General features: G+C 52.8%; 37 protein-coding genes and 11 pseudogenes (1 of these 48 running past the window's edge). 24 read left to right on the top strand and 24 right to left on the bottom strand.

Annotated features, from left to right (window positions below):
• Positions 1-185: 185 nt before the first annotated feature.
• Both JCM12308_RS31685 and JCM12308_RS18555 read left to right on the top strand, forming a co-directional pair.
• Positions 186-770, top strand: a pseudogene (locus JCM12308_RS31685) (bifunctional [glutamine synthetase] adenylyltransferase/[glutamine synthetase]-adenylyl-L-tyrosine phosphorylase); the annotation flags it as partial.
• A gap of 104 nt (positions 771-874) precedes the next feature.
• On the top strand, positions 875-2,938 hold the full coding sequence (locus JCM12308_RS18555; RefSeq protein ID WP_244271959.1) for a bifunctional [glutamine synthetase] adenylyltransferase/[glutamine synthetase]-adenylyl-L-tyrosine phosphorylase: 2,064 nt from the start codon (positions 875-877) through the stop codon (positions 2,936-2,938).
• A gap of 70 nt (positions 2,939-3,008) precedes the next feature.
• Here JCM12308_RS18555 and JCM12308_RS32805 read toward each other — a convergent pair whose 3' ends face one another.
• The 3 genes and pseudogenes from JCM12308_RS32805 to pepN form a co-directional block, all read right to left on the bottom strand.
• Positions 3,009-3,263: an ATP-binding protein gene (locus tag JCM12308_RS32805; protein ID WP_306303356.1), complete on the bottom strand. Its 255-nt coding sequence runs from the start codon at positions 3,261-3,263 to the stop codon at positions 3,009-3,011.
• Between the two features lie 329 nt (positions 3,264-3,592).
• Positions 3,593-5,395: pseudogene (locus JCM12308_RS18560) on the bottom strand (PAS-domain containing protein); the annotation flags it as partial.
• A gap of 180 nt (positions 5,396-5,575) precedes the next feature.
• Positions 5,576-8,211, bottom strand: a pseudogene (pepN, locus tag JCM12308_RS18565) (aminopeptidase N).
• A gap of 271 nt (positions 8,212-8,482) precedes the next feature.
• Here pepN and JCM12308_RS18570 point away from each other — a divergent pair.
• The 7 genes and pseudogenes from JCM12308_RS18570 to JCM12308_RS18600 all read left to right on the top strand — a co-directional run bounded on the left by JCM12308_RS18570 (position 8,483) and on the right by JCM12308_RS18600 (position 18,503).
• Positions 8,483-9,658 (top strand): CaiB/BaiF CoA transferase family protein, encoded by a 1,176-nt coding sequence (locus JCM12308_RS18570; RefSeq protein WP_054784718.1) that lies wholly within the window; start codon positions 8,483-8,485, stop codon positions 9,656-9,658.
• Positions 9,659-11,005: 1,347 nt separating this feature from the next.
• Positions 11,006-11,619, top strand: a pseudogene (locus JCM12308_RS31690) (adenylate/guanylate cyclase domain-containing protein).
• A gap of 137 nt (positions 11,620-11,756) precedes the next feature.
• Positions 11,757-13,656: pseudogene (locus JCM12308_RS33265) on the top strand (ABC transporter ATP-binding protein).
• Complete coding sequence (locus tag JCM12308_RS18585) at positions 13,653-15,560, top strand: ABC transporter substrate-binding protein (protein WP_054784719.1); 1,908 nt, start codon at positions 13,653-13,655, stop codon at positions 15,558-15,560. The pseudogene JCM12308_RS33265 and the gene JCM12308_RS18585 overlap by 4 nt, the downstream one beginning before the upstream one ends.
• Positions 15,561-15,695: 135 nt before the next feature.
• Positions 15,696-16,724: an ABC transporter permease gene (locus JCM12308_RS18590; protein ID WP_008549905.1), complete on the top strand. Its 1,029-nt coding sequence runs from the start codon at positions 15,696-15,698 to the stop codon at positions 16,722-16,724.
• Positions 16,721-17,892 (top strand): annotated as a pseudogene (locus JCM12308_RS18595) (ABC transporter permease). Before JCM12308_RS18590 ends, JCM12308_RS18595 begins: the two are co-directional and overlap by 4 nt.
• 17 nt (positions 17,893-17,909) lie before the next feature.
• Positions 17,910-18,503 (top strand): class I SAM-dependent methyltransferase, encoded by a 594-nt coding sequence (locus JCM12308_RS18600; RefSeq protein WP_054784720.1) that lies wholly within the window; start codon positions 17,910-17,912, stop codon positions 18,501-18,503.
• Here the strand turns inward: JCM12308_RS18600 and JCM12308_RS18605 are convergent.
• From JCM12308_RS18605 to JCM12308_RS18625, 5 genes are read right to left on the bottom strand one after another with little or no spacing between them, the layout of a single operon-like run.
• Complete coding sequence (locus tag JCM12308_RS18605; protein ID WP_054784721.1) at positions 18,478-19,329, bottom strand: polysaccharide deacetylase family protein; 852 nt, start codon at positions 19,327-19,329, stop codon at positions 18,478-18,480. The genes JCM12308_RS18600 and JCM12308_RS18605 overlap by 26 nt on opposite strands.
• Positions 19,319-20,518, bottom strand: coding sequence for a glycosyltransferase family protein (locus JCM12308_RS18610; protein WP_054784764.1), 1,200 nt, complete (start codon positions 20,516-20,518; stop codon positions 19,319-19,321). Before JCM12308_RS18610 ends, JCM12308_RS18605 begins: the two co-directional genes overlap by 11 nt.
• Positions 20,518-21,648 (bottom strand): glycosyltransferase family 4 protein, encoded by a 1,131-nt coding sequence (locus JCM12308_RS18615; protein ID WP_054784722.1) that lies wholly within the window; start codon positions 21,646-21,648, stop codon positions 20,518-20,520. The genes JCM12308_RS18610 and JCM12308_RS18615 overlap by 1 nt, the downstream gene beginning before the upstream one ends.
• Entirely contained in the window at positions 21,645-22,886 is a 1,242-nt protein-coding gene (locus tag JCM12308_RS18620) for a glycosyltransferase family 4 protein (RefSeq protein ID WP_054784723.1), read from the bottom strand. Before JCM12308_RS18620 ends, JCM12308_RS18615 begins: the two co-directional genes overlap by 4 nt.
• Before the next feature lie 2 nt (positions 22,887-22,888).
• Positions 22,889-24,130 (bottom strand): glycosyltransferase family protein, encoded by a 1,242-nt coding sequence (locus tag JCM12308_RS18625; RefSeq protein ID WP_050773912.1) that lies wholly within the window; start codon positions 24,128-24,130, stop codon positions 22,889-22,891.
• Between the two features lie 252 nt (positions 24,131-24,382).
• Between JCM12308_RS18625 and JCM12308_RS30445 the strand changes: the two genes are divergently transcribed.
• The 9 genes and pseudogenes from JCM12308_RS30445 (at position 24,383) to ilvD (ending at position 35,653) form a co-directional block, all read left to right on the top strand.
• On the top strand, positions 24,383-25,660 hold the full coding sequence (locus tag JCM12308_RS30445) for an ABC transporter transmembrane domain-containing protein (RefSeq protein ID WP_208978751.1): 1,278 nt from the start codon (positions 24,383-24,385) through the stop codon (positions 25,658-25,660).
• Between the two features lie 134 nt (positions 25,661-25,794).
• Positions 25,795-26,970: a P-loop NTPase family protein gene (locus tag JCM12308_RS30450; protein WP_208978752.1), complete on the top strand. Its 1,176-nt coding sequence runs from the start codon at positions 25,795-25,797 to the stop codon at positions 26,968-26,970.
• 100 nt (positions 26,971-27,070) lie between these two features.
• Entirely contained in the window at positions 27,071-27,511 is a 441-nt protein-coding gene (locus JCM12308_RS18635; protein ID WP_174519203.1) for a cyclic nucleotide-binding domain-containing protein, read from the top strand.
• Between the two features lie 13 nt (positions 27,512-27,524).
• Positions 27,525-28,346: an MBL fold metallo-hydrolase gene (locus tag JCM12308_RS18640; protein ID WP_008550062.1), complete on the top strand. Its 822-nt coding sequence runs from the start codon at positions 27,525-27,527 to the stop codon at positions 28,344-28,346.
• A 162-nt stretch (positions 28,347-28,508) separates the two neighbouring features.
• The gene (locus JCM12308_RS18645) at positions 28,509-29,840 is read left to right on the top strand and encodes an adenylate/guanylate cyclase domain-containing protein (RefSeq protein ID WP_208978753.1); all 1,332 of its coding nucleotides are present in this window, start codon (positions 28,509-28,511) and stop codon (positions 29,838-29,840) included.
• A gap of 171 nt (positions 29,841-30,011) precedes the next feature.
• Positions 30,012-30,777, top strand: a pseudogene (locus JCM12308_RS18650) (SDR family NAD(P)-dependent oxidoreductase).
• Positions 30,778-30,956: 179 nt separating this feature from the next.
• A pseudogene (locus tag JCM12308_RS18655) lies at positions 30,957-32,295 on the top strand (NAD(P)/FAD-dependent oxidoreductase).
• Positions 32,296-32,313: 18 nt separating this feature from the next.
• Positions 32,314-33,615 carry an NAD(P)/FAD-dependent oxidoreductase gene (locus JCM12308_RS18660; RefSeq protein ID WP_054784724.1) on the top strand — a complete coding sequence of 434 codons (1,302 nt, stop codon included), beginning with the start codon at positions 32,314-32,316 and terminating at the stop codon, positions 33,613-33,615.
• Between the two features lie 190 nt (positions 33,616-33,805).
• Positions 33,806-35,653, top strand: a complete 1,848-nt coding sequence (gene ilvD, locus JCM12308_RS18665) for a dihydroxy-acid dehydratase (RefSeq protein WP_054784725.1) — start codon at positions 33,806-33,808, stop codon at positions 35,651-35,653.
• A 79-nt stretch (positions 35,654-35,732) separates the two neighbouring features.
• On the opposite strand, the pseudogene JCM12308_RS18670 reads toward ilvD, so the two are convergent.
• Positions 35,733-36,382, bottom strand: a pseudogene (locus JCM12308_RS18670) (peroxiredoxin).
• Between the two features lie 255 nt (positions 36,383-36,637).
• Here JCM12308_RS18670 and JCM12308_RS18675 point away from each other — a divergent pair.
• A complete protein-coding gene (locus JCM12308_RS18675; RefSeq protein WP_054784726.1) occupies positions 36,638-37,099 on the top strand; it encodes an SRPBCC family protein in 462 nt (153 codons plus the stop codon).
• 44 nt (positions 37,100-37,143) lie between these two features.
• Here JCM12308_RS18675 and JCM12308_RS18680 read toward each other — a convergent pair whose 3' ends face one another.
• From JCM12308_RS18680 to JCM12308_RS18735, 12 genes and pseudogenes are all read right to left on the bottom strand, one after another.
• Positions 37,144-37,944, bottom strand: coding sequence for an ABC transporter permease (locus tag JCM12308_RS18680; protein WP_054784727.1), 801 nt, complete (start codon positions 37,942-37,944; stop codon positions 37,144-37,146).
• Positions 37,937-38,703, bottom strand: a pseudogene (locus tag JCM12308_RS18685) (ABC transporter ATP-binding protein). The gene JCM12308_RS18680 and the pseudogene JCM12308_RS18685 overlap by 8 nt, the downstream one beginning before the upstream one ends.
• 61 nt (positions 38,704-38,764) lie before the next feature.
• Complete coding sequence (locus JCM12308_RS18690; protein ID WP_054784728.1) at positions 38,765-39,784, bottom strand: ABC transporter substrate-binding protein; 1,020 nt, start codon at positions 39,782-39,784, stop codon at positions 38,765-38,767.
• Between the two features lie 407 nt (positions 39,785-40,191).
• Positions 40,192-42,353 (bottom strand): annotated as a pseudogene (locus tag JCM12308_RS18695) (anthranilate synthase).
• Between the two features lie 286 nt (positions 42,354-42,639).
• On the bottom strand, positions 42,640-43,794 hold the full coding sequence (argE, locus tag JCM12308_RS18700; protein WP_054784729.1) for an acetylornithine deacetylase: 1,155 nt from the start codon (positions 43,792-43,794) through the stop codon (positions 42,640-42,642).
• Positions 43,795-43,866: 72 nt separating this feature from the next.
• Complete coding sequence (locus JCM12308_RS18705; protein ID WP_054784730.1) at positions 43,867-44,799, bottom strand: ROK family protein; 933 nt, start codon at positions 44,797-44,799, stop codon at positions 43,867-43,869.
• Positions 44,800-44,964: 165 nt separating this feature from the next.
• The gene (locus JCM12308_RS18710; protein ID WP_373282390.1) at positions 44,965-45,564 is read right to left on the bottom strand and encodes a class II aldolase/adducin family protein; all 600 of its coding nucleotides are present in this window, start codon (positions 45,562-45,564) and stop codon (positions 44,965-44,967) included.
• Between the two features lie 73 nt (positions 45,565-45,637).
• Positions 45,638-47,275 (bottom strand): ABC transporter ATP-binding protein, encoded by a 1,638-nt coding sequence (locus JCM12308_RS18715; protein WP_054784731.1) that lies wholly within the window; start codon positions 47,273-47,275, stop codon positions 45,638-45,640.
• Positions 47,272-48,156: an ABC transporter permease gene (locus tag JCM12308_RS18720; RefSeq protein WP_054784732.1), complete on the bottom strand. Its 885-nt coding sequence runs from the start codon at positions 48,154-48,156 to the stop codon at positions 47,272-47,274. The genes JCM12308_RS18715 and JCM12308_RS18720 overlap by 4 nt, the downstream gene beginning before the upstream one ends.
• Positions 48,153-49,100: an ABC transporter permease gene (locus tag JCM12308_RS18725; RefSeq protein ID WP_054784733.1), complete on the bottom strand. Its 948-nt coding sequence runs from the start codon at positions 49,098-49,100 to the stop codon at positions 48,153-48,155. The genes JCM12308_RS18720 and JCM12308_RS18725 overlap by 4 nt, the downstream gene beginning before the upstream one ends.
• Positions 49,101-49,296: 196 nt before the next feature.
• Positions 49,297-50,808 carry an ABC transporter substrate-binding protein gene (locus tag JCM12308_RS18730; protein ID WP_054784734.1) on the bottom strand — a complete coding sequence of 504 codons (1,512 nt, stop codon included), beginning with the start codon at positions 50,806-50,808 and terminating at the stop codon, positions 49,297-49,299.
• 20 nt (positions 50,809-50,828) lie between these two features.
• On the bottom strand, positions 50,829-52,142 hold the full coding sequence (locus JCM12308_RS18735) for an acetylornithine deacetylase/succinyl-diaminopimelate desuccinylase family protein (protein ID WP_054784735.1): 1,314 nt from the start codon (positions 52,140-52,142) through the stop codon (positions 50,829-50,831).
• Positions 52,143-52,392: 250 nt separating this feature from the next.
• Between JCM12308_RS18735 and JCM12308_RS32450 the strand changes: the two genes are divergently transcribed.
• Positions 52,393-52,776, top strand: coding sequence for a sugar phosphate nucleotidyltransferase (locus JCM12308_RS32450; RefSeq protein ID WP_280138402.1), 384 nt, complete (start codon positions 52,393-52,395; stop codon positions 52,774-52,776).
• A complete protein-coding gene (locus tag JCM12308_RS32455) occupies positions 52,686-53,081 on the top strand; it encodes a sugar phosphate nucleotidyltransferase (protein WP_208978773.1) in 396 nt (131 codons plus the stop codon). The genes JCM12308_RS32450 and JCM12308_RS32455 overlap by 91 nt, the downstream gene beginning before the upstream one ends.
• Here the strand turns inward: JCM12308_RS32455 and JCM12308_RS32460 are convergent.
• A complete protein-coding gene (locus JCM12308_RS32460) occupies positions 53,078-53,209 on the bottom strand; it encodes a hypothetical protein (RefSeq protein WP_280138398.1) in 132 nt (43 codons plus the stop codon). The genes JCM12308_RS32455 and JCM12308_RS32460 overlap by 4 nt on opposite strands.
• 20 nt (positions 53,210-53,229) lie before the next feature.
• On the opposite strand from JCM12308_RS32460, the gene JCM12308_RS30465 reads away from it, so the two are divergent.
• Entirely contained in the window at positions 53,230-53,778 is a 549-nt protein-coding gene (locus JCM12308_RS30465; protein WP_208978755.1) for a cupin domain-containing protein, read from the top strand.
• A gap of 109 nt (positions 53,779-53,887) precedes the next feature.
• Positions 53,888-55,399 carry a phosphomannomutase/phosphoglucomutase gene (locus tag JCM12308_RS18745; protein ID WP_054784736.1) on the top strand — a complete coding sequence of 504 codons (1,512 nt, stop codon included), beginning with the start codon at positions 53,888-53,890 and terminating at the stop codon, positions 55,397-55,399.
• Positions 55,400-55,489: 90 nt separating this feature from the next.
• On the opposite strand, the gene JCM12308_RS18750 is transcribed toward JCM12308_RS18745, so the two are convergent.
• A complete protein-coding gene (locus JCM12308_RS18750) occupies positions 55,490-56,329 on the bottom strand; it encodes a hypothetical protein (protein ID WP_054784737.1) in 840 nt (279 codons plus the stop codon).
• Between the two features lie 112 nt (positions 56,330-56,441).
• A complete protein-coding gene (locus tag JCM12308_RS18755; protein WP_008550093.1) occupies positions 56,442-57,332 on the bottom strand; it encodes a LysR family transcriptional regulator in 891 nt (296 codons plus the stop codon).
• 190 nt (positions 57,333-57,522) lie between these two features.
• On the opposite strand from JCM12308_RS18755, the gene JCM12308_RS18760 reads away from it, so the two are divergent.
• Positions 57,523-57,671, top strand: partial view of a CoA-acylating methylmalonate-semialdehyde dehydrogenase gene (locus tag JCM12308_RS18760; RefSeq protein ID WP_054784738.1) — the 5' end (the start) only. The gene runs 1,351 nt beyond the window's last position; 149 of the gene's 1,500 nt are visible here — the first part of the coding sequence; the start codon lies at positions 57,523-57,525; the stop codon falls past the right edge of the window.

Genomic DNA, 57,671 nt, shown 5'->3' on the forward strand with positions numbered 1-57,671 from the left:
AGCGCTTGGAACGCCAGCCCATTTGCGCAGACGATGATCTGGGCAACCGGCATCTGAAAGATTTGATTGAGAAGCTGGAACGCAAGGATCTCATTTCTGAGTTTGAACAGCTCTGTCAGGGTGCTCCGCATCTGCGCAGTTTCATCAAGGGCTTCATGGTCAACGCGCCTTTCCTGCGCGAAACCATGCTGCGTGATGTACAGCGCTTCCTGCGTATACTCAATACGCCACCAGAAGAGACCATCGCCATCCTCCTGCAGGATTGTCTGAATGCAAGGCCTGAGAGCGAAGCTGAGCTTATGCAGTCCTTGCGGCTGGCAAAGCAGGAGCTGGCTCTGACTGTTGCGCTCGCCGATATCGCAGGCGCCTGGCCGCTGGAGAACGTTACAGGCGCTCTCACCAAGTTCGCCGATGCATCCCTCACAGCTTGCTTACGCTTCTGCCTACGGGAGCTGGAAACGCGCGGAAAGTTCATTCCGGTCGACCATGAAGAGCCTGAAAAAGACGCTGGCTACTTCATCCTTGCTATGGGTAAACATGGTGCCGGCGAGCTGAACTACTCCTCTGATATCGATCTGATCGTTCTGTATGACCCAGAGCGCAGTCGCTTAATCGGTGGAGCAGAAGCCCCTGTCGAGTTCGTGCGCATCACCCGTCGCATTGTAAAGCTCATGAATGAGCGTACCGGCGATGGTTATGTGTTCCGCACCGATCTTCGTCTGCGTCCCGATCCGGGCGCAACGCCGCTGGCAATTTCTGTCCCGGCTGCACTGGTCTATTACGAAAGCCTCGGTCAGAACTGGGAACGTGCGGCGCTCATCAAGCGCGGCCATGTGCGGGTGATATCGAGGCAGGTGAAATCTTCCTTGAAGAAATTCGCCCATTTGTCTGGCGCAAATATCTGGACTATGCCGCCATTTCAGACGTGCATTCCATCAAACGCCAGATCCACGCCCACAAAGGGTTCAGCAAGATCACCGTTGCCGGTCACAACGTGAAACTGGGGCGTGGTGGTATCCGCGAGGTCGAGTTCTTCGCCCAGACCCAGCAGCTCATTGCAGGTGGTCGAAACCCACAGCTTCGGGACCGCCGTACGCTCATCACGCTAGAGCGTTTGGCCGATTGTGGCTGGATTGATCAGTCCGCAGCTGAAGATATGGAAGCGGCCTATCGCTATCTGCGCGAGGTTGAGCATCGCATTCAAATGATCAATGATGAGCAAACTCATATCTTGCCGAAGGATGATGAGGCTTTGGCTCGCGTGTATCATTTGATGGGCATACGTGGCCGCTCAGAGTTTGCGGATGAGATACGCAGTAAGTTCGAGCTGGTACAGAAGCATTACTCAGGTCTGTTTGAGCACGAGCCAGATCTCGCTCTCAACCTCGGTAATCTGGTCTTTACCGGAGATGACGACGACCCGAACACCCTCGAAACGCTGATGCAACTTGGCTTCCAGCGTCCGGTTGATGCAATCCGTACCATTCGTCAATGGCACTACGGCAGATATCCGGCAGTGCGTGCGCCAAAGGCTCGTGAGCGCCTGACTGAGTTCACGCCCATCCTGCTGGATGCGTTGGCGCGTACCGAGAATGCAGATCAGGCATTGCTCACGTTTGACGCCTTCCTTTCTAAGCTGCCCATGGGCGTTCAGCTCTTTGGCTTGCTCAAGTCCAATCCACACCTGTTCAACCTGCTCACCATGGTCATGGGCAATGCGCCACGCATGGCGGAGATCGTCTCCAAACGTGTCCACGTTCTGGATGCGCTTTTGGACCCTGCCTTCTTCGGAGGAGCGCCTACGGCAGAACAGATCGAAAGCGCATTGGCTGTTACGCTTGATCAGGCTGGCTACTATGAAGAGGCGCTGGATCGAGCCCGTATCTTCGTGCAGGAGCAGCAGTTCCTGCTCGGCCTGCGTCTGATCACAGGCACAATCACAGCTGCAGAGTTGGGGCAGGGGCTGTCAACGCTCGCAGATGCAGTGTTGTGTCAGCTGCTCCCACGTGTCCAACAAGAACTGGAAGAGGCACACGGCAAAATTCCGGGAGCCGAACTGGCTCTTGTCGCTATGGGTAAGCTGGGTGGTCAGGAGATCACGTGTGCCTCGGATCTTGATCTGATCTTGCTCTACGACTTCCCTGAGGATGTGGTGCAAAGTGACGGCAAGCGTCCTCTGGCTCCAAGTCAGTACTACAGCCGCCTTACACAGCGCCTCGTATCCGCTCTGACGGCGCCAACGGCAGAAGGCGTCCTCTATGAGGTAGACTTCCGATTGCGTCCATCAGGCAACTCAGGGCCGCTCGCAACGCGTTTTGTATCCTTCAAGGACTATCAGTCCAACGACGCCTGGACATGGGAACACATGGCGCTCACACGCGCACGCGTCATCACCAGCTCCAGCCCTGAGTTTGCAATGCAGATCGACTGTGCTGTCTCTCAACTGTTGCAGGAGAAGCGAGATCTGAAAAAGCTGGCCACCGATGTTTGTGACATGCGTGCGCGTATTCAAAAGGAAAAGCCTGCCAAGAGCCCTTGGCAGATTAAAGGCATTCCAGGTGGTCTAATCGACATTGAGTTTATAGCTCAGTTCCTCCAACTGGCCCATGGTGTCGACCATCCGGAGATCCTTCAGACGCGAACAGAAGATGCTCTGCTTAAAGCACGCGACTTTGGAGTGCTTCATGAAGAAGATGCCGACACGCTCATTCCAGCACTGCGGAACTATGAAGATCTGACGCAAATCCTCAAGCTGGCGCAGACAGGTCACTTCGACCCCAAAACAGCACCAGGCGGATTGCTTGATCTTCTGGTGAATGCGGGAGGCGAGCCAGACTTCGAACGCCTGACGATCTACATGCAGGAGCAACAGATCATGGTCCGCAGAACTTTCGAACACCTGATTGGTAAAGTCGAAGAAGCTGAGAAAACCAGCTGATCCTCCTACAACAAACAACAAAAAAGGCCGCTCAGGAAGTGGCCTTTTCTTTGATCTGTAGAATGAACTCTTAAGCTGCGTTCAGTTTGCTGATGCCGGAGAGGCGCCCCTTATCACGGCCCTTGGCTTTCAAAGGCAACTTGATGGTGACCTCGGTGCCTTTGCCAACCTCGGAATCAATCTCCATGTACCCGCCATGCAACTCGCTGAGGGAGCGGGCGATTGCGAGGCCAAGGCCAGATCCTTTGTGGGTCTTGGTGAACTGGTTCTCAACCTGAACAAATGGCTTGGCGAGGCGATCGATATCCTTCTTCGCAATGCCGATGCGTTATCGGTGATCTTGAGTTCAGCGAATGCGCCCACTTTGCGGGCAGAGACGCGAACCTCACCGTTCTCAGGCGTAAACTTCACAGAGTTAGCAAGCAGGTTGAGAAGGATCTGCTTCACAGCGCGGCGGTCAGCCTGCAGATGCATGTGCGGCAAGTTCTCGTTCACAACCTTGATGTTCTTCTCTGCAGCAGTCGCAGAAATGATCCGTGCTGCATCCTGAACGATCTGCTGGATCTGAACATCTTCAACAGAAAGCTCAATCCGGCCAGCTTCAATCTTAGACATATCCAGAATGTCATTGATCACGTTCAGCAGGTAGTTACCGGAGGAGTGAATGTCCTTGCAGTATTCCTTGTACTTGTCAGAACCTAGATCACCGAACATGCCTTGATCCATAATCTCGGAGAAACCGATGATCGCGTTCAAAGGTGTGCGCAGTTCGTGGGAGATGTTGGCAAGGAACTCAGATTTCGCCTGGTTCGCGTCTTCCGCACGAGTCTTCTCATCTGCGTACTTCTCGGTCAGTTCCACAAGCTGCTGAGCCTGAAGTTCAAGCTTCTGACGAGACTGGCGCAGGTCTGCAATGGTCGCCATGTGACCGCGCTCGGACTCCAGTAGTTTTTCTTCCTTACGCTTCAGTTCGGTAATGTCGGTTCCAACGGAAACAAAGCCACCGTCTTTGGTGCGGCGCTCAGAAACCTGAAGCCAGCGGCCGCCTTCCATTTCAACTTTGTAGGAGCTCTCCATATCGCTGTCGATATGGTCGCCTTCCTCAGGCTCGGAAATGATTGGCTGGCTCGCAGAGGACATAACGGTCGCATAAGGCGTGCCTGCCTGAACAACATGATCCGGCAGTTGGTGCAGCTTGCGATAGTTGGAGTTGCACATCACCAGATGATTGTCTGCATCCCAAAGAACAAATGCCTCAGAGATGTTTTCAATCGCATCACGCAGACGCAGATCAGCGGTGCGGCTCTGTTCAGCCAGCATCTTCTGCTCAGTCACGTCCATGCAAATGCCGATCAGGTGTGGTTCATTGGTGCCAGCATCAGTCTGGACTTCAGCACGAACACGCAGCCAGACCCAGGAGCCATCGATGTGGCGCATACGCCATTGGCGGTCCACATTGCTCTTACCAGTGTCCAGAAGGCTTTTGGCGAGGTCATAAAGATCCACATCATCAGGATGCGTCAGAGACTGGATCTCAGCAAAGCCCATAATGTCATTCCGAGGGTCCATGCCCAGCATCTCATAGAGCGATGCGGACCAGAACACACGGCCACGGGAAAGATCCCAGTCGAACAAGCCACAGCGACCACGGTTCAGCGCAGCATCTATGCGGGATCGTGTAGCGGCATAAATGCCATCTGCCTGCTGTGCGCGAGTCGCCTGCGCAAAGTAGGCGTAGATAATCACCAGCAGCACCATGGAGGTGGCCACAAAGATCGTTACATTGGCTGAAAGCTCTGCGCGCCAGGAAGAGAAAATCGCGTCTTCCGGCTGCATGATTGCAACCATGCCAAGCTTATTGGGCAGATGATGCACAGTTGCGCGGATCGCGTCCTTGGTGCCCTCGTTGATCGTCAAAACACCAGCACGCTTGCCGAAGAAGGTCATTGGCTGAGTGTCACCAAGGAAACTAGTGATCTTCAGGCCTTCCATGTCTGGACGGGTAGGGGCGCTGGCAACAATGGTGCCGTTCGGGTCGGTCAAAAGAATTTGGCGGCTCTGACTGGTAGCCCGAGGGGGCAGGGCTTCAGAAAGGGCCCGCTGCAAAGCAGAAGTAAGGCCGACGCTGCCTTTCTCTTGCTCAGAGACATCAATACTGGCGGTCAGGGCAGTTGCAATAAGGGTGAGATCGTCCTGCGCTTTCTGGCTTACGCTCTCATAATTGTATGCAATCTCAAGTCCGCGGAAAATGGCGGTACAGGCAATGAACACGATGCAGAGCGCTGGAATAATTCTGCGCATCATCGGTTCAGTTGTCAGGAGACGTTGGTAGGCCGGTTGGGCAAGCAACTTGATATGCCCGGTCAGCGCATCTTTTTTGCCAGTCCGTTTGGTCGAATTCAAGAGTCGTCGAGCGGTCGCGCCCCCCGCAAAGGCTCGTGCCATGAATGCCCCCATGTGTCAGATTCCGCCGCAAATAATCCGGGTTGCAATTCACCCGAATCACATTCATTTGAATCTATCCGAATCAACTTGTCCAGAGTCTCGACACAAAAAAATGGTTAACGGCAGCACTTTTTGCTGCCGTTAATTTTCATAGGACTCTCAGAGACTTCGCGAGATGCAAAGTAGACTGTTTTAGTCTAGGCAGAGTTCAACTATTTCTTTCACATCAGTAGAGAGTTGCTGGTCTGCTGCAAGAATTCGCTTTAATGCGGCTTCTGCTTTTACTCTGCGTTCTGCATTCATATTCTTCCACGTGCCGAAGCTTTTGGCCATTCTGGAAGCAACCTGAGGGTTAGTCTTATCCAATTGCAACGTGATTTCAGCAAGATAGTCGTATCCTGAACCATCCGCTGCGTGGAAACCTCTGGTATTACCACCCAGGAAGCCGCCAATAAGCGCGTAGATGCGGTTTGGATTATCCCAAGAAAATGCAGGATGTTCGGTAAGAGTACGTATCGCTGCAATCGCGTCTTCGCTTGGCGCACGAGCAGCTATGCTCAGCCATTTGTCCATTGCCAGCGCAGTATCTTTGTGGCGTGCTTCAAATGCCTTCAGTGCGTCCTGAGCTCCGGCAAGTTGCCAGATGACGAGAACAGTCAACGCACCCATGCGGTCTGTCATGTTATCTGCGTTGTCGAAATGAGCTTTCGTCAGTGCCGCACTTTCCTTAGTCTGTGCTGCGCCAAGATACGACAGGCAACGCAGCTTCAGAGCACGCTTACCAGCAGAGAGGGCATCCGGGCTGAATGTGGCAGGCATCTCCATTGCATCGTAAATGCGTTTGAAGGTGTCATAGAGCGTCACGCCAATCTCTTTGGAGAAGGCATCACGTGCTTTGCCAATCGCGTCAGTGTCGACTTCTTTGCCGATTTCCAGTGCAATGTCCTGCTCACTTGGCAGCATCAGCCAAATCCACGGAAGGCGTAATCGAGGTTTTCATCCTCAGCCATGTGGCCTAGAGCTTCAATGAAGGCATCTTTGCCTGCTGGCTCTTCACCGTTGGTTAGCTCAATCAGCAACTCTGTCATCAGCGTCTGAGTAGCTTGCCAACGGTTGAACGGATCAATGTCGTGACGCATCAGGAAGATCTGATCTTCGCGGGAGAGAGTGCTTTCCAGCTTCACAGGCGCAGAAAACTCACGCAGCAATGACGGAACAGGCTTGCTGCCGATGCCTTGGAAGACAACGGTTTGTTTGTCTTCTGTCAGATGCAACAGATCACCATCAACGTGTGCTCCTTCAACGCTGGTGTAAGCCAGGTCATCCCCATTTGGACCAACAAGACCAAAGCGGATCGGGATGAAGAATGGCTTCTTCTCATCCTGACCTGGAGTTGCTGCGGTGTTCTGCTCCAGCTCCAGAGTGAAGGTCTTTGCAGCTTCATCATAAGAGCCGTTGGCCTTCACAAATGGGGTGCCGGACTGGTGATACCAGAGGCTGAAGTGAGACAGATCCAGCTGGTTCGCATCTTCAAAGCACTTGAGGAAGTCTTCGATGGTGGAGGCATCTCCATCGTGACGCTCGAAGTAAAGGTCCATACCTTTCCTGAAGCCATCCGCACCAAGAATAGTCTTGATCATACGAACCAGCTCAGCGCCCTTGTCATAAACGGTCGCTGTATAGAAGTTGTTGATCTCTTTATATTCTGTCGGGCGAACAGGGTGTGAAAGTGGGCCTTGATCCTCTGGGAACTGACGGGATTTCAGGCGGATCACATCAGCAATACGCTTCACCGGACGGGAGCGCTCATCAGAGGAAAACTCCTGATCACGGAAAACAGTCAGACCTTCTTTCAGGCACAGCTGGAACCATTCACGGCAGGTGATGCGGTTGCCGGTCCAGTTATGGAAGTACTCGTGCGCAACAACGGTCTCGATGCCTTCGTAATCCATGTCGGTCGCAGTGTCGCTGTCCGCCAGAATGAACTTGTCGTTGAAGATATTGAGGCCCTTGTTCTCCATCGCGCCCATGTTGAACGCAGAAACTGCCACGATGTTGAATACATCCAGATCGTACTCGCGGCCAAACACTTTCTCGTCCCAGCGCATAGAGCGGACCAGGCTGTCCATAGACCAGTCTGTGCGATCCTCATTGCCTTTCTCAACATAGATGTTCAGATCAACAGGCTTGCCGGATGCTGTGGTGTACTTTTCTGAAGTACAGGCCAGATCACCCGCGACCAGAGCAAACAGATAGGCTGGCTTTGGATGTGGATCATGCCAAACAGCAAAGTGACGATCTGTCCCTTCAATATCTTCAGCGTCCTTCGGATTACCGTTACCCAGCAGGATTGGGTTGGTCGCCTTATCAGCTTCAATGCGTGTGGTGAACACGGAAAGAACGTCTGGGCGATCATAATAGTAAGTGATCCGGCGGAAGCCCTCGGCCTCACACTGGGTGCAATAGATGCCCTGAGAAAGATAAAGACCTTCCAGCTTGGTATTCGTTGTTGGATTGACCTTGGTCACCACTTCCAGCTTGAAGGTGTCTGCTGGCGGGGTGTGAACCACCAGCTTCTTCGGAGAAGCTTCATAAGCCTCCTCTGCCAGAACCGCTCTATCAATCGCGACAGAAACAAGTGTGAGTTCATCACCATCCAGCTCAAGTGGTGCACCGACCTCAGTGCCCTCGCGTCTGGAAAGGGTCAGAGTGGAGATGACTTCGGTTGCTTCTGGCTGAAGCTTGAAGACCAGAGAAACATTCTCAATGACGTAGGGTGTCTCTTTGTAGTCTTCCAGTTTGATGAGCTGAGCAGTCTCAGATCGCATGCCTGTTCTCCCAAGAGGTGTTGAAGCAGCTTCTTCGCCTCTTGGCGCAGCGCTTCCACATTTTTATGTAGATCGGCGGTACCTTTGAAAACGGTTCCGGTCAAATGCAGGAAATGAAAACCACATCACTTTTGCACCCAAAAATCAAATAGGCAAGCAAGTGGAAGGACTGGAACGAGTTCATGACAGATCCTCGTAAGCACTATTCTAAAAAAACAGGTAGCACTGTGCTCCAGAAACAGATCTGCACAAAAAGACTGAGGTTGCTTCCGTGACGGCTCCCCTGGAAAACATAAGAGTATTGGAACTGGCGCGCATCTTGGCAGGCCCATGGATAGGGCAGACGCTCTCTGATTTGGGGGCAGATGTCATCAAGGTAGAAAGCCCGCGCGGCGACGATACCCGCACATGGGGGCCTCCGTTCATCGAAGAAGAGGGTGGCACGAAGAGCGCAGCCTACTTCCACGCTTGCAACCGCGGTAAACGCTCCATCACGGCAGACTTCTCCAAAGCAGAAGATCTTGAGCTGATTTATGATCTGGTGCGTCAGAGCGATGTGCTGATCGAAAACTTCAAGGTCGGAGGCCTCGCCAAATATGGTCTCGACTATGCCAGCCTGAAAAAGATCAACCCGAAACTGATCTATTGCTCCGTGACCGGCTTTGGTCAGGATGGTCCCTATGCCCATCGTGCAGGATATGACTTCATGATCCAGGGCATGGGCGGCATTATGGATCTGACCGGATCAAAAGGCGGCGAGCCTCAAAAAGTTGGCGTAGCTTTTGCCGATATCTTCACCGGCCTTTATGGCGTCATCGGCATTCAGGCAGCCTTGCGCCGCCGGGATCTGACTGGAGAAGGTGAATGGGTCGACATGGCCCTGCTGGATGCGCAAGTGGGCGTTCTGGCCAATCAGGCCATGAACTACCTGAGCAGCGGCAATATTCCGACACGCATGGGCAATGCCCATCCAAACATCGTTCCCTATCAGGTTTTTGAAGTGAAGGATGGTCACCTTATCGTGGCTGTCGGCAACGACTCTCAGTTTGCTAATTTCTGCAAGATTCTCGGAGAGCCTACTTTGGCGGAGGATGAGCGTTATGCCACGAACCCATCTCGTGTGAAGCACCGTGAAGAATTAACAGAAAAGCTTCAGGCACTGGTGTTGACCTTCAACCGAGATGATCTCCTGTCTAAAATGGAAGAACGCGGCGTTCCGGCAGGTCCAATCAATACAGTTGCTGATGTTTTACAGGATCAGCAAATTGAACACCGTCAGATGAAGGTCAATCTGCCAACATCCTCTAAGGATCAGGGCGAGCAAACCTATGTGCGCACACCAATTCAGTTTACTAATTCTAAGCTGAAACTGGAGAAGGGCGCTCCAGCTCTCGATGAGCATAGAAATGAGATATTGAGAGAATTAGGCAAAGAAGCAGTAGAATAAAGACTAGCTACACCATGTGCAGGAAGGCAGTTTGACCCTCGGTCCGGGGAGTGGTTTAACGGGCTGACATTCCTCACACAGGTGGGTCACGGTTTGAAGCTTTGGAATAGGATCAGGCGTAAAGCAATCGGCATTCGGCGATGCTATTACAAGCTGTCATTGACGTGGTTGGTCAGTCTCACATTTGTGACCGTGGTAACGCTGTGTGGCGGTATCGTGCTGTACATGTCCGTTCACACCAATCTCAAGAACACCCGAAGCCTTATCGAAAAAGCATCGATTATGTCGACCGAGTCGATCAACAACGCTTTGGCTGCTTACATGACGCCTGCGTTCACCTCGGTTTATGCAATCAAGACATATGCTGAAGAGCAACCAACGGCGCAGAGTGCGATTTTTCGCGCCCGCCAAACCTTTCGGGGTGTGCTGTTCGGGGTAAAGAGTGTTGAAGGCTTGGTGCTTTCGCTTCCGAACGAAACTGTTTGGGGCTTGAAGCACGCCAAAAACCGACAAGATCTGGTTTCGTTTCATCCAGAACAGTCTCTCTTTGAATTTTCCAGAATGCAGGCCATCGATGCGGAAACCGATGAAGATCCGTTCTGGGGCGATTTTTATGCATCGGGAGAAGACCCATTTGCGACTGCGACAAGTGCAATTAGGTTTAATGGCGAGACTATTGGGTATGTTTCGGCAATCATAACGATGAAAGGGGTCGGCTCTGTTCTTGCTTCGCGCGATGAAGATGGTGTGGGCAATGAAATAGACGCAGAAGACGTCACCCGGTTTATTCTGACAGATAAGAACCGCGTACTGGCTTACTCATCTCCGACCAACGAGCTGCAGCAACATAATTTGTTGGCTTCGATCTCAGAGTTTGGCGATCCGGTGCTTGCAAAACTAGAAACCAGCAAAAAACAGCCGTTCAGTCAGCGCGCACGTCAACGTGGTGTGGAGCTCCACCTCATCTACGATGGTGAGGATATGTACGTCCTCGTCATGCAGAAACTGATCTCTCCTGATGGCGAAGTTTATTATGTGGGCGAATATCAGCTGGCCAACTCTCGTTATGATGAGTTCACTCGCCTGATCAACTCCGTCTTTGCAGGCGTTGCAGTTGTGTTTTTATCTGCACTCGTTGCAATCTTCTTTGCCCGCCGGCTTGCATCTCCACTGAAAGGCATCGCAGCGCGTGCGCAAAAGTTTGGGGCACTGGAGTTTGAGCACTTAGACCCACTGCCACGTAGCCACATCCGCGAAGTGGATCAGATCACCTCTGCCATGAATGCAAGCACCAGTGGCTTGCAAGCTATGAGCCGGTACATACCCAAGTCTCTCTACGCAAAACTGATGGCGCTTGGCATTGACCGCGCCGCGAAGGCAAAAGAAGCTGAGCTGACAATCCTGTTTACGGATATTGAGGGCTTCACCTCCATTTCCGAACACAGAAGCGCAGGTGAAGTGGCAAGCTTGCTGAACAACCACTTCAAACTCCTCGTTTCTGCCGTTGAAGCACACCAGGGCACCGTCGATAAGTTTGTCGGTGACGGCATGCTCGCATTCTGGGGCGCCCTGATGAAATGGAAGACCACGCTCAGCGTGCGATTGCAGCGGCAGAAGACATGGCCCGAGCCATCCAGCAAGCCAATGAAGCAGCTCCGGAAAATGAAATCCACGTTCGCATCGCTATTCATACCGGCCCGGTTATCGTTGGTAATGTGGGCGCTGTTGAACGCTGGAACTACACAATCGTTGGCGATGCAGTGAACGTCTGCAGCCGTCTGCAGAGCCTCGGCGGCACCATCTCTACCGTGAAGGGGGCATGTGTCGTTCTGAGCGGAGAGACCGTTGAAAAGGCGGGACATCCGGACAATGTGACCTATCGCGGCAGCCACGAAGTGCGGGGCCGTAAGGGCAAAGTAGAAGTCTGGCAGCTCAACTCCACCATATGCGACGAACAATAATTCCGGCATTGTCTTCTACTTTAATTTAAGTGTGCTCCGAAACCCAACCTCATTGAAAGAAAGCCCTGTTCTAGTGTGAGAGCCGGGAAAGATCTTTCTTGCGCGCGCAGCAGCTGGTCAATGAGGAAGGGACGCACGTGAACCTGCTTGACGTCAAAGGGTTGTCAGTAGAGTTTCGTGGAGACGAGGGGCGTCACGATGTTGTTCGCGATGTATCCTTCAGCGTTCCGGAAAACAAATGCGTTGCACTTGTTGGTGAGTCTGGCTCTGGCAAGACCGTCATCTCCAGAGCCGTTATGGGCATCCTCCCAGCCAAGTCTCGCATCACCGCAGGCCAGATCCTCTTTCGTGATAACCGCAAAAATGGCGACTTTGTAGACATCGCAAAGCTTCCACCCGCTGGGCCTGCCATGCGTGCCATCCGCGGTGACCAGATTGCGATGATCTTTCAGGAACCCATGGTCTCGCTCTCCCCGCTCCACACCATCGGAGATCAGATCGCAGAAGCTGCCAAACTGCATCGCTTTGTGGGCAGCAAAGAAGCGCTTGAACTGACCAAAGATATGTTGCGACTGGTGCACTTTCCTGAGCCAGAACGCGCTATCCGTACATACCCGTTCGAACTGTCCGGTGCTTACGCCAACGCGCCTTGATTGCCATGGCCCTCATTTGTCGCCCATCACTTCTCATCGCAGACGAACCAACCACAGCTCTGGACGTCACCATTCAGGCAGAGATCCTGAAACTGATCAAAGAGGTGCAGGCAGAGCTGAACATGACCCTGCTCATGATCACCCACGACTTTGGTGTGGTCACCAATATGGCCGATGAAGTGGTCGTGGTTTACAACGGTGAGATCATGGAAAAGGGCAGTGTTGAAGACCTCTTTCTTACCCCCCAGCATCCATACTTGAAAGCACTCCTGAACGCCGTTCCATCCCTCTCAATGGAACCTGAAGAGCGCCTTGTCCCCATCCGGCCAATCAAGCTAGAACGCACACCTCAGATCTGCACCCACATCCTGTCGGCAAAGCGCATGCTTTCCGGGGAACCTCTCTGATCGAACTGGAAGGCGTCAGCAAAACCTTCACGTTCAAGAACCTGCGCGGCAAAAAACGCAGAGGCATGACCACCGCGCTCGACAACGTCTCGCTGACCGTACGCAGAGGTGAATGCCTTGGCATCGTGGGAGAGTCCGGCTCCGGAAAAACAACTGCATCGCTGGCTATGCTGCGTGCGTTTCCACTCACACGCGGCAAAATCACCTACACAACGGAAGAGGGTCCGCGTGACATTCAGGGGTTTAATGAGAAAGAACTCTTCCAATACCGCAAACGCGCGCAAATCATCTTTCAGGATCCGTTCTCTTCCCTCAACCCAAGACGCACCCTCAACGAAATCCTGCAGGAGCCTCTGGTCATCCACCGCATGGGCGATAGCCTCAGTCAGGCAGCCCGCATTCGGGAACTGATAGATCTGGTCGGCCTGTCTCCCAGATACTTGCGCCGCTACCCGCATTCCTTCTCCGGTGGTCAGCGACAACGCATTGGCATCGCCAGAGCATTGGCCCTGAACCCGGAGTTCCTGATCTGTGATGAACCAACCTCCGCGCTCGACGTGTCCGTTCAGGCGCAAATCCTGAACCTCCTTAAAGACCTGAAGGATGAACTCGGCCTCACTTACGTGTTCGTGAGCCATAACCTCGCGGTGGTTGATTACATCTCGGATCGTGTAGCCGTTATGTGTAAGGGCAAAGTGGTAGAAGTCGGTCCGACACGCCAAATCATAGACAACCCAATCCACCCCTATACAAAAGCACTTCTCAAGGCGGTGCCGGAACCCTCACTGGATCACAAACTGGACTTCGGATCACTGGAAGGAACAAGCAGCTCCGATCCAACCCAATGGCCAGCTCCCTATCGTATGCGCTACACAACGGTGCCATATCTGGTGGAGATGGAAACAGACCACTGGGTGTGTGCTCCCGGTATGGAAGCCATGCGTGACATTGTAGGACTGGGAGGCAGTCACATATGATCACCCGACGCTTCCTCAACGCAGCGCTTGTCCTTGCAGCCCTTGCATTCCCATCTACTTCCTTCGCTCTGGTTCTGAAAGAAACGCCCGGTATTCCTCCGGGCTTACCTCCTGTTGTCGATCGAATTCCTAAAGAACCACTCGTAACCTATCCGGAAGACATGGGCCGCGTCATCGGTGTGCAGGGTGGTTCTTTACACACACTGATTTCGCGCCCCAAGGACGTTCGCCTGATCAACGTCTGGGGGTATGCGCGCCTGGTCGGCTACAACGAGAACCTTGAACTCAATCCAGACATTCTGGAAAGTGTCGACAATCACTACGACAAGGTCTTCACGTTGCACCTGCGGGAAGGCCATAAATGGTCCGACGGCAGCTCGTTTACTGCTGAAGACTTCCGTTTTTGGTTTGAAGATGTAGCCCTCAATGATGAACTCAACCCCATCGGTCTGCCCGGCTTTATGCTGGTGGATGGGGAGGGGCCGGAGTTCACGGTGATCGACGAAACCGCCGTCCGTTTCGAGTGGCATGAACCAAACCCACTGTTTCTGCAAGAACTTGCAAAGGCCCGTCCCCCGTTCATCTATCGGCCCGCCGCTTACATGAAGCAGTTCCATGAGAAGTACGGCAACCCCGAGTTTATCAGGCAGATCGCCCGCATAGAAAAAGTCCGTGGCTGGGCGCCTCTGTTTAATCGCATGGACGATATGTACGGCGCGTCGAACCCACACATCCCCACATTGCAGCCTTGGGTACCGCGCACAGCCTCAGGTGAACGCCGGGCGGTGATGGAGCGCAATCCCTTCTTCCACCGTGTTGATAATGCTGGCCAGCAACTGCCCTACATCAACCGCATCATTATGGATGTGGTGGACGGCAAACTCATCCCGGCAAAGACACTGGCAGGAGAGAGCGACCTGCAGGCTCGCGGGCTGGGCTTTTCTGACATCTCAGTACTCAAACGTGGTGAGCAAACGCAGGATTATGACACCCGTCTCTGGCTCAACTCCAAAGGCTCGGAAATCTCGATACTGCCCAATCTGAGCGTCAAAGACCCAGTGTGGCGAAAACTCATGCAGGACCGCCGGTTCCGCCACGCACTCTCCTTAGGCATTGATCGCGAGCTCATCAATAAGGTGCTCTACTTCGGCTTAGGTCGTGCTGGCAATGACACCGTGCTCAACATCTCTCCGCTCTTCCAACCAGACTTCCAGACCGCATGGGCTGAGTTTAATCCTGATCTTGCAAACCAACTGCTAGATGATATCGGCCTGACGGATCGGCGAGGGGACGGTGTCCGCCTTTTGGAAGATGGGCGCCCATTACAGCTCATTATCGAGATCACTGGTGAGAGTTCCGAACAGGATGATGCTTTGGAGTTGGTTGCCGAAACATGGCAAGAGATTGGTGTCTCCGCTTTCATCCGCCCCAGCCAACGCGACACAATCCGCGCTCGTGCTCTATCAGGTGCTCTGATGATGTCTGTCTGGTCGGGTTTTGAAAATGGCGTCCCAACGGCTGACATGCCGCCGGTAGACTACGCACCGACACGAGAAGATTTCCTCTCCTGGGCACCATGGGGCAACTACTATGAAAGCGATGGCCATGCAGGTGTCAGACCAGACTGGCCGCCAGCCATTCGGCTGATCGAATTGTTTGATCAATGGCTCGTCAGCAGCAGCTTTGAAGAGCGGGATATGATCTGGGAGCAGATCCTCCAAATCCATGCGGACGAAACCATTCACATCGGTCTGGTCAACGGTGTTCGGCACCCGGTTGTTGTTAAGGGCCTGCTCAATGTTCCAGAGATGGGCATCTATGGGTGGGATCCGGGCGCTCAGTTCGGCATACATCGCATGGATCTCTTCTTCTTCAAAGACTTACTGCCGGATGAAGACAGCTGAAAAAGTAAACCTCCGATGTAAGCTTAAGCGCCCGCTAATGGGGCTTCTCAAACCTGATTAGATTTTCTCAGAGAAAGCCAAGAGTGCTCCTTTACACTTCACCCACGAGTGGTGTGAGAGAAGAAAGGGAAGCGGGTGCTCAACTACATCCTGCGGCGGCTTCTGGTGATGATACCAACGCTTGCCGCCATCAGTTTCCTCATCTTCTTCATCATCGAGCTGCCGGAAGGGGATTACATTTCCAACCAGATTTCCATGCTGCGATCAACTGGAGAGAGCGCGTCTATTGGCAGGCTTGAGTTTCTCCGTAAAGAGTTCGCCTTAGATCGCCCCTTTGTTGAGCGCTACGGCATATGGGTCGGCCTCTGGCCTGGACCCAATGGGTTTGATGGGCTCATCCAAGGCAACTGGGGCTGGTCGTTTGAGTATGATCAGCCAGTGGGGGAGGTCGTTGGTCCAACATTACCACTCACAATTGCTCTCAATCTCGCAACCATCCTCTTCATCTACTGCGTTGCTTTTCCAATCGGTATCTACTCGGCAACACACCAATACTCCGTTGGCGACTACTCGTTCACCCTCATCGGATATCTCGGTCTCGCCACACCCAACTTCCTGCTCGCTCTCGTGCTCATGTATTTGGCCAACAGCTGGTTTGGCCTGACTGTCGGCGGCATCATGGAAGAGCGTTACATCGGCGAACCCATGAGCGGTGGCAAAGCGCTCTCCATTGTCGCTCACCTTGTTGTTCCGGTGATCGTCATTGGCACGTCAGGCACAGCAGCCATGATCCGCCGTTTGCGCGCAAACCTACTCGATGAGCTCTTTAAGCAGTACGTTACCACCGCCCGCTCCAAGGGCATGCGAGAAAGCAAGCTCCTCGTTAAGTACCCGCTCCGCGTAGCCCTCAATCCATTCATCGCAGATATCGGTAATCTGATCCCATCATTGGTCTCAGGCTCTGTGATCGTTTCCGTCGTTCTGAACCTGCCAACAGTTGGTCCGGTTCTTTTGGGCGCACTGCAATCGCAAGATCAGTTCCTTGCTGGTTTCATCCTTCTCTTTGTTTCCATTCTCACTCTCATTGGCATGCTGGTCTCTGATGTTCTGCTTGGGTATCTCGACCCGCGCATCCGCCTCGGCAAGGAGGGGGTCAGACAATGAACCAGGGAGATCGCGGAGAAGACAAGGTAGAGCACTACGTCAATCCTAAGGGCTTCGATCCCAAAGAAGTGGAGATCTTGACCAGAGAGCAGGAACGGTACTATCAGGCGCCTCAATGGAAAATCATCTGGTGGAAGTTCCGCAAACACAAGCTGGCTGTCGCGTCAGCATCGTGCTCTTCTTCTTCTATCTCTGCGTGCCATTTGCTGAAATCATTGCACCGTACCCCGTTGCCAAACGAAACGTAGACTTCCTCTTCGCACCACCTCAGGCCATCCATCTGTTCCACGAAGGCAAACTTGTCGGTCCCTTCGTTTACGGGCTAAACCCTTCCGTCGATCTTGAGAACCTGAAGTGGATTTACGAAACTGACACCACCAAAGTGCAGAAACTCCGCTTTTTTTGTGAGGGAGAACCTTACAAATTCTGGGGCCTGTTCCCTGCTAAGTTCCACGTTGTTTGCCCTGCAAAAGACGGCACTCTCTTCATCGCTGGTACAGACAGGCTGGGGAGGGATCAGTACTCCGGCCTTGTCTACGGAGCACGCTTATCTCTCACCATCGGCCTTGTTGGCGTAAGCATATCGATGGTACTGGGAGTGTTGCTAGGCGGCCTTGCTGGGTTCTTTGGTGGTTGGATCGACAGCTCCATCCAACGTGTCATCGAGATCATGCGATCACTCCCCGAGCTACCCCTCTGGATGGCTCTATCTGCGGCTTTGCCTATCACGTGGTCGCCCGTCTGGATCTACTTCGGCCTGACGGTCATCTTGGGGCTGCTGGATTGGCCGGGGCTGGCCCGTGCAGTCAGATCCAAACTGCTCTCCTTGCGGGAAGAGGAGTATGCCAAAGCAGCAGCTCTCATGGGCGCCAGCCCAAGCCGCATCATCGTCAAACACTTGCTCCCCGGCTTCACCAGCCATCTGGTCGCCTCAGCAACTCTCTCTGTTCCCGCCATGATATTGGGGGAAACAGCACTGTCTTTCCTCAACCTTGGCCTCAGGCGACCTGCCGTTTCGTGGGGGGTGCTCCTCAATGAAGCCCAGAACATCTCGGTGGTCACCATATATCCGTGGTTGATGGCACCGGTTATTCCAATCATCATCGTGGTGCTTGCATTTAACTTCATGGGAGATGGGCTGCGCGACGCAGCGGACCCATACAAGTAGCTGGAGCCTCGGGTGTCATGGAAGAGCAATCAGAGGACTGGGACCGCCAGTACAAAGAAGGCCGCTGGCATTTTCTCAATGACATCAAAGAAGCTGCCCGCTACGGCATTCTCTCCGCATGGCTGAGCCAGACTGAGGCGAGCCGAAACGTACTGGACGTGGGCTGCGGTGAAGCAATCTTGTATCACTATCTCAAAGCTTCAGGTCTGCAGCACTATTGTGGCGTCGACCTTTCTGAAACCGCATTGAGCAAAGCCGAAGTGAACCCGGATGAGGCGCAGCTAGTTCAATCTGATCTGGAGAGTTTCTCTCCTAAATCCGGACAGACGTTTACAGCGATCATCTTCAATGAAGTACTTTATTTCTGCGAGGACCCGGAGCAGCAGCTCAAACGATATGCTGAGTTTTTGGAGCCTGACGGTGTCATCGCAATCTCCATGTACACACCCGCCCGCGAAAAGTCCGGGGCGCACAAATCACTCCAAAAGGTCTGGGCTGAAACAGACAAGGCCACGCACTGGCAAGTGCTGGATGATTTGGAATTGAACTCCCGCTCAAAGAACGTCGGCTGGAAGCTCCGCCTCGTTAAACCTGTCCGCTCGACTGGCTGAAGTCACGCTTAGCCTCTTCGAGCAACTCCTGAGAACTGAGCCAAACAGCAGCAGGGTGGGCAGAGGTTATCTTGAAAAATGCCTCCAAAAACTCAGAGCACCCTTCGCCATGATCCAGATGGTGGGTCAGCAACCCGATGGGCTCACTCGCATTGGTTTGCCGACGGCAGAGTTGAAGGTCCAACCGCTTCCGTGCTGCGTTCCAACCAATAAAACGCTCGTTCTTTTTCCATTTAATGATGTCTACGTGGCTTTGCAGGCGTGGCAATCGGAAATGGTTGATCCATGTGAACGCCGAGAGGCCATAATCACCTTGTTGCTGCAACAGTTGCACAGCACGCGGAGCAATGCGGTTCCATGGCGGAACAAACAGCGGTACATAGCGCTCAGCAAACAAACTTTGCAGGACCTCTTTACCTTCCAAAAGTTCCTTCTCCATTTCCAAAGCAGTCCGCCGCCATCCAAACTCACTGGCTTTCTCACCGCGAGATTTATCCTGATAGTTCTTATGCTGCCAACCGTGATGAAGAACCTGAACGGTGTGTGTGCTTGTAAGCCGCTGAGCCAAAGTCTCTGTCGCAAACTTAGGGATAACTGCAAGCGAAAGCGGAACATCGAACCGCTCAGAAAAGCCAATCAACTCGTCCAGTTCGGGCGTAGGAGAAACTGCATCATCATCGCGCCACCAGAACCTGATAGGGCGCCCACGCTCTGCAAACCAATCCAGATGTTGAGTGAGTGCCTGCTCAAAATACTCCTGATCCCTATCTGTGGCTTTGTCCTTTGATGGGGCGGAAACAACAACTGCAGCAGGGCTAGAGGTCACGAGAAACGTTCCTTTCCCAGATGATCCCTACAGTACTGTCCAAAGCCGTCTCCATACCAAGATCAGCAGCGAGTATCTGCGCCGAAATCTCCGCGCCATTCAGTGCCACATGCAAATCAGGGGCGGGAAGTCCAAGCGCTTTTTGAGCCGCCTGCGCAAGCGTGTTGGGACTGAGAACCTTCTCTGGCACGGCCACTGCTCTACGGTGTTTCATCAGGCTGATAGCCCGCTGTGTCTGTTCCGTCTCCGCTTCCTGCGCAAAGGGCACCAGCACCGATGGAATGCCTGCACGCAGGATATCGACCACCGTGTTGTAGCCAGCTTGCGAAATGGAGAGTTTGGCGTTCTTCAAAAGAGCAGGGAAGTCCTTACGCGCCCGCTCAATAATCAGCTCAGAGGACGAATGCCGCGAAAGCTGCTGAAATTCTGCCTCGGAAATGTCATGCCCCACCAGCACCCGCCATTTGGGTGTTTTGTTCGGAGGCATGTGGTTGGGAGCTGAAAGCGCAGCCCGCAGCAAAGCAGAGCCCACAGCGCCGCCGCCGCAGGAAACGATCACCTCATCAGTCCCATCCGCTGAGGTCGCCTCTGTTGAGCGATCATCGCTAATGTAACCTGTGTACCGAACATGCGAACTGACCCGATAAGCAAAGGGGAAGCTGTCGCCCAGTGTGATGAGCTGCGGGTCTGAGTGGACAAGAATGCGGTCGTAAAAGGCCGTGGCCTGCGAGGCCATCCACTCTTCCTTCCAGGCCTCATCCTTGCGCACCAGAATATCGCGCACGGAACAGACCACCCACGGCGGAGACGACTTGGTGCCAGCACACTCCAAAAGCCGGGTCATTTCGGCAGCAAACATACGCCTTCCAAACGGGTAGGTCTCAGTGATCAGCAGATCAAAATGCTCAGAGGAAAAGGCTGATAGTGTTGCCGCAATACGCTTCTCCCACCATGCTTCATCGATTGGATTGTCATGCTCGTCCAGCAGCACATCAAACTTGGCACTGGCCGCACGAACTGCAGGCAACTGCACCACAGACAGTCCACCACAGTCCAGTGTTGCAGGAATGCGGTTGCCGGTAGCGAGTGTCACGGCAATGCCCTGCCGGACCAGCGCTTTCGCCAGCGCAACAGCCCTCACAATATGGCCGGAGCCAAGTAGATGCTGAACATGGATGAAGGCTTTCATCATCGGCCTCCGTGCACTCTCCGCTTAAACTGGTGATGCTCAAGGGCCGCATGGAGAACTTTATCCAACCCTCTGGCACCAGCTTCCAGACTGTGGTTCTTGTGAATGTTCTCTATGGCGGCAAGACCCATGTTCTCACGTTTATGCGGGTTTTTGATGAGAGACATCAGGTTCTGTGCCAATGCTGAGGCATCCCCTTCATCCGAAAGCAGACCGCTGGTGCCTTCCTCAACAATGTCAGGAACCCCAAACACGCGACCACCAACAACAGGCAGTCCGCAGGACTGGGCTTCCAGAAACACAAATCCAAAGGCTTCACGAATAGCGGGCCAGACGAACACGTCGTGAGAGCGATAAAGCCGTGGCATTTCCTGCCATGGGATCAAACCAACAAACTCAGTGCGTTCCGGATCAAACAAAGGCTCAATCTCACCGCGGGCAGGGCCATCTCCAGCGATTGTCAGGCGCCATGGCAGATCCGCAATCTGTTTCAGTGCAGCTGCAAGCACCATGTAAGAAAACTGCTTATCCCCCTCACGCATCATGCCAGCACAGAGCAAGCGTATCTTCCCGTCCGCAGACCCTTTGGTAACGCTGTGGCTGACTTCGAATTTCGCAGTCTCCAGAAAGGGAGGAAGTACCGTCAGAACATCATCATTCAACACTTCTTTCAGGCATTGAGCATCTGCATTGGTGAGCGCAACAACTTGGTTTGCCTGCGCTAGGGCGGCATCAGCGGCATTGAACCCGAGGGCCCAGTTGCCTGCCTGCCGCTTTGGCGCGCGGCTTGCCTCTACCACCACGTAAGGAATGTTGAACTTGGCGCAAAGGTAAGGACCAATCCAGTCTGGGGCTTTGTGATAGAGATGATAAGTGAGGAACACATCCGGCACGTCACCACGCTCAATCCAGCGTTCCGCGATTGCCTTGGCTTCGGTGATCGCAAGCTCTTTCACTTCCCGCGTAACATCTTCACCGCCCTCTGCCCTCCAACTGCGGAAGGTAGACGCCACATCTACTTCATGCCCTGCCAGCTGCAATGCCCGCACAATCAGACGACCCATGGTCCGATCCCCTGACGGCACAGGATGGTCGATTGGTTTCATGGGAGCGGTAAAAGCAACTTTCATGAGCAAGGCTCCAGGCTTCTTGAAAACTGTTCTTCCAGAAAATCCAGACCGGGCGAGGCACTGAAACGCTCATGCACACTGCGAAATGCGTTACTTCCAAGGCGATCGCGCTCTGCGGGTTGTGTAATCAGTGAGTGGAGTGCTTCCGAAAGGGAGGACACATCTTCTGGAGGGCACAACACTCCGGTTTCCCCGTTCTCAATGATTTCAGGCAGGGCTGACACCTCAGTCGAGATACAAGGCAGCGACATGGCTTGTGCTTCCATCACCACATTGGGTAATCCGTCCCGATCTCCTGATTTGGAGACACGGCAAGCCAGAGCAAAAATGTCTGCTTGTTGCATCTCGTCCAAAACCCGCGCCCGTGGTTGCGGCCCGAGCCATGAAATCCGGTCTTCCAAACCAAGGTGCTTGCCAAGGTCTTCTAAAGATTGAGACAACTCACCTCCACCAATATGCGTGAAGTGCCAGTTCAACTCTTTGGACAGTTCACTGAATGCACGCAGCAAGGTATCGTAGCCCTTCTTGTCCACCAGACGCCCCACGGAAATGATCTGAACACTGTCTTTTCCTGTTCCGTCTCGCAGGGTGGCAGGACGCGGAGCCTCAGGAAATCCGCAAAAATCTAGACCATGATAAACAAGGCTGATCTTGTCAGGCTCCGCGCAAAGAGATTGCAGATAAGCAAGGTTGGCTTTGGTGCAAGTCACCCCCCAATCGGCATCTGCCAGCTTTGTCTCAAGCTCCCACCGCTCCGTGGTCCAGATGTCCTTCGCATGGGCGGAAAACGACCACTTGCGACCAGAAAGCATGGCTGCGTAGCGTGCGACAGTGCAGGGGCTATGGAGGTAATGCGTGTGTATCCAGATAACGTCAGCGGGCAACTCATGAGCCATCACGCAAGCTTGCCCCCAACGGCGAAACCGCTCAGCATTCCTCTTGTGCTTCAGGTCATTCTCAAAGCAAGCTCTGGCCGCAGCATAAGTCGGCTGCCTCTTCGCCCAATCTAAGGCTCGCTTCACACGTGGAGGGTCGTCTTTCAGATACTCAGTCAGATAGAGCACACCTGCCGTAATCTTCTTATGTACGTCATGTACATAAGGATCATACGGGTGACGTAAGGCGACAATGAGCTGCTCGACACCTCGCTCCTGCAAGCCATAGATTTCTTGCGCAATGAACGTTTCAGAAAGACGCGGATACCCTTTGACCACAACTGCAATACGACCACTCTCCATCGCTACCCCGTCTTGCAAGTCAGTTTAGGATCAGCAGAAACATTCAATCTTTGCATCAAGGCCTGATCACTCATGCCAAGAATTTCAGCGGTTCTGAGATTGATCACATCAAGCCCGCCCAAATAGTTCTCTGAATGGGCGTGAGAAGGTGGGGCAATAAACGGAAGATTGGCGAGCGCCTTTACCATCAGTTCCACACTGGGGTAGGAGTCGATGGGCAGCATCTGCGCAAGTCCAAGTCGCTGGGCCTGCTCAGCACGAATGGCTTGTTCTCTGCGTGGCACAACACGTGGCACCAGCAAGGCTGGATTGTCGAAGGAAAGAACCTCACAAAAGGTGTTGTACCCACCCATGCCGATCACAGCCGTCGCATTGGCCATGTATGGCTCAATCTCTGGCGTAAAGCGCAGGATCTCAACATCGCGAAGATGCGAGGCACGAGTTGTAAAGGCCTCCACATCCGCCTTGCTCATGAATGGGCCGAGCACAATGAGGGCCGGGAAGAGTGGTCGCAACCGTGCTTCATAAGCACGCATCACCCAGTCCACCAGCTCAACGCCATCTCCGCCGCCACCGGGCGTCACCAACACATAAGGGGCACCATCAAACGGGGCTGTGAAATCCTGAGCTGAACTTGGCATTGACCGGCGCAGATAGCCGGTAAACAGCGTCTTTTGCATCACAGACTGGTCAAAGCCAAGTCCATCCAGCGGGTTGTTCATCACGGAGGGGCCGTAAACCCAGATCTCGTCATAAAGATCATTGAGGGCAGGGTAGGCCCGCTTGCGCAGCCATTCTTCTTTCAGCACCAACGGATCATCCATCACATCGCGAAGGCCCAGCACCAAGCGCGTCTTCTGCCCTTTCAGGTACTGAAGCGTAGGCAGAACCTCACTGCGCAGCCCAAGAGGCTCTTTGTCGACAATGAAGATATCCGGCTTAAACACCTTCGCAGTGTGCTCGATGATCGATGAGCGAATTGCGATCGTCTCGTTGATGTCCAGCTGCAGCGACAGGGAGGTGTACTCCCCGCTACGCAGCTTGATCACACCGGGTATGCGGACGAAATCAACGCGGGAGCGGAACTCAAAACTACCAATTATAGGGGAGCCGGAAAGGATGAGGACGGACATTTCCGGAAAGGAACCAACCAGAGATTGAGCGATTGTCCGGCATCGCCGCAGGTGGCCAAGGCCAAAGGTGTCGTGGCTGTAAATCAGAATTTTTGGCGTCATTACCGTCATGCGCTTCTTATTCCATCTGCTGCGCACAAACCTCAGCGTCAGATCATAGAAGTGGGGGAGGACCACCAGACAACAGCAAAACCAGTCCATCCGCTGATAGCGTCAGAACTGAACCCCAAAATCCAAGGGATGAGGAGGGTTTTGTGCCGTTTTTTTAAGATCTTGAAGCGTAAAGTTCCCCTGCGTCAGTTGAAGTGTAGATCGCATCGCCTCAGTTTGGGTTAGCCTGGCCTGAGCTTAATCGGAGTGGACATGGAAAAATCGCTTTTCCAATTCATCTGGAAGAACTCGGCCCGCTATCAAGTGGCGATTCTTCTAGTCACCTTATTGTCCTATCCGGTCAGTTACATCCTGCTGGATCTGCCTAAGACAATTACCAATGAAGCAATTCAGGGTAGCAATTTCCCGGTAGAGTTTTGGGGTGTCCAACTCGGGCAAATCGAGTACCTGGCGGTGCTGTGTATTTTGTTCTTGGTTCTTGTTGTCGTTAGCAACTGCATCAAACTCTACCTCAACATCTACAAGGGTAGATTGGGCGAGAGGATGCTACGCCAGTTGCGGTTTGAGCTGTTTCAGCGCGTACTCCGCTTCCGCCTGCCTCACTTTAAGAAGGTCAGCTCCGGCGAGATCATACCAATGATTACCGCTGAGGTCGAGGATGTAGGTGGTTTTGTTGGCGAGGCCTTCGCTCTGCCAGCCTATCAGGGCGGCATGTTGGTGGTGCAGGTTGGCTTCATTTTCATGCAGGATCCGCTGCTTGGTCTGGCCGCTATTTCGCTCTATCCGGTGCAGGGCTACATCATTCCCAAATTGCAGCAAAAGGTCGTGCGCCTGTCTCGCCAGCGCGTGAAGAATGTGCGCGTGATTGCAGACAAGGTTGGGGAGAGCATCTCTGGCATTTCAGAGATCCATAGCAACGACACCTCGGCGTGGCATTCTGCAGACCTTTCCGACAGGCTCTACCGCAACTTCCGCATTCGCTTCGATATCTACAATCGCAAGTATTTCATCAAGTTCGTCAATAACTTCATGAACCAGCTGACGCCGTTCTTCTTCTACTTCATCGGCGGTTATCTGGTCATCAAAGGTCAACTCAGCATTGGTGCGCTTATCGCGGTGATTGCAGCCTACAAAGATCTGGCGGGCCCATGGAAAGAGCTGCTAGCGTACTATCAAATGACCGCAGACGTTTCGGTCAAATACCAGACCGTCGTTGAGAACTTCGATCCACCAGATCTGTACGACAAGCAACGCCTCTTGGAAGACGAAACGCTACCGCTTTCCGGCCCGCTCACGCTCGATAAACTTGGCCTTTCAGGTGCAGGGACAGGTCAGGAGGTGCATGGCGTTTCACTTATTGTTGAACCGGGTAAACCTCTGGCTGTCACAGGCATAGATGGGTCAGGACGGGCCGAGCTGCTGCAAATGGCAGCGGGCTTGCTCAGTCCAACCTCTGGCTCGGTCAGTGTCAATCAAACCAGTTTTGAGAACCTGTCGGAATCCACGCTGGGCCGGCAAATCGCTACGTAGGCGGGCACCTTCATGTCTGGACCGGAACCATTCGCGACAACCTGTTTTACGGCCTGCGCCACAGACCGCAAGAAACCATTGATTATGAAGGAAGTGACCTGAAGAAGCGCCAGCGTCAGCTGCGGGAAGCGGAGATGACGCTCAATCCCTTCTTCGATCTCAAGGCGCGCTGGGAAGACTTTGAGCAGGCAAACGCCAGCTCCATGCAGGAGCTGGAAGAAAGAGCCCTCGAACTCTGTAAAGTCGCAGGTTTCTCGCGAGATCTCTATCTTCTGGGTGTAGAGACGGTCATCGATCAGCGGTACTGCGAGGAAGTGAACTGCGAACTGGTGCCAAACCTGCTCGCCGCACGCAAAGCGTTCTGCGAGAAGATTAAGGGCGATGCGCGACTACAAAACCTGGTTGAGTTCTGGGATCCGGAAAAGTTCAACATGTCCGCCAATCTGGCGCAAAACCTTTTCTTTGCCAGCCCCAAAGAACACTTCATGACCATCGAACACGTCCCGACCGATCCGCAGATCTCAGCCTTCCTCAAGCAAACCGGTTTTGATGTGCTTCTGAGCGACATCGGGCTCAAAATCGCAACGACCATGGTGGAACTGTTTGCAGATGTTAGTGCAGATAGTGACCTGTTAAACAGATACTCCTTCATCAGCCGCGAAGATCTGCCAGAATTTGGTCGTATTGTGAATGAACAGAAAGGTGGCCAGCGTCGTAGACTGAAGGATGTCGATAGAGCGCGCCTCATCGCCCTTGCTCTCAAACTCATCCCCGCCAAGCACCGTCTTGGTGTTTTGGATGATGAGATGCGAGACAAGATCGTCGCCGCCCGTGCTCAGTTTATTGAGAGTGTTGGTAAGGACAACGAGCGCTTTGAGTTCTTTGATCCAGAGACATACCTGACTACGCTCAGCATTGAAGACAATCTGGTCTTTGGTCATGCAAGGTTGGACCGCCGAGATGCACGCCAGAAAATCCAACAGGTTCTGCAGGAACTGGTGCGCGAACGCGATCTCATCGTCCCGATCCGTCGTGCCGCGTTTGATTATCACGTGGGCGTGGCCGGTGCGAAGCTGTCCTCACACCAGCGCAGGTTGATATGTCTGGTCCGCGCATTGTTGAAAAACGCTCATATATATATTCTGGACGAGACAGCAAACAGTGCCAGTGCGACCGACAAAGAGCTGCGCACAGACCTTAAAAAGCTGATGTCAGATAAAATTTTCATGTTTGGAGTAAGTAATGAGACCGTCGCTGAGGAGTTTGAAACGGCGGTTCACCTAGAAAATGGGAGGGTTATCGAGAGATAGTCTTGGGAACTATGGTGAAACAAAGGCGAGATGGTGTGAGCTGTAACACAGATTGCTGGATTGAGTTCAGCTATGCTCATCAAGTTATTGGGAGGGAAATGTGACTATTGATGCTGAAGTCCAAGCTTTGAGCCGCGTCCCTCTCTTTGAAGGACTGGAACCGAGCAAACTTCGTCTCCTTGCGTTCATTAGTGATCGTATGGAGTTTCAGGACGGGGAACATTTGTGCCATCAGGGAGATGATGGCGACAGCGCATTTGTTGTCCTTTCTGGTGAAGTTGCTGTGTTTGTTGATGAAAATGAGGTTGCGCGGGTCGGACAATATGCCATCATTGGTGAGATTGCGATTTTGTGTGATGTACCAAGAACTGCCACGCTGCAGTCAGTTGGAACAACACATATCCTCGCAATATCTAAGGATGACTTTCTGAAACTCATCGCGGAGTTCCCGAAAGTCTCGTTGGAAATCATGCGTGTGTTGGCATTGCGATTGGAAAAGACGACCAGAGAACTAGCGCAGGCTCGGCCTGCGTCCACTTGAAAGGCCAGATTACTTGAACGAGTTTTCTCTTAAAATTTGGGGTGTTCGCGGTTCAACAGCTGCTGCTGGTCCCGAAACTCTTAGATACGGCGGAGAAACAACCTGCTTTGAAATACGGGCGGGGGACGTTCTGTTGATGGTCGACTGTGGGTCTGGTGCACGCAATTTGGGCAAGGAAATGATGAGAGGCCCACATCGCGACATCGACCTTCTCTTTACGCACACACATCTTGACCATATCTGTGGTCTGCCCTTCTTCGAGCCTGCCTACGATCCAAACTTCCGCATCCGGCTGACGGCAGGCCATTTCAGCGATCCCTGTGACCTGAAGGATATCATTTGCCGGATCATGTCCCCCCCAATTTTCCCGGTAGGAGCCAACACGTTATCTGCAGTTTCCTTTAAAAGTTTCAATGCAGGTGACACCCTGAAGAAAGACAATGGCCTGATAATCAAAACAGTTGCGCTAAACCATCCGGGCGGAGCCTGTGGCTACCGGATGGAGTACAATGGTAAGGCTATGTGCATCATCACAGATCACGAAATGGGGAGCGCTCATCACGACGCTGCTGTCCTAGATTTTATCCGTGATGCTGATGTTGTGATCCAGGATGGGATGTACACCTCAGCTGAATACCCTAAATATAAGGGTTGGGGACATTCCACATGGGAGCATGTGGTCGGAATATGCCAGCGCGCCAACGTGAAAACGCCCGTGATCTTTCATCACGATCCGCGGCGCACGGATGATGAACTGGACGAAATCGGTCTGGCCGCTCAACAGATGCATCCACGAGCTATCGTGGCTTCTGAGGGGATGGTCTTCAAACCATAAAGTTCACGCACCCGTCGCTCGCTGTTGATCTGATGAATTCGCGAGCAAACCAGCAACGCCAACAAAATGGCGTGACGGGAGAAAAGTGTGGCAGTTGGAAGTGGTCCAGAAAACTCCGATCCCTCAAAAAAACGCGGATCTGACAAAAAAACGAATGTGGACTTGAGCGAGAAATTCCACGGCATTTCCTACCAGAAAAAAGCTGAACCCTCCCTCTACCAGCAGATCAAACGCGGCGTCTTGGGTCCCAAAGCCCCGGAAGGGGATCTCCCACTGCGTGTCCGCCGCGAAGTTGCCCGTCAGGAAGCTGCCTCCGAACGCCTCATTGGTATCGTCCAGCTTGGCGTAATTATCTTCTTTGCGATCCTCTATGCGCTTGCCCCGCGCGCAGAAGGCACAATGGGCTTCAACTTTGTCCCCATCGCCTTTTCCTGCTATCTAGTTTTTACGCTCATCCGAATTTACGTCTCCTTCAAAACCATACTGCCGGTCTGGTATCTGGTCCTTTCCATTATGGCAGACGTGGCGCTTCTGGTTGGGCTGATCTTCTCCTTCCATATCCAATACGCCCAGCACCCGACCTTCTACCTCAAGGCCCCAACCTTGATGTACCTGTTCCTCTTCATCGCCTTGAGAGCATTACGTTTTGATCCAAGATACGTGATCCTCACCGGTGTTTTCGGTGCTTTGGGGTGGCTGGGACTGGTATTCTATGCCCTCACATATCAAGGCGGTTCCACGCTAATAACTCGCAATTACATCGAGTATCTAACTGGTGAAGCCGTGCTGATTGGTGCTGAGCTGGACAAGCTGATCATCATCCTCTCAGTGACGGCGTTGCTGGCTCTGTCGATCTTCCGAGCTCGCCGAACCTTCTTCTCCGCAATTCGTCAGAAGAATGCGGTGAAAGATCTGAGCCGCTTCTTCACCCCGGAAGTGGCCAGTTCCATTGTGGAATCTGAAAGCAGGCTCAAAGCTGGGACTGGCGAAATCAGAGATGTGGCCGTCTTGCTGGTCGACATCAGATCCTTCACCAAAACCGCTGCAAAGCTCCCGCCAGAAACCACGATGCGCGTGCTCAGCCTCTACCAAAAGAAGGCGGCCAAGGCGATTTTGGGAGAGGGAGGCAAGATCGATAAGTTTCTTGGTGACGGTATTCTCGCCACCTTTGGCGCTGTCTCCGATACCGAAACTTACGCTGCCGATGCATTGCGTGCAGGTGTTGAACTGGCCCATATTCTGGAAGAGGAAAGCGCTGATCTGGAAGCGGCCGGCTGGCCAATGAAGTTTGAAATCGGTGTTGGTGTCGCGGCAGGCCCTGTGAGTGTCGGTATCGTCGGGGTGCGGGATCGTCTGGAGTTCACAGTGATCGGCGATGCCGTCAACCGTGCGGCTAAGCTGGAGGCCGCTAACAAAGTGCAGGGCACCCGGTTCCTGACGGATGGAGCGACTTATTCCATGGCCCTACGACAAGGTATAAGGGAAATATGCTAGATTTAAAGTCCGAGTGTGTTGCAGGAATCACCGGAAAAGTAGACCTTGTGGCTTTGGCATGAGAATGATTTTCTCTTGCGACCCGCATAACAGCATTTTGCAGCTTTCAAAGAATTTTGGCGGGAGCTTTGAAAGACGCGGGGCAAACAAAATGAATCGGGATGGGATTCCATGCAACTTAACAATGAAATTGCAGCCGTAGTAACTGGCGGCTCATCAGGTCTTGGCGCGGCAACCGCACGGAAATTGGCCAGCCACGGCGTGAAAGTAACTCTTTTTGACGTGAACGAAGAAGCTGGTAATGCGCTTGCACAGGAAATCGGTGCTCAGTTTGTAAAAGTTGACGTCACCAGCGATGACAGCGTGAAAGCAGGTCTGGATGCAGCTGAAGCAGCGCACGGCCCAACGCGCATCCTCGTCAACTGCGCAGGTATCGCACCAGTTGCCAAAACCACGTCTCGTGGTGAACCGCACCCAATGGACATGTTCCAGACGGTGATCAACGTGAACCTTGTTGGCACGTTCCGCTGTACATCGTTTGCTGCAACACGCATGGCAAACCTTGACCCGCTTACAGAAGATGGTGAGCGCGGTGTGGTCATCTCAACCGCATCTGTCGCAGCGTTTGACGGTCAGATCGGTCAGGCAGCCTATGCAGCGTCCAAAGGTGGCATTGCAGCTCTGACACTGCCTGTTGCACGTGACCTGTCCAAATCCGGCATCCGTGTTATGACCATTGCACCGGGTATCTTTGAAACCCCAATGCTGCGCGGTCTTTCTCAGGAAGTGCAGGATTCTCTCGGTCAGCAGGTTCCATTCCCATCCGTCTGGGTCGTGGTGATGAATACGCACAGCTGGTTGAAGCAATCTGCACCAACCCAATGCTGAACGGCGAAACATCCGTCTGGATGGCGCGATCCGCATGGCTCCGCGTTAAGTTTTATGGCCTGAGAGCGTTTAACTCTCAGGCCAGCTTTTTGTCTTTGAAGACAAAACCTACCTATAAGGTCTAATCCAAAGGTCGACTAAGTGCTTAGGCACGCGCTCGTGCAGTGATATCTTAGTCCTGCTAAGTTCGTCAGATTGTAATTACAGATCTGATTCCTCGAGACCTTCATGGCGACCTATACCAGCTCCACCCCGCAGCAATTTTTTGGCAAGCTTCCTGAACAGACGGATGTTCTGATCATTGGCGGCGGCGTTATCGGCACCTGCACAGCTACTGGCTGGCACAAAAGGGTGTGAACGTGACCCTCTGCGAAAAAGGTCGCGTTGCTGGCGAGCAGTCCAGCCGAAACTGGGGTTGGGTGCGCCAACAGGGCAGGGATGCTGCTGAGCTCCCTATTTCCATGGAAAGCAATCGGCTCTGGCAGCAACTGATGAAGGAAACTGGCGAGGATCTCGCTTCCGCCAGCATGGTGTTTACTATCTGGCTGAGAAAGAAGAAGACCTCAAAGGCTATGAGAGTTTTCTGGAACTCGCCAAACAGCACCAGCTCGATACGCGGTTGCTGAGCAAAGACGAAATCTACGCTGAAATTCCGGGCAAACCTGGCAAATGGGTCGGCGGTATGGTCACCCCAAGTGATGGTCGTGCCGAGCCATGGGTCGCCGTACCTGCCATCGGGCGGGCTGCCGAGCGGAATGGTGCTGTTATCGTTGAGGACTGCGCAGTCAGAACACTGGAGTTTGAAGGCGGCAAGCTGACTGGTGCTGTGACGGAGAAAGGAATGATCAAAGCAGACCGCGTGTTGATTGCAGCCGGTGCATGGTCATCACTCTTCGCGCAAAACCTCGGTGTGTCCATGCCGCAGCTGTGCGTACGTGCAACTGTGGCAGCGACCAAAGCAGCGCCTGACCTCTTCAATGGGGATGCAGCAGACGGCACATTTGCGTTCCGCAAAAGAGTAGATGGCGGCTATACCCTTGCAGTGAGTGACATCCATGATCACTACATCGGTAAGGATTCTTTCCGCCACCTCTTCAAATGGCTTCCGGCAATCAAAGCATCTTTCAAAGGCATTACCTTTGGCATGAACGCGCCAAAGAACTATCCTGATGCCTGGAGCCACAAGCGGCGCTGGACAGGAGATGAAGTTACTCCGTTTGAGACATGCCGCGTCCTGAACCCCGATCCTAGCCCAAGAGCTTTGAAGCGTATTCAGGAACGTCTGGTCGATCGCTTCCCGCAGCTCAAAGATCTCCAGTTGGAAGAAAGTTGGGCCGGAATGATCGATGCTATGCCCGACTTTGTCCCAATCATGGATGAAGTGCCCACGCAACAAGGCGTCTTCATCGCAACCGGCTTCTCTGGCCATGGCTTCGGCATCGGACCCGCAGCTGGCCGCGTCATGGCGGATATGTTGATGGGCAAACCAGCAGGATATGACCTAACCCGCTTCCGCTACTCCCGTTTCTCCGATGGCTCCAAGATCGAGCTCGGACCGTTTATCTAAGTTTCTTGAGTTAGTGACGTGATTTATTCAGAAAAGACACCGCAGCAGTTCCATGATGAGCAGCCGCAGGAAACCGACGTGCTTATCATCGGTGGAGGCATCATTGGCGTTTGCACGGCCTACTATCTCGCGAAGAAAGGCGTCAGTGTCACTCTCTGCGAAAAGGGCCGCGTAGCGGGTGAACAGTCCAGCCGCAACTGGGGTTGGATCCGCCAGCAAGGCCGGGATGAGCCTGAAATTCCTCTTTCCATCGAAGCGCGTCGCCTCTGGGCGCAGCTGAGCAAAGAGACCGGTGAAGATCTGGGCTACAGCGCAACGGGCGTCTATTACCTTGCTGAAAAACATGAGGATCTGGAAAACTTCGAGAAATTCGTTGAGCTGGGCAGGAAGTACGATCTCGATACCTGCATGATTTCAAGAGCACAGGTCCACGAAGATATCAAAGGGAAAGAAGGCCGCTGGATTGGCGGAATGCACACCGCCAGCGATGGCCGGGCTGAACCCGGACAAGCGACCCTTGGCATCGCCAAAGCCGCGCAGCGCCTCGGAGCTGTCATCTGCGAAAACACTGCAGTCCGCACGCTGGTGAAGTCCGGTGGCAAGGTTGTTGGTGCGGTAACAGAGCAAGGTGAGATCAAAGCAGGACAGGTGATGTTGGCAGGAGGCGCCTGGTCCTCTCTGTTTGCAGCCAACGCAGGTATTAAGCTTCCACAGCTCTCCGTAGAGCTGACTGTTGCTGCAACAGAAGCGGTTCCCGATGTTTTCCCGGCCAACGCCTCTGATAACACCTTCGCCATGCGTCGCCGCCAGGATGGTGGTTATACGCTGGCTCTGAAAAACAACCAGACCCACCACATCGGCTTGGATTCCTTCCGCTTTCTGAAACAGTGGCTACCCAACATGGCGGAGAACCTGAAAGGAACCAGCATCAAGCCATGGTCGCCGAAGAACTATCCGGACTCCTGGATGCAAAAGCGCCGTTGGACCGGAGCAGACACAACACCATTTGAAGCCATGCGTGTCTTGAATTCCCTGCCGGACCTAAAGGAACTTAATGTACTGACACATGCCCTCGCAGACCGTTTTCCGCAGCTCAAAGGAACCAAACTCCAATCAGCTTGGGGTGGCCTCATTGATGCAATGCCGGACTTCCTGCCCGTCATCGACCGGGCACCTGCTCAGGAAAACCTGCACATTGTAACGGGCTTTTCTGGTCACGGATTTGGAATTGGTCCATCCATAGGGCGGCTTATGGCAGATGTGCTCACAGGAAAACCGGCGGGGCACGATCTCTCCAGTTTTGCCTTTAACCGCTTCTAAAAACAGGAAGACTTGAGGCTCCGGCAGATGACACCCGAGAAATGCTCAAGCGAACAGAAGGGGAGAGGCGTACCGGCGGGTACTCTTTTTCTCTTTAGTGGTGTAAGCTGAAGAAAAGTTGCCAAATTAGTCCGATAAAACTAACTATACCGCAACGCGTAGATAACATTTCGCCAGATTGGGGTTTTCAATGCCAAACTATCGTTCACGCACATCCACACACGGCCGCAACATGGCAGGCGCCAGAGGTCTGTGGCGTGCAACCGGTGTTAAGGAAGGTGACTTCGGCAAGCCGATTATTGCTGTCGTAAACTCCTTCACGCAGTTCGTGCCTGGCCACGTGCATTTGAAAGACCTCGGTCAGCTTGTCGCTCGTGAAATCGAACAGGCCGGCGGCATCGCAAAAGAGTTCAACACCATCGCAGTCGACGACGGCATCGCGATGGGCCACGACGGCATGCTCTACTCGCTGCCATCTCGTGAACTGATCGCCGACTCTGTTGAGTACATGGTCAACGCACACTGTGCTGATGCCATGGTCTGTATTTCCAACTGTGATAAGATCACTCCGGGCATGCTGATGGCGTCTTTGCGCCTCAACATCCCAACCGTGTTTGTGTCCGGTGGGCCGATGGAAGCGGGCAAAGTAACGCTCGCAAACGGTGAAAAACGCAAAGTTGACCTTGTCGACGCAATGATCGCCGCAGCCGATGACAGTGTTTCTGACAGCGATGTTCAGAGCATCGAGCGCAGCGCATGCCCGACTTGTGGGTCCTGTTCAGGCATGTTCACCGCAAACTCCATGAACTGTCTGACCGAAGCTCTGGGCCTGTCCTTGCCGGGCAACGGATCCACGCTTGCAACACACGCAGACCGTAAGCGTCTGTTCATCGAAGCAGGTCATCTGATCGTGGATCTGGCCAAGCGCTACTACGAACAGAACGACGAAAACGCTCTGCCGCGCAACATTGCAAACTTCAAAGCCTTTGAAAACGCAATGACAATGGACATCGCCATGGGCGGTTCCACCAACACCGTTCTGCACCTGCTTGCTGCTGCACAGGAAGGTGAAATTGACTTCACCATGGACGACATCGATCGCCTGTCCCGTCAGGTGCCAGTCCTCTGTAAAGTCGCTCCTTCCGTTGAAAACGTTCATATGGAAGACGTTCACCGCGCAGGTGGTATCCTCGGCATTCTGGGTGAACTCGACCGCGCAGGTCTGATTGATACCTCCGTGAAGTCCGTCCACGCGAAAGATATGGCAGAAGCGCTGGAGCGCTGGGACATCAAACGCACCGACAGCGCAAGCGTTCGCGAGTTCTTCTCCGCAGCGCCAGGCGGCGTTCCAACGCAGGTGGCGTTCTCTCAAAGCTCTCGCTATGAAGAAGGCGTTGATGATGATCGCGAAAACGGCGTCATCCGCTCTAAAGAGCACGCTTATTCTCAGGACGGCGGCCTGGCTGTTCTCTTCGGCAACCTTGCTGAAGACGGCTGTATCGTTAAAACAGCAGGCGTTGATGAGAGCATCCTCAAGTTCTCCGGCCCAGCTCGCATCTTTGAATCTCAGGATTCAGCCGTAAGCGCAATCCTGACTGGCAAGGTGAAAGAGGGCGACATCGTTCTCATCCGCTACGAAGGTCCACGCGGTGGTCCGGGCATGCAGGAAATGCTGTACCCAACCAGCTACCTTAAGTCCAAAGGCCTCGGTAAAGCGTGTGCGCTGGTCACCGATGGTCGCTTCTCCGGTGGTTCTTCTGGCCTATCCATCGGCCACGTATCTCCGGAAGCGGCAGAAGGTGGCAACATCGGTCTGTTGGAAGAGGGCGATATGATCGATATCGACATTCCAAACCGCAAGATCGAAATGCGCGTTTCTGATGAAGAACTTGCATCCCGCCGTGCTGCAATGGAAGCCAAAGGCAAAGACGCCTGGAAACCAGCCGAAAAGCGTACCCGCAAGGTCTCTACGGCACTGAAAGCCTACGCTGCTATGACAACCAGCGCAGCAAAAGGCGCAGTCCGCAAAGTCGACTAAGCGTAAAGCAAACCTGAACAATCAAAGCCCCGTGGAGTTCTGCTCCACGGGGCTTTTCTTTAAGCTCAAAACTGAATGCTTAGTTCGGAGCGTTCACATACCTCAGATATGGCAGAACGGTTTTGACAGCGCCAAACTTATTCTCAGCATCTTCTGTGGTGACGGCTGGTGGTACGATGACATCTTCACCAACTGCCCAGTCAGCAGGTGTTGCAACCCCTTTGGCGGACATTTGAAGCCCATCCAAAGCACGAAGGATTTCTGCGAAGTTGCGGCCAACTGTCATCGGATAGGTCATCATCAGCTTGACCTGCTTGTCAGGCCCGATGATGAAAACAGAGCGTACGGTTGCTGAATCTGCAGGTGTGCGACCATCGGGCAGAACGTACTCTGCAGGCAGCATGTCGAAGGCCTTTGCCATCTCAAGTCCCGCATCCGCAACGATCGCAAAATCAGCCTGCTGCCACCAACGGCCTCAATGTCGACTTTCCACTTTTTGTGGTCTTCAACGCCGTCAACGGAAACACCAAGAACCTTGGTGTTACGTTTGGCCCATTCGTCACCCAACTGGGCAACTGCGCCAAACTCAGTGGTGCAAACCGGGGTGAAGTCCTTGGGGTGAGAGAAAATGATCGCCCAGCTGTCACCGACCCAATCGTGTAGATTGATCTCTCCATGATCAGTAGGAACGGTCAAATTGGGGATCGTATCGTTTATGCGCAAAACCATGACTTGTCCTCTTCTGATATGGCATCAGGACTGAGATAAGACTGCAATAAGCCTTTTTTCGGCCCGCCATTATCTTCCTTCAGATTAGTTTTCCGCGAAACAATAGAGGCAAACTACAAGGGCAGGCCATCATTGAGTTTTGGCAGAAGGCCGCCTAGTTTGACAATTTGCGGATGAAAATCTAAGGCAGTCTATGGCTTGCAAAGGCATTGGATAGGCTAAACCAATGAAATCGCCGCTCAACAGGAGATGAGAATGATCACGCCAGTGGTGAAAATGATCAAAGTGGACTGCAGCCCGGAAAAGGCATTTGAGGTTTTCACTGGTGACTTTAGCAAATGGTGGCCGACCCAAACTCATTCAGTCACAGCAATGAGCGGCGGAGCACTGCCAGATGTTTTCTGCGAGCAAAAAGAAGGCGGTAAGCTCTATGAAATTGCCAGTGACGGTACTCGTCATGACTGGGGCACCATCAAGCTCTTTCAACCACCTAAAGCGCTTTCAATTCTATGGCACATCAACAATCCTGAGAGTATGGCAACCTGCGTTGACGTAACTTTTGAGAAGGATGGTGAGGGGACGAAAGTGGTCTTGAGCCACCATGACTGGGAGAAACTCGGCGAAATCGGCTCGACAATGCGTGAAAGCTACAACAACGGCTGGGTGAGTGTGTTCGAGCATCACTTCAAAGACGCGTGCAACACGAGCGCTGAGTAACATGTAAAACCTCGCTGTCTTCTCCAGCGAGGTTCTTTTAGTGGCTATCCCCGCCAGCTCAACAACGCCTTTTCAGCTTTTCCGATCAGCCAGCTCACGCAGAGCCCCAGAACGGAAAGCATAGCCACACCGACGATAAGTTGGTCAGTTGCAAACAAAGATCCTGCCATCAGAACATAAGCACCAATGCCGTACTCAGCGCCGATCATTTCTGCGGCCACCAACAGGATGATAGCGATGCTGGCAGAAATGCGCGCGCCCGAAAGAATCGCTGGCAAGGCTCCTGGCAAGATGATCTTCCTGACAATGGAAAGCCAGCTCATTCCAAAGGACTGCCCCATACGGATCAACCCACGCTCCACATTATCAACGCCGCCATAGGTGGCGATAACAGTGGGGAAGAAGGTGCCAAACAGGATCGTTGCGACCTTAGAACCCTCGCCAATGCCGAACCAGATGATGAAGAGTGGCAGCAAAGCGATCTTTGGAATAGGAAAGAAAGCTGATGTGAGCGGCAGCAAGCTGGCTCGTGCCAGTGAAAACAACCCAATCAGCAAGCCAACCAGAATGCCGAGTGCTGTTCCGATGCTCCACCCAAAGACCAGACGGTAAAGGCTGGTGCTCACATGCTTCCAAAGCAGGCCCGAGTTATAGAGATCCATAAATGCTTGAAAAGCTTCAGAAGGTGCTGGCAATACCAGATTGCTGATCAAGCCACTGCGGGAGCCAAACTCCCAGAATAGCACCAGCGCAAGAAACACAAAGGGCGCAACAAAGCGGATAGGACGTGGTTTGAAGCCACCGCCGCGAAACGGAACTTTTCTGCGATTGATCTGATCAGACATCAGCAAGCTCCCTGTCGGCTGCCAGAGCTTCTTCGCGCATCATGTGCCAGAGTTGCTGCTGAACATCTTCCAGCTCTGCTGCCCGTTCGCGCCGTTGTTCCAGTGGCATGCCAATCTGAACCACCTCACGCACCTTTCCGGGGCGTCGCGAGAGCACGACCACCTTGTGTCCGAGACGCACAGCTTCAGCTAGATTGTGTGTCACATAGCAAGCCGAGAACTTTTCCCGTGCCCACAAATCTACCAGATCATCCATCAGCAGTTCTCGTGTCTGGCTATCCAGAGCTGACAGCGGCTCGTCCATCAGTAGAAAGGCCGGGCGTACGGCAAGGGCTCGTGCAATGGCCACACGCTGCTTCATCCCGCCAGAGAGCTGACGAGGAAGTGCATCATGAAACTCAGAAAGGTTGGTGCGTGCAAGCACATCGGTGATGATAGCTTCACACTCTTTCTTCGGCAGCTTGTGATCCTCAAGCACCAAAGAGATGTTGCCTGCACAGTACGCCATGGCAGCAGCGCGAAATCCTGAAAGATATAGGTGAGGGGATTGAGAGAGCCCTCAGGCACTTGCCCGGTAATGTAAGCAGCGCCTTGGCTTGGTTCTTCAAGCCCACCCATTAAGCGCAAGAGGGTCGACTTACCACAGCCCGAAGGACCAATGATCACAGCGATCTCGCCGGGCTCAAAAGTCAGATTGATGTCTTGGAGCACCTCTACAGAATCGTAGGAGTGCCTAAGATTTTCAATGGAAATTTGCATGTAATCCAACCGGATTATGGGGAAGGGGTATTGCCCGATAACGGCCAATACCCGTGTTGGATTAGAAGGTTTCGACGAACTTCGCGTCAACCAGCTTGTCGAGTGTTACGCCAGCTGGCACAAGCTTTTCGCTCTTGAACCAGTTGAGCTGATCTTCAACACTCGCCATGTTCAAGGCAGCACCTTCATTAAGACGCATTGCGCCATTGCGAATGGAAGGCGCAGCCTTCTCATAGGGACGATCTGCATAAACGTACTTGTGAATGAGCTTCACCATGTCCTCTGCAGCAGCATCACCTGCGGATTTATCAACCAGTGCCGCATTGAAGTCAGCCGCGCCCTTGGAGTAAGCGCCAAGGAAGGTTTTAACCAGCTCAGGATTGTTACTAGTGTTTTTTGTGGAGGTGAAAACTGTGGTCACCTGGTAGTTCGGCACGTAGTCAGACACCTTGCCGATCAGTTCCACCTGAGGAGACTTTGCCAGACCTTTGGCAATGTGCGGAACGATGGACCATGCATCGATCTGACCACTCTTAAGCGCACCAATCACAGCTCCAACCTTCTGTAGAGGGCGGATCTTGATGTCCTTGCGGTCAAAACCTTCCTTGTCAGCAATCTTATGCGCCATGTAGTGGAAGGAAGAACCGGCAGTGGTCACGCCAAAGCTTTTGCCCTTCAGGTCTGCAGGCGTTTTCAGGCCAGCATCATACGCAGCTTTGGAAGCTAGGATCATCTGGCCATCAATGCCATCTTCTTCCTGCAGGGCCCCACCAATCACCTTCACAGCACCTTTGTCTGCAAGGCTGATCAGGCCACCAGAAATTGCGGTAAGACCAAAATCAACGTCGCCAGATGCAATCGCAAGCGCCATTGGCTGCGCCGCCTGGAAGAATTTGAATTCTACGTCCAGACCTGCGTCTTTGAAGTAACCTTTTTCAAATGCAACAAAATTTGCGGCATGAGAAGTAAAGCGCAGAGCGCCAACGGTGATCTTCTCTTCTGCTGATGCTGTGGTCGCAAACGTTCCGGTCAGAACTGCTGCGCCCATCAAAACGCCGCTTAAAATACCGCGTACTTTCATCTCTATCCTCTTAAGTGAACGGTGAGAGCAAACTCTCGTAAATCAAAGCGTTTCCCGAAAAGTGGCAATCTGTCTTCGGGCAGTAACACGCAGGAATAAATCAAATGCAGCTGCCCGATCTTTACAAAAGACAACCGCGTCAACCAGTTCAATCGTGCATAGATTAATCATATAACGCAACCCGGGACACCTGAGACTTGCAATATTCTCAATCTGAATAGGTTCACTCTCGCAACTCTGCGCATTTATATGCCGCAAATTCGAGAAGACTTAGCCAAAGATGCTTCTAGGTTTCTTTCGGATAAATCATCTGCACAAAACTCTAGTAAAAAAGGCCGGAAGTGAATGCTCATTTCCGGCCTCAGAATGAGCCCAATTGATGAACTCAATTTGATCTGCGATCAGCTTCAGCCCTTTGTAAGAAGCTTGGTCATCACATTCTCGATGATCTGATGGCCACCATCCTGATCCAGAGACATGATGGACTCTGGGTGGAACTGAACGGCACCAATCGGCTCGCTCTTATGCTCGATCGCCATAATCACTCCGTCTTTGGTCTCTGAGGTCACCTCAAAGCACTCCGGCAGCACATCACGCTTGGCAAACAGTGAGTGGTAACGGCCAACCGTCACAGGAGAACTCAGGCCATCAAACAGCACGGAGTTGTGCGTGAAGGAGACAAGAGACGGCTTGCCGTGGACTGGCACATCAAGTTGATCAAGCTCACCACCAAACGCTTCTGTCAGCGCTTGCAGGCCAAGACAAACACCGAAGATCGGCAGTTTACGAGCACGCGCCCGCTCAATGGTTGCTGTACAATCAAAGTCCTTCGGCGAGCCTGGACCAGGGAGAGAACCACCAGATCTGGATTAACCCGATCAAACACCTCATCCAGCACTGGACTACGATATGTCACAACCTCGGCACCGGTCTGACGGAAGTAGTTCGCAAGCGTATGGACGAAACTGTCTTCATGATCCACGAGCAGGATCTTCTTGCCTTTGCCCGGCTTAGCTTTGACCACTTCCTCTTCAGATGTCAGTGCAAGACCAGCCTCACGCACTGCTGCAATCATCGCAGAAGCTTTCAGCTCGGTCTCAGCCTCTTCATCCTCAGGAATGCTATCGTAAAGCAGTGTCGCACCAGCACGGATCTGCGCCACACCATCCTTGATGCGAACTGTGCGCAGGGTCAGGCCTGTGTTCATGTCACCGTTAAACAGCACAGCACCAATCGCACCGCCATACCATGCGCGCGGGCTCTTCTCATGGTCCTCAATAAACTGCATTGCCCACCGCTTTGGTGCACCTGTCACAGTCACAGCCCATGTGTGGGAAAGGAAGGCATCCAGCGCATCCTTGCCATCAAGCAGGGTGCCTTCAATGTGGTCCACCGTATGGATCAGGCGGGAGTACATCTCGATCTGACGACGCCCGATAACACGCACAGATTCAGGCACACAGATACGGCTCTTATCGTTGCGATCCACGTCAGAGCACATGGTCAGCTCTGCCTCATCCTTGGTAGAGTTCAGCAGTTTACGGATCTGTGCTTCATCCTCAATCGCGTTCTTGCCACGACGGATGGTGCCTGAAATTGGACAGGTCTCAACGCGGCGACCGCCGGTAACACGCACATACATCTCTGGTGATGCACCAACGAGGTACTCAGCACTGCCTAAGTTGATGAAGAACGAGTACGGAGATGGATTGATCTGCTGCAAACGTCGGGAAACGGCAGATGGAGGGTTGCTGCAAGGCTCGTAAAAGACCTGCCCCGGAACAGTCTCAAACAGATCACCACGTTTGAAGTAATCAACTGCAGAACGCACCAGATCAGCGTACTCACCCGGCTCATGATCACCACGGCCCGGTGTTTCAGTCGCTGGCTTATACGGAGTTTCCTCGCCATCACGCGGTAGACCATCCGTGGTCTTGGCGTTGAACTCAAAATCGTATTCCAGCACGTGAGCTTTGCGGCCATAGTGGTCAACAATCAGGATTTCATCCGGCAGAAACAGCACCATATCCCGCTGGTCATCAGGACGCTGCAGTTTCTGATTAATCGGCTCAAACTGGAAAGTAAGGTCGTAGCCAAACGCACCATAAAGGCCGAGCTGATCATCATCACAAGAAAACAGATCAACCAGTGTGCGAACAACTGAAAAGGTCGACGGCTGACGGGAACGCTCTTCCTCAGAAAAAGCACGGTCCGGTGTCTTCACAGTCAGATCGATACGGTACTCATCCGCAGAAAACTCTGCGATATCTTCATGGCCTTCCAGAGCACCTGTAACAGCTGGCATAAGCACGCAGCCACGTTCGTTCAGGGCCTGAATGGTGATCTTGCGGTCATTGGATTCGATCAGCAGCGGCGGATTGGCCAGAGCCATATCCCAGCGCGTATAGCGGCCCGGATATTCGTAGGAAGAGGAGAGAACAGCACCGCGCTGGCGATCCAGTCTATCCATCCATTCGCTTGTACCAGCAGCATAATCAGCATTGCGGCTTTTGCGGCGGATAATAACACCGCCTTTGCTCTTATAAGTCCGTTCTGCCGTGATCGGCATGGTCAATCCTCCGGGTCGTGCACACCAGTTTCCGATGTTTGCGAGGCGGTAGATACAACAAAGCCGCCTGCAGGGAATGCGGCGGCTTGGAAATTACAGGTCTTCAAGACATGCGTGATCAGCCACCGTCACCGGCGCCACCACCACAGCATGTTTTGAGCTTGCATAGTCATCATGCGATTTTCATAACCTAAGGAGCGAAGAGGTGCAACTCCTGAAACAAAATTGCACCCACCAATAAGCCAAAGACCACTTCACCCCTTCGTGAAGTGGCCTCGTTTCATCGCTATGCACAAGCGTGTTTGATTAGGCGATCGAGGAAGGCGTCGCATTTGTCGAGTTCGGATTTTTTGATGAACTCGTCAGGTTTGTGAGCCTGTTCGATATTGCCCGGACCGCAAACAACGGTAGGGATATCGAGAATGTTCTGGATTAGGCCAGCTTCGGTTCCATAGGCAACCTTAGCATGGTCGTTACGGCCTGCCAGTTTCTTTGCCAGAACAGTTACGTCTGCTTCAACGTCCGTATCCAGTCCCGGGATCTCGGAGAATGGAATAAACTCGATGTTGGCCTCAGGATAAACTTTGCGCATCTCAGGCAGAAGCTCTTCAAAAGCATAGCGCTCAACTTCGTCCATGCACGCCTTCGTGCTTTCAGAAGGTAGCATGCGGAACTCAAAGATCACTTCACAATGCTCAGGCACAATGTTGAGGGCGGTGCCGCCTTTGATCACACCAGTGTGTGCGGTAGAGAAGGGCAGATCATAAAGCGCATCGCTTGGACCAGCTGCCAGCTTGCGAGCCATCTCTTCCAGTTTTGTCACCAGACGAGCGCCATAGTGTACTGCATTCACGCCGTGTGGGGCGAGGGAAGAGTGACAGGAAAGGCCTGTAAATACTGCACGGTAGGAAGACTTGGATTTGTGCGCGACAACCACCTGCATTTCAGTTGGCTCACCAACAAAGCAAGCCTCAGCCTTGAAGTCATCACCGGCCAGCTTATGCAAAATAGGCTGAACACCAATACATCCAACTTCCTCATCATAAGAGAACATAAGATGGAATGGCTTCTTCAGCGGTGCCTTTAGCATGTCCGGCACTTTAGCCAGAGAGCAGGCAACAAAGCCCTTCATGTCACAGGAACCACGGCCATAAAGCAAACCGTCCTGCTCACGAAGGGTAAACGGATCGGTAGTCCAGTCCTGACCTGCGACCGGCACAACGTCTGTATGGCCTGAAAGAACATAACCATCTGGCCCATCACCACCGATCGTCGCAAACAAGCTCGCCTTCTCGCCAGTCTCGTCTGGCAGAGTGAAGGAGGAGACCCCCAGATCAGTCAGATACTCTTCGATCCACTTAATCAGGGGGAGATTTGTTTTTGCGCTGACCGTGTCAAAGCTAACCAGCTTTGCAAGGACTTCTTGGCTTGTCATTGTCATGGAAATTTCTTTCGGGAAATCAGAATCGTGAAAACCGACTATAGAAAGAGAAATCCATTAGGAAAAGTACGTTTACGAGCTTTCGTTGATCTGCCCTTGCGTTGTTTCGCCCTTACCCCACAGCCAGGCGGCTCCGCGAACACCAGAACTGTCGCCGTGTTTGGCCTTGCGGATATCAAAATCATACCCGTCGGAGAAAATGTAAGGACGCATTGCAGCTGGAAGATCCTTGTAGATCTCATCTACGTTGGACATGCCACCCGCCAGCACAAAGCAATCTGGATCCAGAATGTTGGCAGCCATCGCCAGGGCGCGGCCCAAACGGCTCACATAACGCTGATAAGTACCCATGGCAGCTTCATCACCAGAACGCATCAATTCAATGATCTCAAGGCCTTTTAAGGCCTTGCCTGTTGCGTTCTCATAATCCCATTGAAAGCCCGTGCCGGAACAAAGCAGGTCGATCGTGCCGTGGTGTCCGGTCCAGTTCAAAGGTCCCGGAAACTCACCTTCCTGCATCCATGGGACGGTCACGTTGCCCCATTCGCCGCCAATACCATTGGCCCCTTTATGCGGGCGGCCATTGATGGCAATGCCAGATCCGCAGCCAGTACCGATGATCACGCCATGGACAACACCGCAGCCTGCACCCGCTCCATCAATAGCTTCGGAAACAGCCATGCAGTTGGCATCGTTCTGAATGCGGACTTCTCGGCCAAGTGCATCACACAGATCTTTGTCGAGCGGCTTTCCATTCATCCATGTGGAGTTGGCGTTTTTGACCAAACCTGTGCTTGGAGAGATGGAACCTGGAATGCCGATGCCGACGGTGCCGGTCTCTCCGGTAGCTGCTTCAACATCTGCAACAAGCCCGACAACAGCCTCTACGCAGCCTTGGTAATCATTCTTTGGTGTTGGAACACGCTTGCGAAACAGTTCTTCACCTTCGTTAGAAAGTGCCAGCGCTTCAATTTTGGTGCCACCCCAGTCAAGTCCAATTCGCATGTTCCAATCATTCCCCCGTTACATGCATATGAGACCATGGCCTCTGCATTTATTGTTGTTCTCTGGTTTAGTCGCGTCGTTGGGGCATTTCAAATGCGCCCGCGTCGTCCCCATCCAGAGCGTCCAGTTGTTTGCCGTAGCTTCTAAATTTTCGCAGTATCTCTTTCATCTCGGTTGGAGAAAGAGGCGCAGGTTCTCCCAGAACCAGCGCAGAAAGATATTGATCAGCCAGTGCTTCCACTTCACCTGCGAGCCAAATGCCTTGTTCAGTGAAGGGCCATAAGCGATCTGTCCGTGATGGGCTAACAAACATGCACGGCGATCTTCTAAAGCTGCAATCATCGCGTCTGAGAGTGCTTTCGTGCCAAAGGTAGCGTAGTCCGCACACTTGATTTCATCTCCACCCGCCACAGCGACCATGTAATGAAACGCCGGGATGCCTCGGTTGTGGGTTGAAAGTGCAGTCGCACGCGGCGAATGGCAATGCACCACTGCCTCAGCAGCTTCATAAGTGCGGTAGATGTCCAAATGCATGCGCCACTCGGACGAAGGCAGAAAATCTCCGTAATAACCACCTTCTAGATCCATAAAGACGATCTTCTCCACCTCCAGATCCTCATAGGGAACACCTGAAGGGGTAATCAGCATACCGTTATTGCAGCGTGCGCTGACATTGCCAGAGGTGCCATGTGTCAAACCAGTGCTTTGCAAAGCACGCGCCGTCTCAATGATTTCTCGGCGAAGCTGGTTTTCAGCTGTTGTCATAACACCTCTCCAGTGTGCTGCGGCCAAAACGTGAGCAAGGCTAGCGGCAATGGTTCATCTCAGGCAATAGCGCTCAATGCGTATCCTTGTTTTCTTCTTCCCGACGCCTGCGCAAGGCCTCATTGAGGTCAGGTGCAGCAGAAACTAGGATACGTGTATACGGATGCTTTGGGTTGGAGAAGACCTCACCAGTTGGGCCTTCCTCAACGATCCGGCCAGCATTCATCACAATCACGCGGTCCGTAATCGCCTGTACGACGGACAGATCGTGCGAGATGAACAGATACGCCATCCCGAGACGGTCACGAAGATCAGCAAACAGATCAAGGATCTGGGCTCGGATTGAGACATCCAACGCAGAGACTGGCTCATCCGCCACAATCAAGCTTGGATTGGTCACCAAAGCACGTGCAATCGCAATACGCTGGCGCTGTCCGCCTGAAAACTCATGCGGATACTTGTTTGCATCGGCGGAGGTAAGCCCAACGCTCTCCAATACTTCATGGACCCGTTTCCGGCGCTGTCTGCGAGATAGCTCCTTACGCATCAGGTGCAGTGGTTCACCCACCGTACGCTCAACGGTATGGCGTGGATCAAAGCTGCCATACGGATCCTGAAAGACGGCCTGAATACCAAGCTGAAGATCTTGCCGGTCTTTGCGAGAAACAGAATAGGGGTCTTGTCCCAGAAACTGAATGTGTCCGCCATCAGGTGGCGTCAGGCCCAAGATGGTGCGGGCCAATGTGGACTTGCCACATCCGCTCTCGCCCACCAACCCCATGCTCTGGCGTGGCGCCACATGGAAGGACACATGCTGAACTGCACGGTGCCATTGCCGACGGGTGAAGAAGCTGGCGCGCGGAAGCGGATACTCGCGCAGCACATTGCTCACCTTTAAGAGCGGCTGTGTAACCTCGTCAACCGGCTCTTGTCTTGGAACCGGCACGTGGTTGGAGGCCTCAAACAGCTTCTTGGAGTACGGATGAGAAAGATTGTCGAACAACTCGCAGGTTGGGCCGCGTTCAACAATCACACCATCCTTCATGATCGCCACATTGTCTGCCATATCCGCAACCACGGCCAGGTCATGTGAAATGAGCAGCATTGCCATCTGCTCTTTCTTCACGATGTCCTTCAGCAGCGTCAGGATCTGCGCCTGAACGGTCACGTCCAGTGCTGTTGTCGGCTCATCGGCGATAAGTACTTTTGGCTTGCAGGCAATCGCGATTGCAATGACCACACGCTGGCGCTGACCACCAGAGAGCTGGTGCGGGAAGCGATCAATCAAGCCGTACTCAAGGCCAAGACCAACACGTTCTAAAACGTCAATGGTCTGTTCCATCGCGTCTTTGCGGGAAAGGCCGAGATGCCAGCGCAACCCTTCAGATACCTGCTCACCAATGGTGCGTGTCGGATTCAGAGCGGTCAGCGGCTCCTGAAACACCATGGAGATGTCTTTGCCACGAATGTGGGTCATCTCAGTATCGGTCGCACGTGTGAGGTTCTTACCCTCAAACATCAGCTCACCGATCTGATTGGCACCTTCTGGTAGCAGCTGCATGGCAGAGAGCGCACTCATGGACTTGCCTGAGCCGCTTTCTCCCACAAGGCCAAGAATTTTGCCTTGCTCAAGCGAGAAACTCACGTTGCGCAGGATCGCCTTATCACCAATGGAAACGCAAAGGTCTGTCGCGGAAAAGACAGAGGTCATGCCACTCTCCTCCGCATTTTGGGATCCAGCAGATCACGCAGACCATCACCCAGCAGGTTGAAGCCAAGTACAGAGAAGATAATTGCAAAGCCCGGATAAAGCGCCAGTTGCGGAGCAAACGCGACCATGGTCTGCGCCTCATAAAGCATACGACCCCAACTCGCCATCGGTGGCTGTGTGCCTAGACCAAGATAAGAAAGTCCGGCTTCCGACAAAATCGCGAGCGACAGCTGAATGGTCGCCTGCACAATCAGCAAGTTAGCGATATTCGGTATAACGTGCTCCAGCGTGATCAAGAACGAATTCTTGCCAGAAAGCCGGGCAGCAAGCAAAAATTCGCGGCCTGAAAGGGATAGCGCACCACCTCTGGCCACACGTGCGAACACCGGAATATTGAAGATGCCAATTGCGATCACCGCGTTGATCGTACCCGGTCCAAAAATAGAAGTGATCAGCACGGCGGAAAGCAGGGAAGGGAACGCAAAGATCAGGTCATTGGTGCGCATAACCAGTTCTTCCAGCAAACCTTTGCGTGCTGCTGCAAGCAGTCCCAGCGGAACACCGATCAGCATGCCAATGCCAACGGCAATCAACGCGACAATGATGGAAGTGCGCGCACCCACCATCAGCATCGAGAAAATATCGCGGCCATACTGATCTGTTCCGAACCAGAACTCAGAGCTCATTGGCTTCAAGCGGTTGGCAACGTTCAGAACATCAATTGCATAAGGCGTCCAGAAGATGGAGAGCACGCCAGCTATCAATATAACGATGGCAAGGAAAGCACCAATCAGGAAGGAACGGCTATGCAGAGCCTTCCTCCAAATGGAGATTTCATCATAGGTAGCAAGCGACGGGTAGCTCGGAAGTTCCTGATTCATACTCGTCGCCTCAATCTTGGATCAATGGCTGCATAGGCGATGTCGACGAGAAACGTCACGAAGATGGTCAGAGCAACAAGCAGCATCACACTGCTTTTCACAACAATGAGATCGCGCTGAGTGATGCCTTGGAAAATCAGACGCCCAAGTCCTGGCAGGTAGAACAGGTTCTCAATGATAACAGTACCCGCAATCAGGAAGGAGAACTGAAGGCCAAGAATGGTCAGCACCGGAATAAGAGCATTTCGCACACCATGGCGCCAAAGCGTGGCTTTGTTGGAAAGACCTTTCGCGCGTGCGGTGCGAATATAATCCTCATGGAGCACATCCAGCAGAGCGGAACGCATTACGCGGGCCAGAATGCTGGCTTGCGGCAAAGCCAAAGCCACAACGGGTAGTATTAGGGCCTGCAACGAGCCAAAGAAGCTCACCTCCCAACCGGGGAAACCGCCCGATGGCAGCACACGCAGCACAATCGCGAACACGTAAACTAAGAGAATAGCGATCCAAAAGTTCGGGATCGCAATACCAATCTGCGCTACAGACATGATGCCCGTATCAATGATCTTGCCATGATAACGCGCTGAATAAACGCCGATTGGGATTGCGATGATTGTAGAAAGAATCAGAGCGCCGGTGGCCAGCGGAAGGCTGATCTGAATGCGCTCACCGATGAGTTCTGCAACTGGAACAGAGTAGGTGTAGCTGATCCCGAAATCGCCCTGCAGCATGCCAAGCACCCAATTGACATAACGGGTAGAGACGGGCGCGTTCAGCCCCAGTTCGGCCCGCAATGCCGCCAACGTGTCAGGCTGTGCGTTCAGCCCAAGCATCACTTCTGCCGGATCACCGGGAATAACCTCAAGCACAACGAAGATTACGAGGCTTGCGGCCAATAGAGTTGTCAGTAAGCCTATGAGGCGAAGGAACGCGAACCAGAGCATTCGACAAATCCGCAAAACCAATCAAACTTGCGTCGCACAAGCAAATTGTACAATGAGAGAAAAGGGTTACCCCTAGAGTAACTATCGGTTTGAAATCGCTTAAACCAATTGGTCTGGAATAGCAATTGAGAAGGGCTGCGATTACGGTTGCAACCGCAGCCCTGTGCAAATATCTACGTGTATTTGCTAGGTGATTTTAGTTATTTGCCCAGTGAACCTGCGACAAGTCATTGCCTGGTGTCGGAGAGTTGCGCCAAAGCCCCTTCACATTGGCATTCCAAACACCTGACTTCGCCAGCTGGAACAGATACACATTCACCGCGTCGTCAGAGATAATCTGCTGAGCCTGTTTCAAAAGCTCATAACGCTTCTCTTCATCAACAGTTACATTCAGCTCTTCAATCACGTTCTTGAAGGCGTCACTGTTGTAGTTGAAGTAGTACTTCTCACGCGCATAAATGCCAATATCCATTGGCTCAACATGAGAGACGATGGTGAAGTCGTAGTTCGTCTCTTTAAATACCTCAGAAAGCCACTGTGCCCACTCAACCGGAATGATCTTCAGGTCAATGCCAACTTTCTTCAAATCTGATGCAATCAACTCACCACCGCGGCGCGCATAGGTTGGCGGAGGCAGCTTCAGCGTTGCACTGAAGCCATCAGCGTAACCGGCCTTGGCAAGCAGCTCTTTCGCCTTTGCTGGATCGTAAGGATAAAGCCCCGTCAGATCGTTATAGGCAGGATGGTGTGGCGCAAAGTGCGTGCCGATTGGAGTGCCCAGGCCGAACATCGCCCCATCAATCAGCGCCTGCTTGTTAATCGCATGAGAAATAGCCTGGCGAACCATCTTGTTCTTGAGTGGACCACGGGTGTTGTTCATCGCAAGGATGGTTTCACCCTCAGTGGTCCCAATCGCAACTTCAAAACGTGGATCAGCTTCAAACTGAGCAATAGTTTCCGGTGCAGAGAAGGTTGGAAACGCATCAAGGTCACCAGAGATCATCGCAGCAAAAGCAGCATTTGGATCAGAAATAAAACGGAAGGACGCCTTATCTAGCTGAGGTTGATCACCCCAATAGCCATCAAAGCGGGAAATGCGGATTTCCTGCCCCTTCATCCAGCGATCGAACTTGAATGGTCCGGTGCCAATCGGTTTCGTTTTGTTGCTCTCGGCTGATTTAGGAGAAACGATAACTGCGTCACCCCAAGCCAGATTATAAGCTAGATTGCCACTTGGTGTGGTGAGTTTGATATCAACGGTTTCCGGATCAACCACCACCACTTCATCAATCGCTGCAAACAAAGGCTTCTGGGCATTCACACTGCCTTCTGCCCGTGCGCGATCAATGGAAAACTTGACGTCCTCAGCTGAAAAGGGTGTTCCGTCGTGGAAGACAACACCCTTTTGCAGATGGAAACGATAGGTCATTCCATCTTCGCTCACATCCCAGGATTTGGCGAGAGAAGGCTGAACGCTTCCATCAGGGCCGATACGTGTCAGACCCTGAAAGATGTTTTGATAAACCACTTCATCAATCGCAGCAGCTGCGCCTGCAGTTGCATCAAGATGAGGAGGTTCAAGTACCATTCCCAAAGACAGGGAAGATTTGGCTTCAGCAGAACCGTGCGCACCTGTAAGTGCTGCAAGGACGAGGGCCGCGCCTCCAGCAAGGCAAAGCAGCCGACTTTTTAATGACTTTGCATGCATTCCATTCCGTCCCTTATACTTTAAGAGTGCACGTGATCAGACTGTGTTCTTGTTATTGGACTTGCATCAGGCTCTGTAAGAAGAGAGTACGCCGCCAGTGCCATTACTTTTGCGCTGTCTACGAGATCCTCAATTCCAACAAATTCGTCCGGCCTGTGCGCCATCTCAAGTTTGCCTGGGCCATACGCAATACAATCGTGTAAGTGGCCAAGCCGTGTTATGTGCTTCTGATCATATGTCCCCGGAGAGACCACATATGACGCATCCTTTTGAAGCACGTCTTTAATTCCGTCTGCGACTGCGCGCGCGACTGGGGAGTCTTTGTCGGCCATCACAGGGAGAACTTCAAGGAGATCCTTAAGTTCATATTCGAAATTTCTACGTGTTTTACGCAGATTTTCTAATATTTCAACTATCTCTTGTTTCACGTCCTCCAAAGGCTCTTCAATCAGGAAGCGACGATCCAGTACGATGCGGCAGCTATCTGCAACACAAGGGGAGGGAAGACCGTCATGTCTTTCATCCTGCCCGCCATGTAACGAATTGATATTTAAAGTAGATGATCGGGCGCCGGGAGGAATAACCGGCATTTGTGTTTGTTTTTTGCTGAGCGCAGGGTAAAGCTCGTCTTCAAGGACGTTCAAAAACGCCCCCATGTGACGAATTGCGCTGTCTCCTAAGAACGGCATTGAGCCGTGTGCAATAGATCCGCGAGTCTCGATCTCGCTCCACCAGACCCCTCTGTGCCCAAGACAGACCTGATCCTTATGCAATGGTTCCGGGATGATTACATGATCAACGCGTGGCTTGGAAAAGTATCCATGTCTGGCAAGATAAGCCACGCCGCCAAGCCCGCCGGACTCTTCATCAACGGTGCCTGAGATCTCAATCGCACCGTAAAACTCGGGGAAGCACTCAATCAGAGATTCAGCCGCAATAATAGAAGAAGCCAAGCCGCCCTTCATATCACAGGCACCACGCCCAAAGACCTTACCGTCTTTGACAACTCCTGCGAATGGGTCAACCGTCCAGCCATATCCAACTTCGACTACATCAATGTGTGAGTTGAAATGCACGCAAGGTCCTGGACCGCGCCCCTCATATCGACAGATGACATTGATGCGAGGATAACGGTCAGAGTCGCCAGGGGTGCTTTCACCTCTGACATACTCAACCTGAAAGCCTTTGCGCTTTAAGCGTTCTCCAATAAACTCGGCGCAAGGGCGATAAGCTTCCCCGGGAGGATTGATAGTCGGAAACGCAATCAGATCTCGTGTCAGAGCCACAAGCTCCTCTACTTTGCTCTCGACAGATTGCCTGAGTTCATCCCGCATTGTCCCCCCAATCAAATGCTTAAATGAATTAACGAATATCGTGACCCGTCCCAAATCGGCTGAATACCCCTGAAAAGTACTAGGTAAGTTGACGATAAAGAGACTGGTAAAATGCCTTAATTATTTTCGAGAGAATGTGTGGAACACTGAAACTCCACGTGTTTTGAGGGTTTTTGCCTGCACCTTCTGAGTTTACGAATAGTCTACTCGTTTGTTTGAAAGTGATCCTGAAAATATGACTGGCAATAGCATGAGCAAAATCACACCTGTGATTCTGTCGGGTGGGTTTGGATCTCGCCTCTGGCCTCTGTCCCGTAGAGAAAGGCCAAAACAATTTTTGCCAATCTTTTCAGGACAAAGCCTCTTTCAAAAGACATGTGAACGAGTGAGTTCCGAGCAGTTCCGCGCTCCTCTGGTCATCTCCAATCAGGATCATCGCTTTCTGATCGGCGAGCAAATGGCAGAACTCGGCATTAAGCTCAGGCTATTGTACTGGAGCCATGCGGACGCAATACAGCAGCACCAGCGGCTCTTGCAGCTCTCATGGCTCTGCAGACAGATGAAAACGCCATCGTATTGCTGCTGCCGTCAGACCATCTGGTCGCAGATGACAAAGAGTTTCTGTGCGCTGTAGAAGCTGCGCAGACTGCCGCTGATGCTGGGCAGATCGTGACCTTTGGTATTGAGCCAAGCGAACCCAACACCGGCTACGGCTACATCAAGCTGTGTGAGGGCAGTGAGTCTGTCCGCAAGGTCGATGCTTTTGTTGAAAAACCGGATCTGGCAACCGCGGAAGAGTTCCTCAAAGACGGCAACTACCTCTGGAACGCCGGCATCTTTATGTACTCAGCTGCTGCCATGCGCGATGCTTTCCAAAAGCATGCACCGATATCTGGGAGCAGGTGGCCAAGGCCTCTGAGAATGCAAGGCACGATCTAGACTTTCTGAGACTGGAAGAAGAAGCCTTCGCGCAGGTGCGCAACATCTCTTTCGACTACGCAATTATGGAGAATGAAGAGAATGTTGCCTGCGTTCCCACTGATCCAGGTTGGAGTGATCTGGCTCATGGCCAGCAATCTGGGAGTCCATGGCCAAGAATGATGAGGGTAACTCTGCTTTAGGCGAAGCGATCTTCGAACAGTCCAAAAATTGCCTCGTTTATTCTGAAGATGCCCTCGTCAGCGTTGTCGGCTTGGAAGATGTTATGGTCGTCAACACCAAGGACGCACTCCTCGTCGCCGCAAAAGATAAGGCGCAGGACGTGAAGAAGGTGGTGGAACAACTGGACAAGGCAAACCGGCCTGAAACTGTTCAACACCGCCGCGTTTACCGCCCATGGGGGTGGAGTGAGCGTATCTCAGAAGGCGAGCGCTTCCGTGTGCAGTCTATGATGATCGAACCTGGCAAAGGCCTGACACTGCAGCGCCACATCCACCGTGCAGAGCACTGGGTTGTTGTGAGTGGAACGCTGGAAGTGACCATTGATGGGAAAGATGAGCTGATTTCAGAAAATCAGTCTGTCTTTGTCCCGCTTGGAGCAAGGCACAAATTACAAAATCCGGGAAAAATCCCGGTTCGCATGATCGAAGTCCAGTCCGGCGCATACATCGCCGAGGATGATATCCTGCGAGTATAACGTGAATTTGAAAACCGTTTGGTGGGTAACGAAACACATTCAAACGGAGTTTGATAAAAGCGTCACGTCTCTGCACTACCAGTGACCTGATGCTTACCTAGGAGAAAATATGTCAGTTAAACCGGTTTCACAGCTAACGCCGAACACCTTGGCCTATGAAACAACACCGTTGGTCAAGCCGACCGGTTTTCGCGAGTACGACGCGCGCTGGCTCTTTGAAGAAGAGATCAACCTGAAGGGCATTCAGGCTCTGGGTGAGGGGCTCGGAACTCTCATTCATGAACTTGGTGTTCGCCCTGAGATCGTAACTGGTCATGATTTCCGCGGTTACTCTGCCTCTATCAAAATGGCTCTGATCACGGGTCTCATGTCCTCTGGCATCAAGGTGCATGACATTGGCCTCGCCATGTCTCCGATGGCCTACTACGCGCAGTTTGATCTGGATGTCCCCTGCGTGGCGATGGTTACAGCTTCCCACAACGACAACGGCTGGACCGGTGTGAAGATGGGCGCAAACCGTCCGTTGACTTTTGGTCCGGAAGAAATGGGTCGCCTGAAAGAGATCGTTCTGGAAGGGAAAAGTGATCTGCGTGGTGGTGGTTCCTATGAGTATCACCCGGATCTGGCAGACCGCTATATCGCGGACCTGACTGAACGCGAGAAGCTGAAACGCCCGATCAAAGCTGTCGTGGCATGTGGTAACGGCACAGCAGGTGCCTTCGCTCCGCGTATTCTTGAAGCGCTGGGCGTAGATGTCATTCCGCTAGACTGCGAGCTGGACCATACCTTCCCGAACTACAATCCAAATCCGGAAGACATGAAGATGCTTCATGCGATCCGCGATAAAGTACTGGAAACCGGTGCTGAAGTCGGTTTGGGCTTTGATGGTGATGGCGACCGCTGTGGTGTGGTTGATAACGAAGGTGAAGAGATCTTTGCCGATAAGGTTGGCGTCATGCTCGCCCGCGATATCTCCGCACTGCATCCGGAAACCCAGTTCGTTGTAGATGTGAAGTCAACCGGCCTGTACCACACAGACCCGGTCCTCAAAGCCAATGGCGCGAAGACTGACTACTTCAAAACCGGTCACTCTTACATCAAACGTCGCGTAACTGAGCTTGGTGCGATCGCTGGTTTCGAAAAGTCAGGCCACTATTTCTTCAACCCACCAATTGGCCGTGGGTATGATGATGGTGTTGTCTCCGCTGTTGCTGTTCTGGACATGATGGACCGCAACCCGGATAAGACCATGGCGGACCTGCGCCGTGACCTGCCAAAAACCTGGGGCTCCCCAACCATGGCAGCAAAATGCGCAGATGAGATCAAGTACGATGTGGTTGATCGTGTTGTTGAGCGCTTCAAGTCTATGAAGGCGGAAGGTGCGAAAGTGTCTGGTCATGACATTGATGACCTCATCACTGTAAACGGCGTTCGTGTTGTTTGTGATGATGGCACCTGGGGCCTTGTTCGCGCATCCTCCAACAAGCCTGAACTGGTTGTTGTGGTGGAAAGCCCGGTTTCTGAAGAGCGCCTGCATGAGATGTTCAAGGCAATGGATTCAGTCCTGCGCGAAAATCCAGAGGTTGGTGACTACAACCAGACACTTGCTGAACTGGCCTAACGCCTAAACAGAATAAAGACGCTAAAAACGCCGGCCTTTTGGGACCGGCGTTTTTGTTATGGGACTACTTGCACAAGGGGTGGGGGATGGCTAGTAGCCCGCAAAGTAAAGCAGGTCGACAATGTACTTGCGTACTGCTGGGCCATGCGGTTTCTGTAACCCAATGATCGCATCGTAGAGGCGAACCTCACTGTCACAGAGCTGCTTGTCGGTTGGGTCCGCAGCAAAAATGCGGCTCAGTGACTCCATTGGGTACACTTTCACAAGCGCATCAAAGGCAGCGTTCACCGGAAGATACAAGTCCGTATCAGTCGGCTTATCTGTTGCCTGACCAATCACGCGGATTTTCTTCTTCGATGGCTCAGTCGGGTAATGAATGACAAGCCCGTCATCCTTGGCTTTCACTTGCGCATCTGCAAGCAAGCGGAAGAGAACCAGCCCTTCTTTGGTGCTTTCGCTTTCCACCTCTGTGTAGCTGTCCAGAAATGCGCCAGTCGACCCGGAGAAGACTTGCGCACAAATCAGCTCACCCTTGCTCTTTTTCAGCTTCAAAGTGAGGGCGCGCTTGGCTTTCAGGACCTCGATGATTTTATCGTCATCAGCATACTTCAAGAGAGGCCGATACACCTGCAGGGCGCGATAGAGCATGTCATGCAAACTCTTGGCCAACACCCGCTCATCAGCACCTGATTGAATCTCTTTCTCAATTTGAGTCTGCAGGTCTTTGTAAAGACTCGGAAAATCTCCCTTGATCATGGGCAGAGAGGGAATGTCCGCGACAAGCGCATCCAGCACTTTGGGCTGATCCTTACCATCAGCAGCCTGGCTTTCCTGCGTCAGATATCCGCCAAAATCAAAGTAAAGCAAGGTCGCCACGATAGTGACGACAACCAAAGGAACGCCAACGTATTCCGCAAGCTTACCAATCATCTCATTTTGCCTTCAAGTTACAGTCAGGAGGGTATGCCGACTGTATATTATAAATTATCAAAAATGACAATTTATAATTTTAAAGGCTTGAAACCGACTCTAAATCAGTGTGTTACAGGTGGTTTCTAAAGAGATCCTTCTCTTGCTTTACCAGATCACTGATGAAATCCGAGACAGCTTTGATACGGCGCAGGTGGCGTGCGCTTTCATGGGTCACAAGATAGTAACTGCGTGAAATCCGCCGTTCAGGCAGCACAGGCACGAAGTCATCATTACCGTCCGCAATAAACCCGTGAAGGATGCCGATTCCGCTGCCAGCTCGCACAGCTTCCGTCTGCCCAAGAGCACTGGCGCACTCCAGACGTGACTGCCACTCCTTGGAGAACTCAGCGGAGTAGTTGAGAGAGGAGGCAAAGATCAGATCGTCCACATATCCAATCAGGCGATGCTGCTTCAGCTCTTCTTCGGTCTGCGGCAGGCCATAGCGATCAGCATAGGTACGGGAAGCATAAAGACCCAGAGAGTAATCCGTCAGTTTACGGCTGACCAAACGCCCATGTTCTGGTTGGCCCACTGTCACGGCCAAATCAGCCTCGCGCTTTGAAAGCGAAAAAGCCCGGTGGAGAGGAACCAATTGCAGCGTCAGGTCTGGATAACGTTCATTAAGAGCGCCAAGGCGGGGGGCCAGAAACGCAACACCAAAGCCGTCAGGAGCGCCAATGCGCACGGCGCCGGAAAGCTCCACGTCCGTCCCGCCGATTTCAGCGCGAGCAGAAAGCATCTCCGTTTCCATGCTCTCAGCAAACTCAAAGAACCGCTCACCTTCACTGGTCAAGGCGCAGCCCGTGGTTCGACGATCTATCAGTTTAGCCTGCAAGGCAGCCTCAAGAGCGGAGAGGCGGCGGGCAACGGTTGCATGGTTGAGGCCCAGCCTTTGAGCAGCTCCCAAAATCTGTCCGGAGCGCGCCACAGCAAGAAACACTCTTGCATCATCCCAGTTCATGATTTTTGATTGCTCCCATTCCAAGTGCTGCGCAGTTTGTTCTTTAATTTTCGCACAACGGTTTCGAATATTATCTCATTGATATGCGAAAAATATAGTTCATGCTAGGGGCATAAAGAAATTCGCTCGCAGACCTGTAAAACGCATGCGTTTGCGGGCCGCAAGAATAGACCTGGAGAGGGAGGACCTCATGGAAGAGATCGGTCATTTCATCAATGGACAACGCGTTGCAGGCAAGTCTGGCCGCGCAGCTGACGTTTTCAACCCTGCAACCGGTGAAGTTACAGCAAAAGTTGCTCTGGCAACCACAGCTGAACTGCAGGAAGCAGTAGCGATCGC

Origin of the sequence: Pseudovibrio denitrificans JCM 12308 (assembly GCF_001310815.1) — a bacterium.
GTDB lineage: Bacteria > Pseudomonadota > Alphaproteobacteria > Rhizobiales > Stappiaceae > Pseudovibrio > Pseudovibrio denitrificans.

Bases quoted from the DNA above. Each gene is read 5' to 3' on its own strand.
- JCM12308_RS18585 (WP_054784719.1), top strand. From the start codon at position 13,653: ATGATCACCCGACGCTTCCTCAACGCAGCGCTTGTCCTTGCAGCCCTT.
- JCM12308_RS18600 (WP_054784720.1), top strand. From the start codon at position 17,910: ATGGAAGAGCAATCAGAGGACTGGGACCGCCAGTACAAAGAAGGCCGC.
- JCM12308_RS18610 (WP_054784764.1), bottom strand. From the start codon at position 20,518: ATGAAAGCCTTCATCCATGTTCAGCATCTACTTGGCTCCGGCCATATT.
- JCM12308_RS18615 (WP_054784722.1), bottom strand. From the start codon at position 21,648: ATGAAAGTTGCTTTTACCGCTCCCATGAAACCAATCGACCATCCTGTG.
- JCM12308_RS18620 (WP_054784723.1), bottom strand. From the start codon at position 22,886: ATGGAGAGTGGTCGTATTGCAGTTGTGGTCAAAGGGTATCCGCGTCTT.
- JCM12308_RS18625 (WP_050773912.1), bottom strand. From the start codon at position 24,130: ATGACGGTAATGACGCCAAAAATTCTGATTTACAGCCACGACACCTTT.
- JCM12308_RS30445 (WP_208978751.1), top strand. From the start codon at position 24,383: ATGGAAAAATCGCTTTTCCAATTCATCTGGAAGAACTCGGCCCGCTAT.
- JCM12308_RS30450 (WP_208978752.1), top strand. From the start codon at position 25,795: ATGACGCTCAATCCCTTCTTCGATCTCAAGGCGCGCTGGGAAGACTTT.
- ilvD (WP_054784725.1), top strand. From the start codon at position 33,806: ATGCCAAACTATCGTTCACGCACATCCACACACGGCCGCAACATGGCA.
- JCM12308_RS18675 (WP_054784726.1), top strand. From the start codon at position 36,638: ATGATCACGCCAGTGGTGAAAATGATCAAAGTGGACTGCAGCCCGGAA.
- JCM12308_RS18680 (WP_054784727.1), bottom strand. From the start codon at position 37,944: ATGTCTGATCAGATCAATCGCAGAAAAGTTCCGTTTCGCGGCGGTGGC.
- JCM12308_RS18690 (WP_054784728.1), bottom strand. From the start codon at position 39,784: ATGAAAGTACGCGGTATTTTAAGCGGCGTTTTGATGGGCGCAGCAGTT.
- argE (WP_054784729.1), bottom strand. From the start codon at position 43,794: ATGACAATGACAAGCCAAGAAGTCCTTGCAAAGCTGGTTAGCTTTGAC.
- JCM12308_RS18705 (WP_054784730.1), bottom strand. From the start codon at position 44,799: ATGCGAATTGGACTTGACTGGGGTGGCACCAAAATTGAAGCGCTGGCA.
- JCM12308_RS18710 (WP_373282390.1), bottom strand. From the start codon at position 45,564: ATGACAACAGCTGAAAACCAGCTTCGCCGAGAAATCATTGAGACGGCG.
- JCM12308_RS18715 (WP_054784731.1), bottom strand. From the start codon at position 47,275: ATGACCTCTGTCTTTTCCGCGACAGACCTTTGCGTTTCCATTGGTGAT.
- JCM12308_RS18720 (WP_054784732.1), bottom strand. From the start codon at position 48,156: ATGAATCAGGAACTTCCGAGCTACCCGTCGCTTGCTACCTATGATGAA.
- JCM12308_RS18725 (WP_054784733.1), bottom strand. From the start codon at position 49,100: ATGCTCTGGTTCGCGTTCCTTCGCCTCATAGGCTTACTGACAACTCTA.
- JCM12308_RS18730 (WP_054784734.1), bottom strand. From the start codon at position 50,808: ATGCATGCAAAGTCATTAAAAAGTCGGCTGCTTTGCCTTGCTGGAGGC.
- JCM12308_RS18735 (WP_054784735.1), bottom strand. From the start codon at position 52,142: ATGCGGGATGAACTCAGGCAATCTGTCGAGAGCAAAGTAGAGGAGCTT.
- JCM12308_RS32450 (WP_280138402.1), top strand. From the start codon at position 52,393: ATGAGCAAAATCACACCTGTGATTCTGTCGGGTGGGTTTGGATCTCGC.
- JCM12308_RS32455 (WP_208978773.1), top strand. From the start codon at position 52,686: ATGGCTCTGCAGACAGATGAAAACGCCATCGTATTGCTGCTGCCGTCA.
- JCM12308_RS32460 (WP_280138398.1), bottom strand. From the start codon at position 53,209: ATGAGCCAGATCACTCCAACCTGGATCAGTGGGAACGCAGGCAACATT.
- JCM12308_RS30465 (WP_208978755.1), top strand. From the start codon at position 53,230: ATGGCCAAGAATGATGAGGGTAACTCTGCTTTAGGCGAAGCGATCTTC.
- JCM12308_RS18745 (WP_054784736.1), top strand. From the start codon at position 53,888: ATGTCAGTTAAACCGGTTTCACAGCTAACGCCGAACACCTTGGCCTAT.
- JCM12308_RS18750 (WP_054784737.1), bottom strand. From the start codon at position 56,329: ATGATTGGTAAGCTTGCGGAATACGTTGGCGTTCCTTTGGTTGTCGTC.
- JCM12308_RS18755 (WP_008550093.1), bottom strand. From the start codon at position 57,332: ATGAACTGGGATGATGCAAGAGTGTTTCTTGCTGTGGCGCGCTCCGGA.